This is a genomic window from Streptomyces sp. NPDC087300 (genome assembly GCF_044744425.1).
Classification (GTDB): Bacteria; Actinomycetota; Actinomycetes; order Streptomycetales; family Streptomycetaceae; genus Streptomyces.
Genome location: NZ_JBIUYI010000004.1, coordinates 989,517 through 1,040,195 on the forward strand (window position 1 = coordinate 989,517; position 50,679 = coordinate 1,040,195).

Annotated in this window: 49 protein-coding genes (1 of these 49 cut by a window edge); 35 read left to right on the forward strand and 14 right to left on the reverse strand. The window is 71.1% G+C overall.

Annotated features, from left to right (window positions below; genetic code table 11):
• From ACIO9J_RS20185 to ACIO9J_RS20195, 3 genes are all read left to right on the forward strand, one after another.
• On the forward strand, window positions 1-449 hold the 3' portion of the coding sequence (locus ACIO9J_RS20185) for a cell division protein SepF (RefSeq protein WP_402000889.1). Its footprint begins 187 nt before the window's first position; only the last 449 of its 636 coding nucleotides appear in the window; its start codon lies off the left edge, out of view; it ends in the stop codon at window positions 447-449.
• Window positions 450-531: 82 nt separating this feature from the next.
• Window positions 532-822 (forward strand): YggT family protein, encoded by a 291-nt coding sequence (locus ACIO9J_RS20190; protein ID WP_402000892.1) that lies wholly within the window; start codon window positions 532-534, stop codon window positions 820-822.
• Window positions 823-868: 46 nt separating this feature from the next.
• Window positions 869-1,993 (forward strand): DivIVA domain-containing protein, encoded by a 1,125-nt coding sequence (locus ACIO9J_RS20195; RefSeq protein WP_402000895.1) that lies wholly within the window; start codon window positions 869-871, stop codon window positions 1,991-1,993.
• A gap of 240 nt (window positions 1,994-2,233) precedes the next feature.
• Here ACIO9J_RS20195 and ileS read toward each other — a convergent pair whose 3' ends face one another.
• Window positions 2,234-5,365 carry an isoleucine--tRNA ligase gene (gene ileS, locus ACIO9J_RS20200; protein ID WP_402000898.1) on the reverse strand — a complete coding sequence of 1,044 codons (3,132 nt, stop codon included), beginning with the start codon at window positions 5,363-5,365 and terminating at the stop codon, window positions 2,234-2,236.
• Between the two features lie 590 nt (window positions 5,366-5,955).
• Here ileS and ACIO9J_RS20205 point away from each other — a divergent pair.
• The 4 genes from ACIO9J_RS20205 to ACIO9J_RS20220 all read left to right on the forward strand — a co-directional run bounded on the left by ACIO9J_RS20205 (window position 5,956) and on the right by ACIO9J_RS20220 (window position 9,564).
• Window positions 5,956-7,191: a TraR/DksA family transcriptional regulator gene (locus ACIO9J_RS20205; protein WP_402000901.1), complete on the forward strand. Its 1,236-nt coding sequence runs from the start codon at window positions 5,956-5,958 to the stop codon at window positions 7,189-7,191.
• 78 nt (window positions 7,192-7,269) lie between these two features.
• Window positions 7,270-8,055, forward strand: a complete 786-nt coding sequence (gene lspA, locus ACIO9J_RS20210; RefSeq protein WP_402000904.1) for a signal peptidase II — start codon at window positions 7,270-7,272, stop codon at window positions 8,053-8,055.
• A 103-nt stretch (window positions 8,056-8,158) separates the two neighbouring features.
• A complete protein-coding gene (locus tag ACIO9J_RS20215) occupies window positions 8,159-9,100 on the forward strand; it encodes an RluA family pseudouridine synthase (RefSeq protein WP_402000907.1) in 942 nt (313 codons plus the stop codon).
• On the forward strand, window positions 9,097-9,564 hold the full coding sequence (locus ACIO9J_RS20220; protein WP_402000910.1) for a GNAT family N-acetyltransferase: 468 nt from the start codon (window positions 9,097-9,099) through the stop codon (window positions 9,562-9,564). The genes ACIO9J_RS20215 and ACIO9J_RS20220 overlap by 4 nt, the downstream gene beginning before the upstream one ends.
• Before the next feature lie 107 nt (window positions 9,565-9,671).
• Here ACIO9J_RS20220 and ACIO9J_RS20225 read toward each other — a convergent pair whose 3' ends face one another.
• Window positions 9,672-12,038: a glycosyl hydrolase family 95 catalytic domain-containing protein gene (locus tag ACIO9J_RS20225; protein ID WP_402000913.1), complete on the reverse strand. Its 2,367-nt coding sequence runs from the start codon at window positions 12,036-12,038 to the stop codon at window positions 9,672-9,674.
• Between the two features lie 458 nt (window positions 12,039-12,496).
• Here ACIO9J_RS20225 and ACIO9J_RS20230 point away from each other — a divergent pair, with 458 nt between their 5' ends.
• Window positions 12,497-14,083, forward strand: coding sequence for a Na+/H+ antiporter (locus tag ACIO9J_RS20230; RefSeq protein ID WP_402000916.1), 1,587 nt, complete (start codon window positions 12,497-12,499; stop codon window positions 14,081-14,083).
• Between the two features lie 9 nt (window positions 14,084-14,092).
• Here the strand turns inward: ACIO9J_RS20230 and ACIO9J_RS20235 are convergent, their stop codons facing one another.
• The gene (locus tag ACIO9J_RS20235; protein ID WP_402000919.1) at window positions 14,093-15,184 is read right to left on the reverse strand and encodes a mechanosensitive ion channel family protein; all 1,092 of its coding nucleotides are present in this window, start codon (window positions 15,182-15,184) and stop codon (window positions 14,093-14,095) included.
• A 43-nt stretch (window positions 15,185-15,227) separates the two neighbouring features.
• Between ACIO9J_RS20235 and ACIO9J_RS20240 the strand changes: the two genes are divergently transcribed.
• On the forward strand, window positions 15,228-15,797 hold the full coding sequence (locus tag ACIO9J_RS20240; RefSeq protein WP_402000922.1) for a dienelactone hydrolase family protein: 570 nt from the start codon (window positions 15,228-15,230) through the stop codon (window positions 15,795-15,797).
• Between the two features lie 46 nt (window positions 15,798-15,843).
• Here ACIO9J_RS20240 and ACIO9J_RS20245 read toward each other — a convergent pair whose 3' ends face one another.
• The 4 genes from ACIO9J_RS20245 to ACIO9J_RS20260 form a co-directional block, all read right to left on the reverse strand.
• Window positions 15,844-17,499 carry an alkaline phosphatase D family protein gene (locus ACIO9J_RS20245; protein WP_402000925.1) on the reverse strand — a complete coding sequence of 552 codons (1,656 nt, stop codon included), beginning with the start codon at window positions 17,497-17,499 and terminating at the stop codon, window positions 15,844-15,846.
• Between the two features lie 124 nt (window positions 17,500-17,623).
• Window positions 17,624-18,442 carry a thioredoxin domain-containing protein gene (locus ACIO9J_RS20250; protein WP_402000928.1) on the reverse strand — a complete coding sequence of 273 codons (819 nt, stop codon included), beginning with the start codon at window positions 18,440-18,442 and terminating at the stop codon, window positions 17,624-17,626.
• Between the two features lie 42 nt (window positions 18,443-18,484).
• The gene (locus ACIO9J_RS20255) at window positions 18,485-19,171 is read right to left on the reverse strand and encodes a hypothetical protein (protein ID WP_402000931.1); all 687 of its coding nucleotides are present in this window, start codon (window positions 19,169-19,171) and stop codon (window positions 18,485-18,487) included.
• Between the two features lie 78 nt (window positions 19,172-19,249).
• Entirely contained in the window at window positions 19,250-20,578 is a 1,329-nt protein-coding gene (locus ACIO9J_RS20260) for a DUF2252 domain-containing protein (protein WP_402000934.1), read from the reverse strand.
• A 180-nt stretch (window positions 20,579-20,758) separates the two neighbouring features.
• On the opposite strand from ACIO9J_RS20260, the gene dnaE reads away from it, so the two are divergent.
• Together dnaE and ACIO9J_RS20270 are read left to right on the forward strand one after the other, a co-directional pair.
• Complete coding sequence (gene dnaE / locus ACIO9J_RS20265; RefSeq protein WP_402000937.1) at window positions 20,759-24,301, forward strand: DNA polymerase III subunit alpha; 3,543 nt, start codon at window positions 20,759-20,761, stop codon at window positions 24,299-24,301.
• 103 nt (window positions 24,302-24,404) lie between these two features.
• Window positions 24,405-24,650 (forward strand): hypothetical protein, encoded by a 246-nt coding sequence (locus ACIO9J_RS20270; protein ID WP_402000940.1) that lies wholly within the window; start codon window positions 24,405-24,407, stop codon window positions 24,648-24,650.
• A 111-nt stretch (window positions 24,651-24,761) separates the two neighbouring features.
• Here ACIO9J_RS20270 and ACIO9J_RS20275 read toward each other — a convergent pair whose 3' ends face one another.
• The gene (locus ACIO9J_RS20275) at window positions 24,762-24,941 is read right to left on the reverse strand and encodes a hypothetical protein (RefSeq protein ID WP_402000943.1); all 180 of its coding nucleotides are present in this window, start codon (window positions 24,939-24,941) and stop codon (window positions 24,762-24,764) included.
• A gap of 329 nt (window positions 24,942-25,270) precedes the next feature.
• Here ACIO9J_RS20275 and ACIO9J_RS20280 point away from each other — a divergent pair, with 329 nt between their 5' ends.
• The 4 genes from ACIO9J_RS20280 (at window position 25,271) to ACIO9J_RS20295 (ending at window position 29,298) form a co-directional block, all read left to right on the forward strand.
• Window positions 25,271-26,506 carry an NYN domain-containing protein gene (locus tag ACIO9J_RS20280; protein ID WP_402000946.1) on the forward strand — a complete coding sequence of 412 codons (1,236 nt, stop codon included), beginning with the start codon at window positions 25,271-25,273 and terminating at the stop codon, window positions 26,504-26,506.
• Between the two features lie 117 nt (window positions 26,507-26,623).
• Window positions 26,624-27,604: an ABC transporter ATP-binding protein gene (locus tag ACIO9J_RS20285; protein ID WP_402001153.1), complete on the forward strand. Its 981-nt coding sequence runs from the start codon at window positions 26,624-26,626 to the stop codon at window positions 27,602-27,604.
• Window positions 27,605-27,731: 127 nt separating this feature from the next.
• Window positions 27,732-28,556 (forward strand): ABC transporter permease, encoded by an 825-nt coding sequence (locus ACIO9J_RS20290; RefSeq protein WP_402000949.1) that lies wholly within the window; start codon window positions 27,732-27,734, stop codon window positions 28,554-28,556.
• A 34-nt stretch (window positions 28,557-28,590) separates the two neighbouring features.
• Window positions 28,591-29,298, forward strand: a complete 708-nt coding sequence (locus ACIO9J_RS20295) for a DUF2567 domain-containing protein (protein ID WP_402000952.1) — start codon at window positions 28,591-28,593, stop codon at window positions 29,296-29,298.
• A 195-nt stretch (window positions 29,299-29,493) separates the two neighbouring features.
• Here the strand turns inward: ACIO9J_RS20295 and ybaK are convergent, their stop codons facing one another.
• From ybaK to ACIO9J_RS20315, 4 genes are all read right to left on the reverse strand, one after another.
• Window positions 29,494-30,000, reverse strand: coding sequence for a Cys-tRNA(Pro) deacylase (ybaK, locus tag ACIO9J_RS20300; RefSeq protein ID WP_402000955.1), 507 nt, complete (start codon window positions 29,998-30,000; stop codon window positions 29,494-29,496).
• A gap of 16 nt (window positions 30,001-30,016) precedes the next feature.
• On the reverse strand, window positions 30,017-30,763 hold the full coding sequence (locus ACIO9J_RS20305) for an LON peptidase substrate-binding domain-containing protein (protein WP_402000958.1): 747 nt from the start codon (window positions 30,761-30,763) through the stop codon (window positions 30,017-30,019).
• Window positions 30,764-30,765: 2 nt separating this feature from the next.
• Window positions 30,766-31,737, reverse strand: a complete 972-nt coding sequence (locus ACIO9J_RS20310; RefSeq protein WP_402001155.1) for a hypothetical protein — start codon at window positions 31,735-31,737, stop codon at window positions 30,766-30,768.
• Between the two features lie 489 nt (window positions 31,738-32,226).
• Window positions 32,227-33,801 carry an oxidoreductase gene (locus ACIO9J_RS20315; protein ID WP_402000961.1) on the reverse strand — a complete coding sequence of 525 codons (1,575 nt, stop codon included), beginning with the start codon at window positions 33,799-33,801 and terminating at the stop codon, window positions 32,227-32,229.
• Between the two features lie 165 nt (window positions 33,802-33,966).
• Between ACIO9J_RS20315 and hisD the strand changes: the two genes are divergently transcribed.
• From hisD to ACIO9J_RS20365, 10 genes are all read left to right on the forward strand, one after another.
• On the forward strand, window positions 33,967-35,298 hold the full coding sequence (gene hisD / locus ACIO9J_RS20320) for a histidinol dehydrogenase (RefSeq protein ID WP_402000964.1): 1,332 nt from the start codon (window positions 33,967-33,969) through the stop codon (window positions 35,296-35,298).
• On the forward strand, window positions 35,295-36,419 hold the full coding sequence (locus ACIO9J_RS20325) for a histidinol-phosphate transaminase (protein WP_402000967.1): 1,125 nt from the start codon (window positions 35,295-35,297) through the stop codon (window positions 36,417-36,419). The genes hisD and ACIO9J_RS20325 overlap by 4 nt, the downstream gene beginning before the upstream one ends.
• On the forward strand, window positions 36,416-37,009 hold the full coding sequence (gene hisB, locus ACIO9J_RS20330) for an imidazoleglycerol-phosphate dehydratase HisB (RefSeq protein ID WP_098241935.1): 594 nt from the start codon (window positions 36,416-36,418) through the stop codon (window positions 37,007-37,009). The genes ACIO9J_RS20325 and hisB overlap by 4 nt, the downstream gene beginning before the upstream one ends.
• Before the next feature lie 4 nt (window positions 37,010-37,013).
• A complete protein-coding gene (locus ACIO9J_RS20335; protein WP_402000970.1) occupies window positions 37,014-37,178 on the forward strand; it encodes a hypothetical protein in 165 nt (54 codons plus the stop codon).
• Window positions 37,179-37,195: 17 nt separating this feature from the next.
• On the forward strand, window positions 37,196-37,837 hold the full coding sequence (hisH, locus tag ACIO9J_RS20340; RefSeq protein ID WP_402000973.1) for an imidazole glycerol phosphate synthase subunit HisH: 642 nt from the start codon (window positions 37,196-37,198) through the stop codon (window positions 37,835-37,837).
• Complete coding sequence (gene priA / locus ACIO9J_RS20345) at window positions 37,834-38,562, forward strand: bifunctional 1-(5-phosphoribosyl)-5-((5-phosphoribosylamino)methylideneamino)imidazole-4-carboxamide isomerase/phosphoribosylanthranilate isomerase PriA (RefSeq protein ID WP_402000976.1); 729 nt, start codon at window positions 37,834-37,836, stop codon at window positions 38,560-38,562. Before hisH ends, priA begins: the two co-directional genes overlap by 4 nt.
• Entirely contained in the window at window positions 38,559-38,960 is a 402-nt protein-coding gene (locus ACIO9J_RS20350; RefSeq protein ID WP_402000979.1) for a RidA family protein, read from the forward strand. Before priA ends, ACIO9J_RS20350 begins: the two co-directional genes overlap by 4 nt.
• Window positions 38,957-39,712, forward strand: a complete 756-nt coding sequence (gene hisF / locus ACIO9J_RS20355) for an imidazole glycerol phosphate synthase subunit HisF (protein WP_402000982.1) — start codon at window positions 38,957-38,959, stop codon at window positions 39,710-39,712. The genes ACIO9J_RS20350 and hisF overlap by 4 nt, the downstream gene beginning before the upstream one ends.
• 133 nt (window positions 39,713-39,845) lie before the next feature.
• Window positions 39,846-40,451 (forward strand): helix-turn-helix domain-containing protein, encoded by a 606-nt coding sequence (locus tag ACIO9J_RS20360; protein ID WP_402000985.1) that lies wholly within the window; start codon window positions 39,846-39,848, stop codon window positions 40,449-40,451.
• A gap of 10 nt (window positions 40,452-40,461) precedes the next feature.
• On the forward strand, window positions 40,462-41,712 hold the full coding sequence (locus tag ACIO9J_RS20365; protein WP_402000988.1) for an MFS transporter: 1,251 nt from the start codon (window positions 40,462-40,464) through the stop codon (window positions 41,710-41,712).
• A gap of 10 nt (window positions 41,713-41,722) precedes the next feature.
• Here ACIO9J_RS20365 and ACIO9J_RS20370 read toward each other — a convergent pair whose 3' ends face one another.
• Both ACIO9J_RS20370 and ACIO9J_RS20375 read right to left on the reverse strand, forming a co-directional pair.
• Window positions 41,723-42,118 carry a VOC family protein gene (locus ACIO9J_RS20370; RefSeq protein WP_402000991.1) on the reverse strand — a complete coding sequence of 132 codons (396 nt, stop codon included), beginning with the start codon at window positions 42,116-42,118 and terminating at the stop codon, window positions 41,723-41,725.
• 10 nt (window positions 42,119-42,128) lie between these two features.
• Window positions 42,129-42,764 (reverse strand): TIGR03085 family metal-binding protein, encoded by a 636-nt coding sequence (locus tag ACIO9J_RS20375; protein WP_402000994.1) that lies wholly within the window; start codon window positions 42,762-42,764, stop codon window positions 42,129-42,131.
• A gap of 82 nt (window positions 42,765-42,846) precedes the next feature.
• Between ACIO9J_RS20375 and hisI the strand changes: the two genes are divergently transcribed.
• The 10 genes from hisI to ACIO9J_RS20425 all read left to right on the forward strand — a co-directional run bounded on the left by hisI (window position 42,847) and on the right by ACIO9J_RS20425 (window position 50,589).
• The gene (gene hisI / locus ACIO9J_RS20380) at window positions 42,847-43,230 is read left to right on the forward strand and encodes a phosphoribosyl-AMP cyclohydrolase (RefSeq protein ID WP_402000997.1); all 384 of its coding nucleotides are present in this window, start codon (window positions 42,847-42,849) and stop codon (window positions 43,228-43,230) included.
• An 11-nt stretch (window positions 43,231-43,241) separates the two neighbouring features.
• Entirely contained in the window at window positions 43,242-44,744 is a 1,503-nt protein-coding gene (locus ACIO9J_RS20385) for an anthranilate synthase component I (protein WP_402001000.1), read from the forward strand.
• 7 nt (window positions 44,745-44,751) lie between these two features.
• A complete protein-coding gene (locus ACIO9J_RS20390; RefSeq protein WP_402001003.1) occupies window positions 44,752-45,399 on the forward strand; it encodes a TIGR02234 family membrane protein in 648 nt (215 codons plus the stop codon).
• Window positions 45,400-45,538: 139 nt separating this feature from the next.
• Window positions 45,539-45,766: an HGxxPAAW family protein gene (locus ACIO9J_RS20395; protein ID WP_402001006.1), complete on the forward strand. Its 228-nt coding sequence runs from the start codon at window positions 45,539-45,541 to the stop codon at window positions 45,764-45,766.
• Window positions 45,767-45,919: 153 nt separating this feature from the next.
• Window positions 45,920-46,345, forward strand: coding sequence for a DUF2752 domain-containing protein (locus ACIO9J_RS20400; RefSeq protein WP_402001009.1), 426 nt, complete (start codon window positions 45,920-45,922; stop codon window positions 46,343-46,345).
• A 186-nt stretch (window positions 46,346-46,531) separates the two neighbouring features.
• Window positions 46,532-47,341 (forward strand): indole-3-glycerol phosphate synthase TrpC, encoded by an 810-nt coding sequence (trpC, locus tag ACIO9J_RS20405; protein ID WP_402001012.1) that lies wholly within the window; start codon window positions 46,532-46,534, stop codon window positions 47,339-47,341.
• An 8-nt stretch (window positions 47,342-47,349) separates the two neighbouring features.
• Window positions 47,350-47,517: a tryptophan biosynthesis modulator TrpM gene (gene trpM / locus ACIO9J_RS20410; protein WP_402001014.1), complete on the forward strand. Its 168-nt coding sequence runs from the start codon at window positions 47,350-47,352 to the stop codon at window positions 47,515-47,517.
• Window positions 47,518-47,648: 131 nt separating this feature from the next.
• Entirely contained in the window at window positions 47,649-48,932 is a 1,284-nt protein-coding gene (gene trpB, locus ACIO9J_RS20415) for a tryptophan synthase subunit beta (RefSeq protein ID WP_402001017.1), read from the forward strand.
• Complete coding sequence (gene trpA, locus ACIO9J_RS20420) at window positions 48,929-49,744, forward strand: tryptophan synthase subunit alpha (RefSeq protein WP_402001020.1); 816 nt, start codon at window positions 48,929-48,931, stop codon at window positions 49,742-49,744. The genes trpB and trpA overlap by 4 nt, the downstream gene beginning before the upstream one ends.
• 62 nt (window positions 49,745-49,806) lie before the next feature.
• On the forward strand, window positions 49,807-50,589 hold the full coding sequence (locus ACIO9J_RS20425) for a DsbA family protein (RefSeq protein WP_402001023.1): 783 nt from the start codon (window positions 49,807-49,809) through the stop codon (window positions 50,587-50,589).
• Window positions 50,590-50,679: the final 90 nt, after the last annotated feature.

Sequence of the window (50,679 nt, forward strand, 5' to 3'; positions counted from 1 at the left end):
GAGTGGTGCAGCCTCCCGCTCAGCGTGAACCGGCGGCCCATTCCGCTTCGCTGGCCGCGGAATCGGGACGTCCGGCACGAATCGCCCCCGTGGCATCTATCACACCTGAACGCCAGAGCCTGGAGAAGAACGCACCGGTGATCATGCCCAAGGTCGTGTCCGAGCGGGAGCCCTACCGCATCACCACGTTGCACCCGCGGACCTACAACGAGGCCCGTACCATCGGGGAACACTTCCGTGAGGGCACTCCGGTGATCATGAATCTGACCGAGATGGACGACACCGACGCGAAGCGACTTGTCGACTTTGCCGCCGGTTTGGTCTTCGGTCTGCATGGCAGCATTGAGCGAGTGACGCAGAAGGTGTTCCTGTTGTCGCCTGCTAACGTCGATGTAACGGCGGAGGACAAGGCTCGCATCGCAGAGGGCGGGTTCTTCAACCAGAGCTGAGACGCAGTAGAAGCAGTAGTTGCTCTAGACGCAATATCGGAACGACGAAGTACGAGTAAGCAGGGGAGAGGGAAACCCGAACATGGGCGTGGTCTTGCAGGTGCTCTACATCGCGCTGATGTGCTTCCTCATCGTGCTGATCTTCCGGTTGGTCATGGACTACGTCTTCCAGTTCGCCCGCTCATGGCAACCCGGCAAGGCGATGGTGGTCGTTCTGGAGGCCACCTACACTGTCACTGATCCACCGCTCAAGCTTCTGCGGCGGTTCATTCCGCCGCTGCGTCTCGGGGGCGTGGCGCTCGACCTGTCCTTCTTCGTACTGATGATCATCGTCTACATCCTGATCACCGTCGTCAGGTCGGTGTCTGTGTGAACGATACGGTCTTGCCGAATGCCGACGACTACGTTGAGGTGAAGAGATGCCGTTGACCCCCGAGGACGTGCGGAACAAGCAGTTCACGACCGTCCGCCTCCGAGAAGGCTATGACGAGGACGAGGTCGATGCCTTCCTCGATGAGGTCGAAGCCGAACTGACCCGTCTCCTACGTGAGAACGAGGACCTGCGCGCCAAGCTCGCCGCGGCCACCCGTGCCGCCGCGCAGAACCAGCAGCAGGGCGGAATGCGCAAGGGCCCCGACGGGCCTCAGGACCAGCGCGGTCCCGGCGCCCCCGTGCCTGCCGCAATATCGGGCCCGCAGCCGGTCCCGCCGCAGCAGCAGATGGGTGGCCCGATGGGCGGCCCGCCGCAGCTGCCGGGTGGCGCGCCGCAGCTGCCCGCAGGCCCCAGTGGCCACGGCCCGCAGGGCGGTCCGCAGGGTCCCGGTCCGATGGGGCAGGGTCCGATGGGCCAGGGCCCGATGGGTCAGGGTTCGATGGGCGGCCCGATGGGCGGTCCCATGGGCGGCCACGGTCCGCAGATGCCGCAGCCCGGTCAGGGCCCCGGTGGCGACAGCGCCGCCCGTGTCCTCTCCCTCGCGCAGCAGACCGCCGACCAGGCGATCGCGGAGGCCCGTTCCGAGGCCAACAAGATCGTCGGCGAGGCCCGTTCGCGCGCCGAGGGCCTCGAGCGTGACGCCCGTGCCAAGGCCGACGCCCTGGAGCGGGACGCGCAGGAGAAGCACCGCGTCGCGATGGGCTCCCTGGAGTCCGCCCGCGCCACGCTGGAGCGCAAGGTCGAGGACCTGCGCGGCTTCGAGCGCGAGTACCGCACGCGTCTGAAGTCCTACCTGGAGTCGCAGCTGCGTCAGCTGGAGACCCAGGCCGACGACTCGCTGGCCCCGCCGCGTACGCCGGCCACCGCCTCGCTGCCGCCGTCCCCGGCGCCGTCGATGGCTCCGGCCGGTGCGGGTGCCCCGTCCTACGGCGGCAACCAGTCGATGGGTGGCAACAACCAGCCCGCCGGCGGTCCGTCCTACGGCGGCCAGCAGCAGATGTCCCCGGCGATGACCCAGCCGATGGCACCGGTGCGGCCGCAGGGCCCGGCGCCGATGCAGCAGGCTCCGTCGCCGATGCGTGGCTTCCTCATCGACGAGGACGACAACTGACGGGCGCTATCACGCCTTAGGCGTCGGCAGCGTTCAGGGCGGGGCCCCCAGATTTTCTGGGGGCCCCGCCCTTTTGCGTGGCCCCGTGGCCCCGGTCGTCCTGGTCTGGTCGTGGGGTGCAGAAACGTTCATCTGTGCGTGGGTACGCAACGCCGAAGGCCCGGTCCCGCCAAGAATCTTGGCGGGACCGGGCCTTCGGCGTGCGGTCTTCGTGCGGGTGCCTACGGCCCCTGCCGGTGCTTACGCCTTGCGGAGGCGGAAGCTCAGCTTCAGGGAGTCGTCGGTGAACGGCTGCCCGAAGGTGTCGTCCGCCTCGCCCTGGGCGAAGTCCGTGGCGAGGACCTCGTCCGAGATCAGCTCGGCGTGGTCGGACAGGGCGGTGATGACCGCCGGGTCCGTGGCGGTCCAGCGCAGCGCGATCCGGTCCGCGACGTCCAGGCCGCTGTTCTTGCGGGCCTCCTGGATCAGGCGGATCGCGTCCCGGGCCAGACCGGCGAGCCGCAGCTCCTCGGTGATCTCCAGGTCGAGCGCGACCGTGGCACCCGAGTCGGACGCCACCGACCAGCCCTCGCGCGGGGTCTCCGTGATGATGACCTCGTCCGGGGCCAGCGTGACCTTCTCGCCGTCGACCTCGACGGACGCCGTGCCCTCGCGCAGGGCCAGGGACAGCGCGGCGGCGTCGGCCTCGGCGACGGCCTTGGCGACCGCCTGGACGCCCTTGCCGAAGCGCTTGCCCAGGGCCCGGAAGTTCGCCTTGGCGGTCGTGTCGACCAGCGAACCGCCGACCTCGGAGAGCGACGCCAGCGACGAGACGTTGAGCTCCTCGGTGATCTGGGCGTGCAGCTCCGGGTTGAGCGCGTCGAAGCCGGACGCCGCGACCAGCGCGCGCGACAGCGGCTGGCGCGTCTTGACGCCCGACTCCGCGCGCGTGGCCCGGCCGAGCTCGACGAGACGGCGTACGAGAACCATCTGCTGGGACAGCCGCGGGTCGATGGCGGAGAGGTCCGCCTCCGGCCACGAGGCGAGGTGCACGGATTCCGGGGCGTCCGGGGTGACCGGCACGATCAGGTCCTGCCAGACGCGCTCGGCGATGAACGGCGTCAGCGGGGCCAGCAGCTTCGTGATCGTCTCGACGACCTCGTGCAGGGTGCGCAGCGCCGCCTTGTCGCCCTGCCAGAAGCGGCGGCGGGAGCGGCGCACGTACCAGTTGGAGAGGTTGTCGACGAAGACCGAGAGGAGCTTGCCCGCGCGCTGGGTGTCGTAGCTGTCCAGGGCCTGGGTGACCTGGTCGGTGAGCGCGTGCAGCTCGCTGAGGAGCCAGCGGTCCAGGAGCGGGCGCTCCGCGGGCGCCGGGTCGGCGTCGCTGGGGGCCCACTTCGACGTACGGGCGTAGAGCGCCTGGAAGGCGACCGTGTTCCAGTACGTGAGGAGCGTCTTGCGGACGACTTCCTGGATCGTGCCGTGGCCCACGCGGCGGGCCGCCCACGGGGAGCCGCCCGCGGCCATGAACCAGCGCACCGCGTCGGCGCCGTGCTGGTCCATGAGCGGGATCGGGTCCAGGGTGTTGCCCAGGTGCTTGGACATCTTGCGGCCGTCCTCGGCGAGGATGTGGCCCAGGCAGACCACGTTCTCGTAGGAGGACTTGTCGAAGACCAGGGTGCCCACGGCCATGAGCGTGTAGAACCAGCCGCGGGTCTGGTCGATGGCCTCCGAGATGAACTGCGCCGGGTAGCGGCTCTCGAAGAGCTCCTTGTTCTTGTACGGGTATCCCCACTGCGCGAACGGCATCGAGCCCGAGTCGTACCAGGCGTCGATGACCTCGGGGACGCGCGTGGCGGTCTCCTGGCAGGTCGGGCAGGGGAAGGTGACCGCGTCGATGAACGGGCGGTGCGGGTCGAGCTCCGACTGGTCGGTGCCCGTCAGGTCGCTGAGCTCCGCGCGCGAGCCGACGCAGGTCAGGTGGTCGTTCTCGCAGCGCCACAGGGGCAGCGGGGTGCCCCAGTAGCGGTTGCGGGAGAGCGCCCAGTCCACGTTGTTGTTCAGCCAGTCGCCGAAGCGGCCGTTCTTGACCGAGTCCGGGAACCAGTTGGTCTTCTCGTTCTCCTGGAGGAGACGGTCCTTGATCTCCGTGGTGCGGATGTACCAGGAGGGCTGCGCGTAGTAGAGGAGCGCCGTGTGACAGCGCCAGCAGTGCGGGTAGCTGTGCTCGTACGGGATGTGCCGGAAGAGCAGACCGCGGTCCTTGAGGTCCTCGGTCAGCTTTTCGTCCGCCTTCTTAAAGAAGACACCGCCTACGAGCGGTACGTCCTCTTCGAAGGTGCCGTCCGGGCGGACCGGGTTCACCACGGGAAGGCCGTACGCACGGCAGACCTTGAGGTCGTCCTCACCGAAGGCGGGGGACTGGTGGACCAGACCCGTACCGTCCTCGGTCGTGACGTACTCCGCGTTGACAACGAAGTGCGCCGGAGCGGGGAACTCCACCAGGTCGAAGGGGCGTTGGTAGGTCCAGCGCTCCATCTCGGCACCGGTGAAGCTCTCGCCGGTGGTCTCCCACTCCTCGCCGAGGGCCTTCTCCACGAGGGGCTGGGCGACGACGACCTTCTCCTCGCCGTTCGTCGCGACGACGTACGTGACGTCGGGGTGCGCGGCGACGGCGGTGTTGGAGACCAGGGTCCAGGGGGTCGTCGTCCAGACCAGGAGGGTGGCCTCGCCCGCGAGGGGGCCCGAGGTGAGCGGGAAGCGGACGTAGACGGACGGGTCGACGACCGTCTCGTAGCCCTGCGCCAGCTCGTGGTCCGAGAGGCCCGTGCCGCAGCGGGGGCACCAGGGGGCGACGCGGTGGTCCTGGACGAGGAGGTCCTTGTTGAAGATCTCCTTCAGGGACCACCAGACCGAGTCGATGTACTCGGGGTTCATCGTGCGGTAGGCGCCGTCGAGGTCGGTCCAGTACCCCATGCGGGTCGTGAGCGCGGCGAAGGCGTCGGTGTGCCGGGTCACGGACTCGCGGCACTTGGCGTTGAACTCGGCGATGCCGTACGCCTCGATGTCCTTCTTGCCGTTGAACCCGAGCTCCTTCTCGACCGCGAGCTCCACCGGCAGGCCGTGGCAGTCCCAGCCGGCCTTGCGGGCCACGTGGTAGCCGCGCATGGTGCGGAAGCGGGGGAAGACGTCCTTGAAGACGCGGGCCTCGATGTGGTGGGCGCCCGGCATGCCGTTGGCGGTCGGCGGGCCTTCGTAGAACACCCACTCGGGGCGGCCCTCGGACTGCTCAAGGCTCTTGGCGAAGATCTGCTGCTCGCGCCAGAAGTCGAGCACGGCGTGCTCGAGGGCGGGCAGGTCGACCTGGGCGGGCACCTGGCGGTACTGCGTCATCGATCCTCCGGCGGATGTGCTGCCTTCCGTCGGAGGGACGAGAGCCGTCACGCCCTGTCAGGCGCGCTCCCGCGGTACCACCCTCCTTGGCTCTCCGGAACGGGGTCTGTGCCGGTGAGCCCCCTCATTGGGGTCGCGATACCGGGTCTACTCGCCTCCGCTGCGGGCGTCGGCTTTCCTCCGGCGGCTCCGGGGTGATCTTCACGTCGCGCTGGCCCCCGGGCTCACACCGTCCCCGGGTCGCTCATGGCTGCGTACGCCGCTACTCGTCCCCATCCACGCTTCTCGCTGTCGCCCAGTGTACGGCGCCCGGACGAGGGCGGCCGACCGGTTTTCCGGGAGCCCGCGGGGGCGCGGGTCCGCGCGGGCCGACTGACCCGAATGGCGAGACGCGGACCGAGCGGATCCGGGCACGCTCCGGCCAGCGGATTACCCGGCAGGGAGTTGGGCACAACGCATGCAGACTCGCCGCGCGGCACCCGCGGGGCGGGCGAATCGGGCGGCGTGCCCCGTTGCCGCGGGCCTGGAGTCGATTTATCGTCCCAGCACGATGCGCGAGCAAGATCACAATATGTGAAGGGGCCGCGGCCATGGTGGCGAAGAAGACCGCCGTACAGCAGTCGGCGTCCGGCAGATCCACAGGCGCGGCCGCTGCGACGGCCAAGGATGTGAGCGGCAAGAAGAGCGCGCACGGGGCCAACGGCGCGCACGCGACGAGCGGCGCGCACGGGACGCGCGCGGCGGCGGGCGAGAAGGCGTCCTCGGCGTCCTCGGCGTCCTCTCAGGCTTCGGAGTCCTCTGCGTCCTCTGCATCCTCTGGGGAGGGGGCGGAGCCGGCGGCGCCCAAGGCGGCGGCCAAGAAGACCGCAGCCAAGAAGACGGCCGCCAAGAAGGCCGTGTCCAAGGAGGCGGCCGGTAAGGACGCGGTGGGGAAGCAGGCTGCGGTGAAGAAGTCCGCAGCCAAGGAGACGCCCGCCAAGGAGGCGGCGTCCGCCGAGGAGCCTCCGGCCAAGGACGGTGCGGCTGACAAAGCCGTCGCCAAGAAGGCGGCTGCCAAGAAGACCGCCACGAAGAAGGCGGTGGCCAGGAAGGCCGTCGCCAAGAAGACGGCCGACAGCGGGGCGGTGGCTCCGGAGACGGCGGCCGACGACACTTCTGAGAGCGCTGCCAAGAAGACCGCTCCGGCCAAGAAGACGAGCGCCAAGAAGACGGCCGCCGAGATCGGCAGCACGAAGAAGAGCACGGCGAAGAAGAGCACCGCGAGCAAGAGCACGGCGACGAAGACGGCCGCGTCCGCGGCCGAAGGTGCGGCTGAGGCCGCGGAGACGACGGGAGCCACGACGGTGGTTGCGAAGAAGACTCCGGGCACGGCGACCGCAGCGAAGAAGCCGACGGCGGTGCCGAAGGCGCGTGCCGCCGCGGTGGAGCCCGGCGAGCTTGCGGTCCGCCCCGGTGAGGACCCCTGGACTCCGGAGGAGGTCGACGATGCCCGCGCCGAGCTCCAGAGCGAGGCGTTGCGGCTCGGCAGCGAGATCGCCTCGTCGGAGGAGTCGCTGGCCGGTCTGATGCGGGACTCCGGGGACGGCGCGGGCGACGACGACGCGGACACCGGCACGAAGAACATCACGCGCGAGCACGAGATGGCACTCGCCGCCAACGCGCGCGAGATGCTCGTCCAGACCGAGCGCGCCCTGGAGAGGCTCGACGCGGGGACGTACGGGCTCTGCGAGAACTGCGGCAATCCGATCGGCAAGGCCCGGATGCAGGCCTTCCCGAGGGCCACCCTGTGCGTGGAGTGCAAGCAGAAGGAGGAGCGCCGCTACTGAGTGCGGCCTGGGCGCCTGGGGCCGTAGGTGTGTGCCGTACCCTCGTCCCCAGTCAGGTACCTAGGTTGAGGGACTCACGTGGCAGAGGCGGAGCGCATCATCGGTACGCCGGACATCCCTGAGGCGGCTGGGGCCGAGCCGGAGCAGTCCGTCTCGGGCTCCGACGAGACCCCGAAGGGCACGTCCGGCGGGACCTCGGCGGACACGTCGGACGGCACGGCGGGCGGGCCCGCGGCGGACTCCGACGGCGCCAAGGGTGCCGATGGCGCCAAGGCGGCGTCCGGGGAGGCCGACGGCGCGGCGGCGGAGAAGTCCGGTGACGCGATGGCGGGGACGTCCGGCGATGAGGCGGACGGCGCGGACGGGCCGAACGGCAAGGGCAAGCGGAAGATCGCCGTGCTGTTCGTGGTGGCCGTCTTCGCGTACGCCCTCGACCTGATCAGCAAGATGATCGTGGTCGCCAAGCTCGAGCACCACGAGCCGATCGACGTCATCGGCGACTGGCTCCGCTTCAACGCGATCCGCAACGCGGGCGCCGCCTTCGGCTTCGGCGAGGCCTTCACGGTGATCTTCACCTGCATCGCCGCGGGCGTCATCGTGGTGATCGCCAGGCTCGCCCGCAAGCTCTACAGCCTGCCGTGGGCGATCGCGCTGGGCCTGCTGCTCGGCGGCGCGCTCGGCAACCTCACCGACCGTCTCTTCCGCTCGCCCGGCGTCTTCGAAGGCGCGGTCGTGGACTTCATCGCCCCCAAGGGCTTCGCGGTCTTCAACCTCGCGGACTCGGCGATCGTCTGCGGCGGCATCCTGATCGTGCTGCTGTCCTTCCGCGGCCTGGACCCGGACGGGACCGTCCACAAGGACTGAGGCTCCCGGTAGGGCCCCGTGCCACGGGTGCAGGGGCCCGTGTGACCGGGTGTGCGCGGGCCTGTGGTGCGGGAGTGTCGGTGGGCTCCTGCATACTCAATGGGTGAGCACGATTCCCGAGATCCGTACCCTGCCCGTGCCGGACGGCCTTGAGGGCGAGCGCGTCGACGCCGCCATCTCGCGCATGTTCGGGTTTTCCCGTACGAAGGCCGCCGAGCTCGCCGCGGCGGGGAAGGTCTCGGTCGACGGCTCGGTGGTCGGGAAGTCCGAGCGGGTGCACGGCGGCGCCTGGCTGGAAGTGGAGATGCCGCAGGCTCCCGCTCCGGTGCAGATCGTCGCCGAGCCCGTCGAGGGCATGGAGATCGTGCATGACGACGACGACATCGTCGTGATCGTCAAGCCGGTCGGCGTGGCCGCGCACCCGAGTCCGGGCTGGACGGGGACGACCGTGATCGGCGGCCTCGCGGCGGCCGGCTACCGGATCTCCACCTCCGGTGCGGCCGAGCGCCAGGGCATCGTGCACCGCCTCGACGTCGGCACGTCCGGCCTGATGGTGGTCGCCAAGTCCGAGCGCGCGTACACCTCCCTGAAGCGCCAGTTCAAGGAGCGCACGGTCGACAAGCGCTACAACGCGCTGGTCCAGGGCCACCCCGACCCGATGAGCGGCACCATCGACGCCCCCATCGGCCGGCACCCGAACCACGACTACAAGTGGGCGGTCACGGCCGAGGGCAAGCCCTCCGTGACGCACTACGACCTCATCGAGGCCTTCCGCGCGGCCTCCCTGCTCGACATCAAGCTGGAGACGGGGCGCACGCACCAGATCCGCGTCCACATGTCGGCACATCGACACCCGTGCGTCGGCGACCTGACGTACGGCGCGGACCCGACCCTCGCCAAGCGGCTCGGCCTCACCCGCCAGTGGCTGCACGCGGTCAGGCTCGGCTTCGAGCACCCGGGCGACGGCCAGTGGGTGGAGTACGAGAGCGGCTACCCAGAGGACCTGCAGACGGCGCTCGACCGCGTCCGGGCGGAGAGCTCGTGAGCGGCGTGGCCGTTCGCGTCGCGGAGAGCACGGAGGACCTGGAGTCCTGCTTCGCCGTCCGCAAGGAGGTCTTCGTGGCCGAACAGCAGGTGCCCGAAGACCTTGAGTACGACGAGTACGACGCCGGGGCGGTGCACGTCCTGGCCATCCGCGACGACGGTGTGCCGCTGGGCACCGGACGGCTCCTCACCGGTGCCGCGGCCGCCGCGAAGAACGGCGGGGACGCGGGCGTGGGCGCGCTCGGCAGGCTCGCGGTGACGCGGGCCGCGCGCGGGCTCGGCGTCGGCGCGGCCCTCGTGCGGGCCATCGAGGACGCGGCACGCGCGCGCGGTCTGACGGCGGTGGACCTGCACGCGCAGACGCACGCCCTGGGCTTCTACGAGCGCCTCGGCTACGAGGTGTACGGACCCGAGTTTCCCGACGCGGGCATTCCGCACCGTGCGATGCGGAAACCGCTGGCCTAGCTGGCCTAGCTGGTTTAGCGGCGCGCACCGCTCCGACGGTCGTCGGAGCGGCCACGGGATGCTTCCGGAGCGGGCACGCGGTCCCGCAGGGGCGGCCCTGGAGTGCTTCAGGAGGGCAGCCCCCAGCGCGTCCACGCGCCAGCGGCGGGGACGTCACGCGGCCCCGCCTGCGCCCGGCCACCGCGCGGGGTGACCACCGCGGTCGCGCCGCGCGGCAGGCGCACCGAGATCCTGCCCGGCGCCGTCTCACGCCAGAACAGCGGACGGCCACGCTGGTCGCGCACCGTGATCTCTCCCTTGATGCCGTGCTGAAGCGTCAGCGGGGCGCCGGCCTCGCTGTGGACCCGCACCCATCGGGTCGCGCCTCCGGAGCGGTCCGCGTCGACGAGGAAGGCGCCGGGCGTGCGCAGCGACGCGATCGAGGCGTCCGGCCAGCGCGAGGAGACCGAGGGGAAGACCTTCACCACTCCGTCGTGCCCCTGCACTGCCATGTCGAGCATCGACTGCGCGGCGCAGAGCGGGCTCTCCAGGGCGAAGTTCTTTCCCTCGCGGTACATGGTGTTGACCGTCATCGCGCAGTCCGCGACGACCTTCAGGTCGGTGAAGAACGTCAAGTGGTCGAGGGCCTTCTCCGGCTCGTCCATGACGGAGTACATGGAGGACACGGTCGCGTAGCTGTAGCCGTGCCAGAGCTGCCGCATCGAGACCCAGTGGGCCATGCTGCGCCGCATCACGTCCCGGTCGGCGGGCCGGTCCCAGGTGCGTTCGCGCAGCGGGTAGAGCCACAGCAGGTGCGAGTGGTGGCGGTGCGACTCGGCGAGGGGTACGCCCTTGCCGATCAGCACGCCGTCCGCCGGGTCCTCGGCGTAGGGGGTGAGGCGGGTGGCTATGTCCTGCCACAGGCGCGCGCGTGGGTGGTCGGTCCCGAGGATGCGTGCCACTTCGATGAGCGTGCGGGCGCCCCAGCGGATCAGCGACAGGTCGTAGGTGCAGTCGGCGGCGTTCGCGTACTCGGGGGAGCGGGTCTCCAGGAGGTGCAGCTTGCCGTCCGGGCCCTCGTGCAGGAAGTGCGCGTAGAAGTTGATCGCCTTGGTGAGGACGGGGAAGAGGACGTCGCGCAGGATCGCCTTGTCCATGGAGTGCCGGTAGGCCTGCCAGACGTTGTGCATGGCCCAGGTCAGATTGCCGAAGTTGTCGGAGACGTGGCTGCTGCCCGGCGCCCCCACGTCGTAGGTGTCGCCCGCGCGCAGCTGCCAGTCGGAGGGGTGGCCGAGCGCATAGCTCTCGCCGTCGCGGTACGCGGCGGGGACCGAGGTCGGCAGGTTCTTCTCGAAGCGCGCGAACGTGCTGGTGACCGAGTCGAGTTCGGGATGGTTGGAGCCGTGCAGGGGCGCCATGCCGATCTGGACGTTGAGGTTCCACCACACGGCGGTCCAGTTGTTGCCGACCTCGGGGAACCAGGGGCCCCACTCGGAGATCGTCGGGCCGCCGGACCGGGTCGAGGCGGCGAGCTTGTACAGCTGGGCGAGGTAGAAGGACTGCAGGCGCTTGTCCGGCACGGAGAGGAAGCTGCGCCGGTAGTAGCGGTGCCACCAGTCGCGGTGCCGGTCGAGTAGTTCGTCGAGGCCGGCGGAGAGAGTCCGTTCGACGGCGCGGCGGGCCTCGCGGGTCGCTTCCGACACATCGCCGGGGTGGCGGTAGACGAGGTGCGCGGCCAGCAACCTGCCCGTGCCGACGCGGCGTTCGCGCCACGCGGTGGTCCAGCCGCCGCCCACGAGCAGGGGCTGTTGCACGTATCGAACAGATCCCGAGCCGATCTCGGGGTCGGGGTTCGGGGTGTACTCAGGGGGCTTCCCCGATGTGCGGGTGGTCGCGGCGGGCAACCATTGGAATGTCCAGGCGGCGGCCTCCTCACCGGCACTCGGCCTGGTCGACACGAGCAGCGCGCTGCTGTCGTTCTGCACGAGCGCCGTGAACGCCACACTGCCGGCGGTGGTGGTCACGGTGCCGCGCAGCTCGGCATCCCACAGGTCCAGAGTCCAGTCGACGGAGGTGATGTCCCCACGCAGAGTCAACGTGAAGTACCCGATGGGCAGCCGCGAATAGCCGATGCCGCCGCGCCACTGGCCGCGCTGGTCCTGCACCTGGGTGTGGCTCAGCATCAGCTTGAGGGTGTTCGCCGTCCTGCCCGCGTACAGCTGGGCGCCGAGCAGGCCGTTGGCGAGGAAGGGCCCTTCCTGCCAGCCGGTCGGCAGCCGTCGCCACACCATGGCGGCGGCCCGCACCGTCGCCTCGTACGGGTCGGGCCCGTCTCCGGCATCCGTGTGCGCAGCGGAGGCCGGGCTCGGGCCCGCCCAAGCGGTGGCGGAGGAGGCGGTCCACAGGGTGGTGCCCGCCGCGGTGGTGGCGGTCGCGGCGGCCGCGGTCGACACGAAGCGTCTGCGGGAGAGGGGGCGGTGCTCGGGACGGCTCATGCGGTGAGCTCCTTGCGGGAGGTGGCGGCGGAGGAGCTCATGCCGTGATCGGAGTGGGAGAGTGCGGCGTGGGCCTGAGCCTGGGCGGCCTGGGTGCGGGCACGGGCACGGGCATGGTCACGGGCGCGGGGGCGGTCGGCGAGGCCCGGTGGGGCGGCTAAGGGGCCTGCCGGTCGGTCGGGGATGGCTCGGTGCGAGACGGGCATGCGGGCTCCAGACAGATATGTGTCGTGAGTTCTCGTCCCTGAATCCCTCCGCATCGTGCCCGTGGCGCGGCCGAACCGGAAGACCTCGGGGGCCACGTTCTTCCCTGATTCATCCGAGGACTGTTCAGGTCAGTGAACGGTGAGGTCATCGCCGCGAGAGGAGGAAGAAAGGGCATTGGTCCGGTTCACGGGGAATGCGTGGCAGGGTTGAGGTCTTGATCGTCCGAGTCTCGACCGCCGGAGGGCACTTCCGTGGATCAACTGGCGCTGCTGCTCATCTTGTTGCTCGGTGCCGTGGTGACCGTGCCGCTGGGAGATCGGCTCGGGCTGCCCGCGCCCGTGCTGATGACCCTGGCCGGCATCGGCATGGCCCTGCTGCCGTTCGTGCCCAATGTCGAGATCCCGCCCGACTACATCCTTCCGCTGGTGCTTCCGCCGCTGCTCTACGCGTCCGTGCAGCGCACCTCTTGGAGGCAGTTCGCGGCCAACAGACGCCCTATCTTTCTGCTCGCCGTGGCGCTGGTGTTCGTGACGACGGCGGCGGTCGCGGCGGTGGCCAACGCGGTCGTCCCCGGGGTGCCGATCGCCGCGGCCGTCGCGCTCGGGGCGCTCGTCGCGCCGCCCGACCCGGTCGCGGCGACCGCCGTCGCGGGCTCGCTCGGGCTGCCGCGCAGGCTCGTGTCGATCCTGGAGGGCGAGGGGCTCTTCAACGACGTCACGGCGATCGTGCTCTACCACGTGGCGATCGCTGCGGCGGTGAGCGGGACGTTCTCTTGGCCGTCCGCGGTGGGGCAGCTGGTGCTGTCCGCGGTGGTCGCGGTCATCGTCGGCCTCGTGCTCGGCTGGGTGACCACCAAGCTCATGGGGCTGCTCGGCGACGCCACCCTGCAGACCGGGCTCACGCTGCTCGTGCCCTTCGTCAGCTATGTGCTCGCCGAGGAGCTGCTGGGCTCCGGGGTGCTCGCGGTGCTGACCACCGCGCTGTACCTGGCCGAGCAGGCCGTCGACGCCGACGACGTGCTCGGGCGGATCACCGGGCAGACGTTCTGGCAGATCGTCGACACGCTGGTGACCGGGGCCGCGTTCGGGCTCATCGGCCTGGAGCTGCACAACGTCTTCGGGACGGCGGACGGCCGTGAGGCGGAGATGTTCGGCTGGGGCGCCGTGGTCGTCGTGGTGGTCGTCGGCGTACGGCTGTTGTGGCTGATGCCGGCCACCTGGCTGGCCAAGCGGCTGCACAAGCGCAGGGACTACGACGAGGACATTCCGACCACGTGGCGCGAGACCGTCGTCATGTGGTGGGCGGGGATGCGTGGTGTGGCGTCCGTCGCGCTGGCGCTCGCCATTCCGCTGAAGACGGACGACGGGGCGCCGTTCCCGGCCCGTGACGAGATCATCTTCATCGCGTTCTGCGTCATCATGGCGACCCTGGTCGCCCAGGGGCTCACGCTGCCCTGGCTGGTGCGCAAGCTCGGGGTGCGCGCCGACACCGACGCGGAGCGGATCCTGGAGCGCGAGCTCGCGCTGCGCGCCGCCAAGGCGGCCAAGCGCCGCCTCAAGGAGATCGAAGAGGTCGAGGAGCTCCCCGAGGAGGTCGCCGAGCGGTTGCAGCGCGGAGCGTTCGACATCGGCGCGAGGATCAGCCCGGACATGATCGACGACGAGCGGAGGGAACGGTTCACCAAGCGCGTCGACCGGATCAAGGCGGTCCAGCGGATCCAGCGCGAGATGATGTCGGCCGCCCGGCACGAGGTGCTCGCCGCGCGGAGCGAGCCGGGTGCGGACCCGGAGATCGTCGACCGGGTCCTGCACCACTTGGACGTACGCAGCCTGAGGTGAGCTCGTCGGCTAGCCCCGGCCGGTGCGCGGGACCTCGGGGGAGACGGGGTGCGGGCGGTCGCCGTTCGGGGTGGGCTCGGCCCAGGCGGTGTTCACCTTGGGCAGCGCGTACGGATGCTGCTCGGTGAGCCAGCGCACCAGCTGTTCGCGGACGGTGACGCGCACCGTCCAGATGTCGTCCGCGTCCTTGGCGGTGACCAGGGCGCGGACCTGGATCGTGTTCGGCGTGGTGTCGGTGACCGCCAGGCCCCAGTCCCTGCCGTCCCAGGCCCCGCAGTCGCGCAGGACGTCGTGCAGCTTCTCGCGCATCTGCGGGATCGGCGCCGTGTGGTCCAGCTGGAAGAAGACGGTGCCGGTCATCTCGGCGCCGCCGCGTGACCAGTTCTCGAAGGGCTTGGACGTGAAGTACGAGACCGGCATGGTGATCCGGCGCTCGTCCCACGTCCGTACGGTCAGGAAGGTCAGCGTGATCTCGTCCACGGTGCCCCACTCGCCGTCCACCACCACGGTGTCCCCGAGCCGCACCATGTCGCCGAAGGCGATCTGGAGCCCCGCGAAGAGGTTGCCGAGGGTGGACTGGGCCGCGACACCGGCGACGATGCCGAGGATGCCCGCGGAGGCGAGCAGCGAGGTGCCCGCCGCCTGCATCGCCGGGAACGTCAGGAGCATCGCGCCGACCGCGACCACCCCGACGATCGCGGTGACCACGCGCTGGATGAGCGCCACCTGCGTACGGACCCTGCGGACGCGGGCGGGATCGCGGTGGGCCGCGGCGTAGCGGGCGTACGAGGACTCGACGACGGCCGTCGCGATCCGCACCACCAGCCAGGCGGTGGAACCGATCAGGACGAGCGTGAGGACGCGGCCGATGACCGCCGAGTGCTCTTCTGCGATCTTGGTCTGCCGGTAGGAGCCTCTGAACATGGCCGTGCACAGGACTACTTGAAGGGGGACTCGGCAGCGGCGCAGCAGGCCCCACAGCGGGGTCTCACGATGCCGTTCGTCGGTCCGGCGCAACAGCACGTCGACCAGCCAGCCGACGACCACCGTGAGCACGACCGAGCCGCCGATCACGATCAACGGGCGCAGTACGTTCTCCATGCCTCCGAGGGTAGGGGGCGTGGGCGGATGGCACGATGGCCCCATGAACATCATGCTTTTCCACTCGACGTACGGGCTGCGGCCCGCGGTGCACGCGGCGGCGGACCGCCTGCGTGCCGCGGGGCACGAGGTGTGGACCCCGGACCTCTTCGAAGGGCGCACCTTCGACGACGTCGAGGAAGGCATGGCCTTCAAGGACGAGCTCGGCAAGGACGAGCTCCTGAAGCGCGCCATCCTGGCCGCCGCGCCCTACTCCGAGCGCGGTCTGGTCTACGCGGGCTTCTCGCTGGGCGCGGCGACCGCCCAGACGCTCGCGCTCGGCGACGACAAGGCCCGCGGCCTGCTGCTCCTGCACGGCACGTCCGACATCGCGGAGAGCGCGACGGTGGACGAGCTGCCGGTGCAGCTGCACGTGGCGGAGCCCGATCCGTTCGAGACGGACGACTGGCTCAGCGCCTGGTACCTGCAGATGCAGCGGGCCGGGGCCGACGTGGAGGTCTACCGCTACGCGGGCGCCGGGCACCTCTACACCGACCCCGACCTGGACGACTACGACGCCCAGGCCGCGGAGGCGACGTGGCGCACGGCGCTCGGCTTCCTCGAGACCCTCTGAGCGCACTCCGGGGCGCTCGCCGGGGACCCGCCGAGCGCCCGGCGGGTCAGCGCACGGGTGCGTCCGCCCGCTCGACCTTCTGCGTGCCGTTGAGCGTGCGGTACGAGCGGGCCCAGGACGAGGTGGCGCGCGGGTCCTTGCGGTCGGAGAGGACGTAGTAGTCCATCTGCGAGCGTTCGGCGGTGACGTCGAGGACGCCGTAGCCGTGCGAGTCCATGTCCAGCCACTTCACATGGCGGTTGGCCGCCTTGATGGCGCCGACCGCGACCAGCGAGACGGTGTGCGGGGCGACGTGCAGCATGTCGTCCACGTTGTCGGAGGTCACCGAGGTGACCACGAACTCCGTGGCGACCGAGCGCGACAGCGGGTAGGTGGCCGCCTTGGCCGGTACGTCGTTCGCCCAGGCCATGTGGATGTCACCGGTGAGGAAGACGGTGTTGCGGATGTTGTTGTCGCGCAGGTGGTTGAGGAGTTCCTTGCGGTCGTCCGTGTAGCCGTCCCACTGGTCGGCGTTGATGGCCAGGCCCTCCTTGGGCAGGCCGAGCAGCTCCGCGAGGGGCTCCAGGAAGTGCGCGGGTAGCGAACCGAAGGCCACCGGCGAGATCATCACCGAGGTGCCGACCAGCTTCCAGGCCGCGTCCGACGCGGTGAGCCCCGACTTCAGCCAGTCGAGCTGGGCGCGGCCCGTGATCGTACGGTCCGGATCGTCGACGTCACCGCTGCCGAAGCCGGCCTGCTCGGAGCGGAAGGACCGCAGGTCGAGCAGGTGCAGATCGGCCAGCTTGCCGTAGCGGATCCGGCGGTAGACGGTGCCCTCGGTGGAGGGGCGCACGGGCATCCACTCGAAGTAGGCCTGCTTGGCCGCCGCCATGCGGTGGTCCCAGCCGCCCTCGGTGTCGGGCGAGTGGTTCTCGGCGCCGCCCGACCAGGCGTTGTCGGCGAACTCGTGGTCGTCCCATATCGCGATGACCGGGTGCGTGGCGTGCATCGCCTGCGCGTCACTGTCCGTCTTGTGGACGCCGTGCCGGGTCCGGTAGTCCGAGAGCGTGAGGATCTCGTGCTTCGGCTCGTGCTGGCGTACGACGTTCTCGGCGGACGGGTACTCGCCGCTCTTGTACTCGTAGATGTAGTCGCCGATGTGCAGGACCGCGTCGAGTTCGGTGCGGGCCGCGAGGTGGCGGTAGGCGGAGAAGTATCCGGCCTCCCAGTTGGCGCACGACACCACGCCGAAGCGGACGCCCGGCGCGGCCGCGTCGTGCGCGGGAGTGGTGCGGGTGCGGCCCACGGGGGAGTGGACGTCTCCTACGGAGAAGCGGAAGTAATAGGCGGTCGCCTGGCGCAAGCCCCTTACGTCGGCCTTGACCGTGTGGTCCGACGCCGCCCGCGCGGTGGTGCTGCCGTGGCCGACGACCCGGGTGAAGCCCTTGTCCTCGGCGATCTCCCAACGCACCTCGGTGTCGGGCCCCTTGCCCGAGCCCGGTACGGCGTCCGGCGTGGGGGTCACGCGGGTCCACAGCAGGACGCCGTCGGGCAGCGGGTCGCCCGATGCGACTCCGTGGTGGAACGCGGGCCCTTCGGCGGCGTGCGCGGGCACGGCGGCGAGCGGGGCGAGTGCGGCGGTGGCGGCCGCGGCCTTCACGACGGTGCGGCGGCGCGGCGTCAGTGAGTTGGCAGGTGCTTCTGGGTTCAATCGACTGGTCACGGGCGATCACCTTACTGATCGGTAATCGCAAAGAGCGGGCGAACTCCATGAGTTCGCCCGCTCTTTTGCCACGCGCCTTCTCGGCGCGGGGGGTTGTGCGTCAATTCAACCGGTTACGTCCGGTTCAGCCCTTGAGGGCCTTGTCGATGGCGGTCTTGTAGTCCGCGACGGTGCTGGGGGCGGTCTTCGAGCCGGGCCCGGTCAGCTGCTTGCCGTCCATGACGAGGGACGGCGTGGCGTCGACGCCGTCCTTGTTGTCGTCGAACGTCTTCGACATCTCCAGGGCCCACCGGTCGAAGGTTCCGTCCTTGACGTCCTTCTCGAAGTCCTTGTTGTTCTTGAGCGCGGGCACCTCGGCGGCGGCGTCGAGGAGGTACGAGTCGTTCTTGAACTTGTCGTCCTGCTCGGAGGGGTGGATCTTCGCCGAGTAGAGCACCTTCTTGTACTCGAGGAAGGCGTCGTCGCTGACGTTCAGGGCCGCGCCGAGCGCGCTGAGCGCGTTGCGGGAGCCCTCACCGGGCAGGTTGCGGTCCAGGAAGGTCGCCCCGATGAACTGGATCTTGTACTTGCCGTCCTTGAGGTCCTTCTCCATGGTCGGGCCGACCGTCTGCTCCAAGCCCGCGCAGATCGGGCAGCGCGGGTCCTCGTAGACCTTGAGTGTCTTCTTCGCGGAGTCCTTGCCGAGGACGACGGTCGTGCCGTTCTTGCCCGAGGCGTTGGCCGGCTTCACCAGCTTGGCGTCCTTGGCCTCTTCCCAGTAGCCGGGCTTGTTGGACTGCATGACGGCGTAGCCGACGCCGCCGGCTATCGCGAGGACGGCGACGATCGAGACGCCGACGATGATGCCGCGCTTGCGCTTCTCCCGCCTGCGCTCGGCTTCCTGCTGGGCGCGGATCCGCTCACGGGCGGCGGACTTGGAGGCCTGGCTGTTGCGCTTGCTCATGATCTGTTTCTCCGTGTGGGTGTACTGCGTGGGGTGCTGTGCTCAGGCGATGGCGGCCGAGCACGGCGGTCCACGCCGCCCCACGAAGTGCACGAGAAGGCGCGTCCGCACGGCTCGCACCCGGCGCTCGGGGCGCGGCAGGCGGCGTACGGGAGCGGGGGACGAGGTCACCGAGGCGACCGCGATGAGCAGCGGCCGGAACGTGGCGGCGGCGACCGCGCGGAGCAGCTGGCCGAGCGCCCGCTCGCCGCGCCGCAGCCAGGCCGCCGCGAGGAGGCCCACGCCGACGTGCGCGCCGAGCAGCAGCCAGGCGGCACCGGGGTCGGCCTCGGAGAGCAGTGCGGACGCGGTGTCGTGCCCGTCCGCGGTGATCCGGGCCAGCGGGGTGCCGAGCGGAGTGCCGCCGCACAGCACGTCGAGGCCGACGGAGCGCAGGGGGCCCGCGACGGGACCGCCCGCCTCGCCGTAACAGACGTGCTGTCCCGCGGTGAAGACCGTGTCGGCGGCCAGCTCCAGCGGGATCAGCAGGGCGGCGATGCGCCCGTAGCCGCGCTCGCGCCCGGCCATCGCGTACGCGATGACGAAGACGGCGGCGGCGATCGCCGCGACGGTGGTCAGCGGCAGGGGGACCTGGGACAGCAGCACGTGCGACGCGGCGGAGAGCGTCACGACGAGCGCCGTGAAGAGCGCCGCGCGCACGGCTCTGAGCTGGGTCCCTGATATGTCCATCGCGGAGGAGTGTGCCATGTGTTCCTGTAGGACGTCCCTAAAGGGTCCCTATGAGTTCCACGATGGCCTGCGGATGCCCTACAGCCCCGGAATCCGGCCGTTGCGGAACAGGTCGACGAAGATCTGGTGATCGCTGCGCGCGCGTGCCCCGTAGGTGTGGGCGAAGTCCACGAGGAGGTCGCCGAGGCCGGACTCGTCGGCCGCGATGGCGGCGTCGATGGCCCGCTCCGTGGAGAACGGCACCAGGTCCGAGTGGCCGCTCTCGTCGTCCGCCGCCGCGTGCATCGTGGCGGTGGCGCGGCCCAGGTCGGCGACCACCTGGGAGATCTCGTCCAGGTCGTCGATGTCCGACCAGTCCAGGTCCACCGCGTACGGCGATACCTCGGCGACGAGCTGGCCCGCGCCGTCCAGCTCGGTCCAGCCGAGCCACGGGTCGGCGTGCGCCTGGAGGGCGCGCTGCGAGATGACCGTGCGGTGCCCCTCGTGCTGGAAGTAGCCGCGCACGGCCGGGTCCGTGATGTGCCGCGAGACCGCGGGGGTCTGCGCCTGCTTGAGGTAGATCACGACGTCGTTCTCCAGGGCGTCGCTGTTGCCCTCAAGCAGGATGTTGTACGACGGCAGGCCCGCGGAGCCGATGCCGATGCCGCGGCGGCCCACGACGTCCTTGACCCGGTAGGAGTCGGGGCGGGTCAGCGAGGACTCGGGCAGCGTCTCCAGATAGCCGTCGAACGCGGCGAGCACCTTGTAGCGGGTGGCCGCATCCAGCTCGATGGAGCCGCCGCCCGGCGCGAAGCGGCGCTCGAAGTCGCGGATCTCCGTCATCGAGTCGAGCAGCGAGAAGCGGGTCAGGGAGCGGGCGTCGCGCAGCGCGTCCAGGAGGGGGCCCTGGGCGGTGTCCAGGGTGAAGGGCGGCACCTCGTCGCTCTTGGCGCCCGTCGCCAGGTCGTGGATGCGCTCGCGGTACGCCGCGGCGTAGACCCGCACCAGGTCGGCGATCTGCTCGTCGCTGAGCGCCTTGGTGTAGCCGATAAGGGCCACGGAGGCGGCGAAGCGCTTCAGGTCCCAGGTGAAGGGGCCGACGTACGCCTCGTCGAAGTCGTTCACGTTGAAGATCAGGCGGCCCTGGGCGTCCATGTACGTGCCGAAGTTCTCGGCGTGCAGGTCGCCGTGGATCCACACCCGGCCGGTGCGGTCGTCCAGGTAAGGGCCGCCGTGCTGCTCGCGCTCCAGGTCGGCGTAGAAGAGGCAGGCGGTGCCCCGGTAGAACGCGAAGGCGGAGGAGGCCATCTTCCGGAACTTCACCCGGAACGCGGCGGGGTCCGCGGCCAGCAGCTCGCCGAACGCGGTGCCGAAGACGGCGAGGATCTGCTCGCCGCGCTGCTCGGCAGTGGGCTGCGGGACCGACATCGCTGGGTGCCTCCTGGTACAGGGTGGTGCGTGACATGGGGGACTGGTGTCTCGACCGGTCCAACGCTCGACGGTACCCCCGAGTGCCCGCCGACTGTCAGTGCTCCCGATTAGACTTCCACGCTGTCCCCCCAGACTGTCCGCAGCCTGTCGCCCAGCGTTCTCCGGAGGCCTTCCGCCGTGACCAAGCCGCCCTTCACGCACCTGCACGTGCACACGCAGTACTCACTGCTCGACGGTGCCGCGCGGCTCAAGGACATGTTCGACGCTGCCAATGAGATGGGCATGACGCATATCGCCATGTCCGACCACGGCAACCTGCACGGGGCGTACGACTTCTTCCACTCGGCGCAGAAGGCGGGCGTGACGCCGATCATCGGCATCGAGGCGTACGTCGCCCCGGAGTCGCGGCGGAACAAGCGGAAGATCCAGTGGGGCCAGCCGCACCAGAAGCGCGACGACGTGTCCGGTTCGGGTGGTTATACACACAAGACGATCTGGGCGGCGAACGAGACGGGCCTGCACAACCTCTTCAAGCTGTCCTCGGACGCCTACGCCGAGGGCTGGCTGCAGAAGTGGCCCCGCATGGACAAGGAGACCATCTCCCAGTGGTCCGAGGGCCTGATCGCGTCGACCGGCTGCCCTTCCGGTGAGCTGCAGACCCGGCTGCGCCTCGGCCAGTTCGACGAGGCCGTGAAGGCGGCCGCCGAGTACCAGGACATCTTCGGCAAGGACCGGTACTTCCTGGAGCTGATGGACCACGGCATCGAGATCGAGCGCCGGGTCCGTGACGGGCTCCTGGAGATCGGCAAGAAGCTCGGCATCCCGCCCCTGGTGACGAACGACTCGCACTACACGTACGCGCACGAGTCGGTCGCGCACGACGCCCTGCTGTGCATCCAGACCGGCAAGAACCTCTCGGACCCGGACCGCTTCCGGTTCGACGGGACGGGCTACTACCTGAAGTCCACGGACGAGATGTACGCCATCGACTCCTCGGACGCGTGGCAGGAGGGCTGCCGCAACACGCTCCTCGTGGCCGAGCAGATCGACACGACCGGCATGTTCGAGAAGCGCGACCTCATGCCGAAGTTCGAGATCCCGGACGGCTTCACCGAAGTCACCTGGTTCCAGGAGGAGGTCCGGGTCGGCATGAACCGCCGCTACCCGGGCGGTGTCCCCGACGACCGGCAGAAGCAGGCCGAGTACGAGATGGACATCATCATCCAGATGGGCTTCCCCGGGTACTTCCTGGTGGTCGCCGACTTCATCATGTGGGCCAAGAACAACGGCATCGCGGTCGGCCCCGGCCGAGGCTCCGCGGCCGGTTCGATCGTCGCGTACGCGATGGGCATCACCGACCTCGACCCGATCACCCACGGACTGATCTTCGAGCGGTTCCTCAACCCCGAGCGCGTCTCCATGCCCGATGTCGACATCGACTTCGACGAGCGCAGGCGCGTCGAAGTGATCAGGTACGTGACGGAGAAGTACGGCGCCGACAAGGTCGCCATGATCGGTACGTACGGAAAGATCAAGGCGAAGAACGCCATCAAGGACTCCGCGCGCGTGCTCGGATATCCGTACGCGATGGGTGACCGCCTCACCAAGGCGATGCCCGCCGACGTCCTCGGCAAGGGCATCGACCTCTCCGGCATCACCGACCCCAAGCACCCGCGCTACAGCGAGGCGGGCGAGATCCGGGGGATGTACGAGAACGAGCCGGACGTGAAGAAGGTCATCGACACCGCCAAGGGCGTGGAGGGCCTGGTCCGGCAGATGGGCGTGCACGCGGCCGGCGTGATCATGTCCAGCGAGCCGATCGTCGACCACGCGCCGCTCTGGACGCGGCACACCGACGGCGTGACCATCACGCAGTGGGACTACCCCCAGTGCGAGTCGCTCGGCCTGCTCAAGATGGACTTCCTGGGCCTGCGCAACCTGACCATCATGGACGACGCCGTCAAGATGGTGCGGGCGGGCAAGGGCATCGACCTGGAGATGCTCTCCCTCGAACTGGACGACCCGAAGACCTTCGAACTGCTCTGCCGCGGTGACACGCTCGGCGTCTTCCAGTTCGACGGCGGACCGATGCGCTCGCTGCTGCGCCAGATGCAGCCCGACAACTTCGAGGACATTTCCGCCGTCTCGGCCCTGTACCGGCCGGGCCCGATGGGCATGAACTCGCACACGAACTACGCGGAGCGCAAGAACGGCCGCCAGGAGATCACGCCGATCCACCCGGAGCTCGAAGAGCCCCTGAAGGAGACGCTGGGCCTCACCTACGGCCTCATCGTGTACCAGGAGCAGGTGCAGAAGGCCGCGCAGATCATCGCCGGCTACTCGCTCGGCGAAGCCGACATCCTGCGCCGCGTGATGGGCAAGAAGAAGCCCGAGGAGCTGGCGAAGAACTTCGTCCTCTTCCAGGAGGGCGCGAAGAAGAACGGGTACTCGGACGCCGCGATCCAGGCCCTGTGGGACGTCCTGGTCCCCTTCGCCGGCTACGCGTTCAACAAGGCGCACTCCTCGGCGTACGGCCTGGTCACCTACTGGACCGCCTACCTGAAGGCGAACTACCCGGCCGAGTACATGGCCGCGCTGCTCACCTCGGTGAAGGACGACAAGGACAAGTCGGCCGTCTACCTCAACGAGTGCCGGCGCATGGGCATCAAGGTCCTCCCGCCGAACGTGAACGAGTCGGTGCACAACTTCGCCGCGCAGGGCGACGACGTGATCCTCTTCGGCCTGGAGGCGGTCCGTAACGTCGGTACGAACGTGGTCGAGTCGATCATCCGCTCGCGCAAGGCGAAGGGGAAGTTCACCTCCTTCCCCGACTACCTGGACAAGGTCGAGGCCACCGCCTGCAACAAGCGCACCACCGAATCGCTCATCAAGGCGGGCGCGTTCGACACGATGAACCACACCCGCAAGGGCCTGACCGCGCAGTACGAACCGATGATCGACAACGTGGTCGCGGTCAAGCGCAAGGAGGCCGAGGGGCAGTTCGACCTCTTCGGCGGGATGGGCGAGGAGTCCGGCGGCGACGAGCCGGGCTTCGGGCTCGACGTGGAGTTCTCCGAGGACGAGTGGGAGAAGACGTATCTGCTCGCCCAGGAGCGGGAGATGCTCGGTCTGTACGTCTCCGACCACCCGCTCTTCGGTCTGGAGCACGTCCTGTCCGACAAGGCCGACGCGGGCATCGGGCAGCTCACCGGCGGTGACTTCTCGGACGGCTCGGTGGTCACCATCGGCGGCATCATCTCGGGCCTCCAGCGCAAGATGACCAAGCAGGGCAACGCCTGGGCCATCGCGACCGTGGAGGACCTCGCGGGCTCCATCGAGTGCATGTTCTTCCCGGCCACCTATCAGCTGGTGTCGACCCAACTGGTCGAGGACGCCGTGGTGTTCGTCAAGGGCCGCCTGGACAAGCGCGAGGACGTGCCCCGGCTCGTCGCGATGGAGATGCAGGTCCCCGACCTGTCGAACGCGGGCACCAACGCGCCCGTGATCATCACCATTCCGACGGTCAAGGTGAGCCCGCCGATGATCACCCGCCTCGGCGAGGTGCTCAGCCACCACCGGGGCAACAGCGAGGTGCGGATCAAGCTCCAGGGGGCGCAGAAGACCACCGTGCTGCGGCTCGACCGGCATCGCGTCAAGCCGGACCCGGCGCTCTTCGGCGATCTGAAGGTGCTGCTCGGCCCGTCCTGCCTGGCGGGCTGACCCGCCCCGGCGCTGAACCGCCCCTTACTTATCCGAACCGGACACATCGAGGAGTAAGATGCATAGTGCATCTAGTTCTTCTCGCGTGTGAGGGTTGAGTGCCGTGAATGGTGCCGCTGTCGACAAGGCCGTATTTCTGATGCGTGAGGCGCACCAGTCCCCGGAGGCGACCCGCCGGGCACTCAAGTCCTATTTCCCGCAGATGGAGTTCGTCGACCGGGTGTCCCACGTGCGGGTCGCCTACGAGGTCATCCAGGGCGGCCGCAAGGTCGCCAGGCCCGGCCTCTCCGAGCTCCAGAAGCCGAGCGCGTTCATGGTCGCCCACGAGCGGCACGGCTTCACCGACTGACCGCGCGCGCCGACCGCATGGGGCCGCCGCATCGGCCGCATCGGCCGCGTCACGTACGCCACGAGGGGCGCACCCGTTCCGGGTGCGCCCCTCGCGTGTGCCTGGCGACCGTCAGTTGTGGCCGAAGCGGCGCTGGTGCTTACGGGCGACGTCCGCGGGGCTGCCCTGAGCCTGCGACTGGACCGCCGACTGGGCGTCCGAAGCGGCCGACTTGGCCTGCTCCTGCGCCTGCTCGGCCTGAGAGGCGCGGTTCTGCTGGTCGCCCTGCTTGCGGTTCTTGTTCTTGGCCATGGTGATCTTCCTCCTGAGGGGGATCTGGGGGCCAGGACGCGACCAGATTCACATATGGCATCAAGGTGCGCATTTCGGAGAATTACCGTGCGTAATAAGGGCCGTCGGAGAGTGAACCTCGGTTGCGCCACGCCGAAGATCGAGTTCGGGCCGTTAACCTCTGCCCGGTCGGGCAGACTCGAAGGAAACCCGACGCGGACCCGCACCCCGATTCGTTGCCCTTACGGGGTGTCTTCGTGGGCCTTCGAGGGAACGTCCAGGAACCTCCGGGCACTTTTCGGGAACTTCCAGTTACACCAGGGAACCTCCAGGGAAAGAGGGTGGATCGCGTGGACCGCTGCATCGTCCTGGTGGACGCCGGGTATCTGCTGGGTGCCGCCGCGAGTCTCCTCGCGGGTGAGCCTTCCAGGTCCCGGATCACCGTCGATCACACCGCCCTGATCCAGGGCCTTCGCGAGCGCGCGGAATCCGATACCGAGCGCCCTCTGCTGCGTATCTACTGGTTCGACGGCGCGCCCGACCGGGTGCCGCAGCCCGAACACCGCCGGCTGCGCGTCATGCCCCGTGTCACGGTCCGGCTCGGCGCCCTGACCCGCAGCGACGGACGGTGGGCCCAGAAGGGCGTCGACGCCGCGATGCACGCCGAGCTGACCGAGCTCGCGCGCAACCGCGCCTGCTCCGACGTCGTGCTCGTCACCGGCGACGGCGATCTGCTGCCCGGCATGATGGCCGCCAAGGAGCACGGCGTCGCCGTCCACCTGTGGGCCGTGCAGGCCGCCGACGGGGACTACAACCAGTCCGAGGACCTGGTCGCCGAGGCCGACGAGCGGCGCGTCCTCGACCGGAACTGGATCACCAAGGCCGTCCGCCCCAAGGAGCTCACCGGCAGCTGCGCCCCGCCGCCCGCGCCGCGCCCCGAGATCGCCGCGATCCTCTCCGCGCCGCTGCCGGAGTCCGCGCTCGCGGCCGCCGCCCAGCGTGCCGAGGAGGTCGCCCCCGCCCGCCACCCGGAGACCTCGTCCAACGGCGACGGCGAGGAACACCGGATGCCCGCGGGCAAGGGCGTGCCCACCCCCAAGGACCTCGCGGCGCTGCGCGGCCCCGGCACTCAGCCCGCCCAGCACCCCACCAACGCGACCCTGCGCTGGTCCTCCGACAAGGGCTGGGTCGAGCGGCCCGGCGGGGCGCCCGAGGGCCCCGAGGCCGCCGCCCTGCCGACCCTGGCCCAGCTGACGACGGCCGAGCAGCGCTGGGCCGACCGCGAGGAGGACATCACCACGGTCGGCGGCGACCCGTACGAGGTGGGACAGGTGTTCGCCCGCCGGTGGATGGCGCGCCTTCCGGAGCAGCACAATCTGCAGAAGCTGTCGACGATGTACCCCCGCATCCCGCACCGCGTCGACGGCGAGCTGCTGCGCTACGCGGCCAGGTTCGGCCTGCTCGCGCACAAGGACGACCAGATCGACGAGCACGACCGGTACGCGATCAGGGCCGGTTTCTGGCGGGAGATCGACGTGCGCACGGCCGCGGAGCACGCGCCCGCGGGGGACCGCGCCGGTGACTGACGGGGGGCGTACGAGGCGCCCCGGGCGTCGTTCACGGCCGTGGACCCCGTAGGCTCGTCCTTCGTGAGTACGCGCCCGGCACCGGCAGTCCGACAGGGACTCCGTCAGGAACTCGGCATCGACGCCGTCTGCGCGGTGCGCGACCTGGTGAAGACCTACCCGGCCGTCCGCGCCCGGCGCGGCAGGCCCGCGACGCCCGAGGTCCGCGCGACCGACGGGATCGACCTGACGATCCGGCGCGGCGAGATCTTCGGCCTGCTCGGGCCCAACGGGGCGGGCAAGTCCACCCTCGTACGCCAGCTGACGGGTCTGATGCGGCCCGACAGCGGCGGCGTCGAGATCCTCGGCCACGACATCGTGCGCCACCCCGAGCGGGCCGCGCGGATCCTCGCCTATCTGGGGCAGGAGTCCACCGCGCTCGACGAGCTGACCGTGTCGCTCGCCGTCGAGACGACCGGGCGGCTGCGCGGACTCGACGTACGGCAGGCGCGCGGCGAGCGGGACGCGGTCCTGGCGGAGCTGGGGCTCACGGACCTGGCCGCGCGCCCGCTGAAGAAGCTTTCCGGGGGACAGCGGCGGCTCGCCTGCTTCGCCACCGTGCTGGTGGGGGAGCGGCCGCTGCTCGTCCTCGACGAACCGACCACCGGAATGGACCCCGTCGCGCGGCGGGCCGTCTGGGCGGCGATCGACCGGCGCAGGGCGGAGCAGGGCGCGACGGTGCTCCTGGTCACGCACAACGTCATCGAGGCGGAGACCGTCCTGGACCGCGTCGCCGTGCTCGACCAGGGCAAGGTCATCGCCTGTGACAGTCCGGCCGGGCTCAAGGAGCAGGTCGCCGACGAGGTCAGGGTGGAGCTCGTGTGGCGCGAGCGGGCGCCGCTCGACGTGCCCGAGGTGGCCGCGTTGCGATCCTCCGCGGTGGAGTCGGGGCGGCGGTGGTCCCTGCGGCTCGCCCCGGACGAGGCGCGGGCCGCGGTCGCCGCGGTGACCGGTGGCGCCGCGTTCGCCGCGCTGGACGACTTCTCCGTGGCCACGCCCAGTCTGGAGGACGTCTATCTTGCGTTGGGCGGGAGTGGACGGGGGCTGGTGAAGGCGTGAGTTCTTCGGCCGCGGGTTCGTCCGGGGCGCCCTGTGCCGCCGCTTCGCGGCGGACGGCTCCCACCCGCCCATCCGTTTACCCCGCACCGAACGGTGCGTTGAGGATCCATGACAGAGGGGTTGTCCGGTGAGTGCGGTTCCCTTGGAAGCCGTTGTGCGGGCCGACGGCGTCCGTGCGGCGCAGGAGGCCGAAGGGCCCGCCCCTCTCGGGCCGCCCGCCCGGCTCTTTCCCGCGCTGTCCGCCGTCTACCGCGCCCAGCTCTCCCGCGCGCGGGTCGCGCGGATACCGCTGCTCTTCGTGGCGACCTTCCAGTCCGTCGGGATCATGATCCTGATGCGCGGCGTCGTCGACGGGGGCGGGGAGGCGCGGGCGGTCGTCGCCGGTTCCTCCGTGCTCGTCGTCGCGTTCGTCGCGCTCAATCTGCTCGCGCAGTACTTCGGGCAGCTGCGGGCGGACGGCGGGCTCGACCACTACGCCACGCTGCCCGTGCCGCCCGCCGCCGTGGTGCTCGGCGCCGCGGCCGCGTACGCCTCCTTCACGGTGCCCGGCACGGTCGTCACGGCGATCGTCGGCTGCGGTCTCTTCGGGCTTCCGCTCACGCATCTGTGGGTGCTGGTCGCGGTGATCCCGCTCGCCGGTGCCGCCCTCGCGGGGCTCGGCGCCGCGCTCGGGCTGCTCGCGCCGCGACCCGAACTCGCCACGCTGCTCGGCCAGATGGGCATGTCGGCCGCACTGTTGCTCGGGGTGCTGCCGGCCGACAGGATGCCGGCGGTGCTGCAATTCGCGCGTGACCTGCTGCCTTCGACGTACGGCGTGGAAGCCTTCGCGCGCACGTTCGGGCCCGAGCCGGACTGGGCCGTCGTCGTGCTCGACCTGGCGGTCTGCGCGGGGGTCGGCGTCGCCTCGCTGGCCGTCGCCACCTGGGCGTACCGCCGGGCGGCCGTCCGGTGACGCGCCGCACAGGGAGTACTGGCACGATGTGTGGGTGACCGCACCGCTGACACCCTCCCAACCGCCGCACAACGAGCCATCGAACGACCCCTGGCAGGCACCCGCGCAGACGTCGGGGGCCACGGCTTCGCACGGATACCAGGAGGACGGGCCCGGCATGAAGACCGAAGTGCGGCAGGCCGCGGTGCTCGCGGTGGTGGTGGCCGTCAGCGGCCTCCTGCTCGGACTCCTGTGGACGTGGCTCACGCCGCGCGTGCCGCTCATCTCGGACGGCAAGGCGGTGTACCTCAAGGACACCGAGGGCGAGCAGGCGATCGCGATCGACGGAACGTTCACCCTGCTCGCGCTCGCCTTCGGACTGGTCTGCGGAGTGCTCGTCTTCCTGCTGCGCAGGCGCGGCGGTCTCCCGCTGGTCGTCGGCCTCGCGCTGGGCAGCCTCGCCGGGTCGCTGCTCGCCTGGAAGCTCGGCCACTGGATCGGCCCCGAGACGGACGTCGTCGCGCACGCCAAGGCGGTCGGCAAGGGCGTCGTCTTCGACGCGCCGCTCGACCTCAAGGCCAAGGGCGTCCTGCTCGCCTGGCCGGTGGCCGCGCTCGCCGTGCACCTCGGCCTGAACGCGCTGTTCGGCCCGCGCGACCCCGAGCCGTATCCGGCGCCCTACGGCGGGAGCGCGCCCTACGGAGGGCACGCGCCGTACGAAGGGCCCCGGAGCGACGGCCATCCCGGGGGGACGGGTTCCTAGACGGGCAGGTTCCCGGCAGTGCTCAGGTCCCTGGAGGGGTTCAGGCGGGGCGCTTGCCGTGATTGGCCTTGCGCTTCTTCGCCCGCCACTTGCGCATGCGCGTCTTCTTCGACATGCCCTGGGTTCTTAGTCCGGGCCCGGACGGGTGTCGAGGGCTCTTTCACGTCGTACGCGTACGGGGTGGGCGCAGCCGCCTCAGGCGCGGCCCACCGGTGCCAGGACCGCGTCCGTGAGCGCCGCCAAGTCGGCGGGTGCCAGCTCCACTTCGAGGCCGCGGCGGCCCGCGGAGACGCAGATCGTGGCGTGCGCGGACGCCGAGTCGTCCAGGACCGTGCGGAGCTTCTTGCGCTGGCCCAGCGGGGAGATGCCGCCCCTGACGTAGCCCGTGGTGCGCTCGGCGGCCGCCGGGTCGGCCATGACGGCGCGCTTGCCCGCGACCGCGGTGGCGAGCGCCTTCAGGTCCAGGCTGCCCGCGACGGGCACGACGGCGACGGTCAGCTCGCCGTCCACCTCGGCGACCAGCGTCTTGAAGACCCTGTCGGGGGAGACGCCCATGGCCTCGGCCGCCTCGTCGCCGTACGAGGGGTGGGCGGGGTCGTGCGCGTAGGAATGCACGGTGAAGGCGGTGCCCGCCGCGGTGAGCGCCACCGTCGCGGGCGTGCCGCCCGCGCCCGTCTGCTGCTTCTTCTGCTTCTTGCCCACGGTCGCTCCCCGCACGTCAGTTGAGGCTTGTGGTGCCCCGCGTCAGTTCCGTCGCGGGCAACGACGGCAGATTACGGATGATCGCGGTCTCGGCGCGCAGCAATTTCAGCTCCTCGCGCAGCCGCGCCGCGGTGTCCGTCGCCTCCAGGAGCCGCTGCTTGGTGGGGGTGTCCAGGACGGCCGCCGCGGCGACCAGGTACGACACCACAGACGGGTCGTCCGGCAGCTCGGCGCCCGTCGAGAGCGAGCGCTCGCGCGCCCCCGCGAGCCGCTTCTGGTAGGAGCGGAAGGCGCGCAGCACGCCCTCGGCGAGGGCTCCCGCCTCCTCGCCGGGCTCCTCGGGGACCTCCTCGACCTCGGCGGTCAGGAAGGCGCCTGAGGCGTCGACCGAATGGATCCGGACCCGGGTCGTGCCGGTGGCGAGCACCTCGAAGCCGCCGTCGTCCCGCTCCCTGATGGTCGCCGCGTCGGCCACGCAGCCCATCGTGTGGAACGCCTTGAGGGGGTCGTCGCCGAAGCCCGCGGCCGGGCCGTGCTCGGGCAGCGCCGTCTGGTCGGGGAGCCCTGGCGAGCTGGGCGCCACCTCGAGGCCGTCGCGGATCGCGACGACGGCGAACTGGCGCTGCTCCTCCTCAGGGGTCTTGAGCAGCTCGCGCATCATGGCGCGATATCGCTCCTCGAAGACGTTCAGCGGCAGGACGAGGCCGGGGAACAGCACCGAGTTGAGCGGAAAGAGCGGAAGCCGGGTGGTCACGACCGGCAAGCCTAATGCTCACCGGGGCGCGCGCGGTCGCGCGGAGTGCGCAGCGGGGTCATCGAGGCCACTTCGATGCGTACGCCGTCGCGCAGTTCCAGGAACTGGCCGAGCGGATCGTCCGCCATCCGGTCCCAGGGGAAGGACGTCGCGTACGGGCCGATCAGGCGCAGCTGTTCGAGGGCGTCGTCCCAGCGTTCCAGGCGCACCAGGACGTACGTGAGGAGGTTGCGGACCTCGGCGGGCCAGGGGTCGCCCTCGGCGTACTCCCTGGACAGGGCGATGGCGAGGTCGGCCGCCGCGTCCAGGCGCCGGCGCGGCACCTTGCCCGACGGGCTGGTGAGGTAGGCGAAGGCCGCGCGGGCCGGGAGGACCTGTATCAACGAGCCGGGCAGCGCGTCCTGGGCGGCGCGCTCGGCGAAGTCGAAGCACTCGCGGTGCGAGCCGTACCAGGCGGCCGACAGGTACTGGAGGGCCGAGGCATGGCAGCCGTAGTGGTACGAGGAGCGGCGCACCGCCTCCTCCCACAGCTGCTCGAAGACGGTGTGCGGGGCATGCGTGCCGCGCGCGTGGTCAAGGGCGATCCGCCAGGGCACCGGATCGCGCGGATCGGCGTCGGCGGCGGCGCTGAGCAGCGGGCTGGCGTCGCGGAGCAGCTCGGCGCGGGCCGGCGACTCCCAGCCGCGCACCACCGCGAGCTCGGCCTTGACGAGCAGGGCGTCCGGGTCGTGCGGGGAGGCGCCGAGCCAGTCGTCGAACCACTCGGGGCGGGAGCGGGCGAAGGCGGCGAGGCGCGTGGTGTAGCGGTCGCGGTTCTCCCACTCGGCGGCCTCGCGGGAGGTGGCCAGGAGCTTGGCGGCGGGGCCGTAGTCGCCCCGGCCAGCGGCGACGAGGGCGGGGGCCAGGCGCTCGTCGGGGACGTCGAGGAGCACCTCGTCGTCGGGCGGCAGTCCCGCGGCGAGCCGCGGGGTGTGCCGGACCATGCGGGCGGTACGGATGAAGGCACGCAGCACCGTGCCCTCCTTTACGCCTCAACCGGCCCCGCTCGCGCGGACTCTCCGGTCACCGTCGTGGTTGCTCCATTGTTGGTTGCGCTGGGATGACGGTCCAGGGGTGGGGAAGGTTGCCTCGGGGTGGATAACGGTTCGGCCGCCGAGGGCCCCGCAAGGGGCGCGGGGAACCGCGCGCCCGGCCACGACGCTCCCGCGGAGACCCCACGGCCGCGCCGGAGGAGGCCACACACCCGCACCGCTCCAGTCGAGCGCAGCGGCCTAGGGTCTTTCGTTTGGATCAGGCCGGATCAGGGAGCGGGGTCTGGTGCGTGCGATCGCAAGGCGGAGGAGGGCGGCAACGCGGAGCGTTGGCAACCGACGACAACGCCGCAGGGGGCACCTCCCTGCTCGAGCGAAGCCGAGAGCTTGGGGGAGGGCGTGCCAGACCCCGCGAGCCCGGCCTGATCCAAACGAAAGACCCTAGCTGCGGCGGAGCAGCCGCGTCGCGCCCGCCGCCACCGTCGTGGCGAGGATCCAGCCGAGCAGGATCAGGATCGCGGCGAACCACTGCCAGCCGCCGCGCAGCTGCCAGTAGCTGTCCTGGCCCAGGTCGATGACCGGCAGGAGCAGGTCGAGGGTGAACAGGGCGGGGTTCCAGTTGGGGTGCTCGCCCGGTTTGATCGCGGGGTGGTCGGCGCGCGCGAAGGCCACCGCGCTGACGGCCCACAGCACGGCCATCCAGACCGCGGCCCGCCCGGGGCGGTAGCCGTACGCGACCGTCCAGTCCTGCGCGTATCCCCACAGCTTCGCCGCCAGCGGCAGCGTCTCGCGGCGCCTGCGCTGCTTGGCGAGGAGGACCTCGCGGGCGTCGGCGTCCTCGCCGCCGTTGCGCAGGACGGTCGCGAGCCGCTCGTACGGCTCGGGGTTGTACTCGGCCGTCGCGGCCGCCACCCAGCTCAGCCGCAGGGAGAGCGGGAAGCTGCCCTGCGGGACGAGGTTCTCGTAGGTGAAGCCGCCCATCTGGAGACAGCCGGGTCCTGGCCAGCTCGCCGACTTGTCGATCAGGGTGACGATCCGGGCGCCGGACAGGACGACCCTGCCGCGCTGCGGCGCCTCGCCGAGGAAGCGCAGCTCGGGCGTCTGGACGCGGCGCAGCGACAGCTCCTGGTCGTTCTGGAGCGTGAAGCGGGCCTGTGTGAGGTCGATGGCGTCGCCGAACCTGCCGTCGTCGAGGCGGACCCCGCCCTGGCACTCGAAGCGCTGCACGCGCGTGCCGCGCGCCGGGGTGGTGCCGCTGGTCAGGGACGGGTTGCCGAGGCCCGCGGGGGTCAGGTAGAGCGAGCGCTCCACGGTCAGCTGCGGGGCGTTCAGGGCGCGCCTGCCGTAGGGGTTGGTGAGCAGGCTGCCGCGCAGGCTCAGTGAGACGCCGATCTTCGCGCCGCGCAGGCTGAGCACGCCGTGCGACTCCATCATCTCGGCCTGGAGGTCCTGCCCGACCGAGAGGCCGTCGCCCAGGATCGAGTTGCCGCGCCGGTCGCGGTAGACCACCGCCTGGTTGAGCAGCAGGTCGGTGCCGATGTGGGCGTCGGTGAGGCGCATGCCGTTGTGGATACGGCAGCGCGGCAGGTGCAGATCGCCCTCGGTGTGCAGCCGGGCGGCCTCGAAGCGGGGGACCGCGCAGTCGACGAGCCGGAGCGTGGTGAAGCGGGCCTCGGGAAGGAGCACCTCCTTCTCGAAGCGGCAGTGCTTCATCTCGGTGTACGGGACGACCGTGCCGCCCGCGAGGTCGAGCGCGTCGGTGATCTGCACGCCCGCGAGCTTCAGCGAGGAGACGCGGCCCGCGAGCGCGGGCGGTCCGTCCAGGAGGAGCCAGCACACGATGCGCGCCCGCACGCTCCGCTCAGGACCCCAGGGGTGGCCGCCGTGCGGGTCGTCCACGGTGGCGTCGCCCGATCTGAGGTCGTAGACGCTGCCGTTGCGGAAGGCCTGCCACATGCCGATCTCCGCGGCGGTCAGTCCGTCCGGCGGGTCCCCGATGCCGGTGCCGTCGGCCACTTGCTTCCGTCCTCCCCGTTCCCCGTGCGCTTGTGCCCTCGTACACCTGTTCATGCCCGTTCGGTGACGGGCTGAACGCTAGTGGTGAACGTGCTGTTCCGGGATCCATATCAGCCAGTGATACGGGCGTCCGGTGCCGAAAGAAGGTCTGAGAGAATTGGCCATGTGATCTCTCGAATCGATCTGCGCGGCGATGCCCTCACAGAGTTTCCGTCGGGGGCCGCCCTGCGCGCCCTGCTGCCCCGTGCCGACTTCGACGTCGCGGCCGCCCTGGAGAAGGTGCGGCCCATCTGCGAGGACGTGCATCATCGTGGCGACGCGGCGCTGATCGAGTACGCGGAGAAGTTCGACGGTGTCCGCATCGAGCAGGTCCGCGTGCCCGCGGCCGCGCTCGCCGAGGCCCTGGCCGGTCTCGACCCCGAGGTCCGCGCGGCCCTGGAGGAGTCGATCCGCCGCGCCCGCACCGTCCACCGCGCGCAGCGCCGCGCCCCGCACACCACCCAGGTCGTGCCGGGCGGCTCGGTCACCGAGAAGTGGGTACCGGTCGAGCGCGTCGGGCTCTACGCGCCCGGCGGCCGGTCGGTCTACCCCTCCTCGGTGATCATGAACGCGGTCCCCGCCCAGGAGGCGGGCGTCGCGTCGACGGCGCTCGCTTCGCCGCCCCAGAAGGAGTTCGGCGGCCTGCCGCACCCGACGATCCTCGCCGCCTGCGCGCTCCTCGGCATCGACGAGGTGTACGCGGTCGGCGGCGCCCAGGCCGTCGCGATGTTCGCGTACGGCACCGAGTCCTGCGCCCCCGCCAACATGGTCACGGGCCCCGGCAACATCTGGGTCGCGGCCGCCAAGCGCTACTTCACCGGCCGCATCGGCATCGACACCGAGGCGGGCCCGACCGAGATCGCGGTCCTCGCCGACGACACCGCGGACGCCGTGCACGTCGCCGCCGACCTGATCAGCCAGGCCGAGCACGACCCGCTCGCGGCCGCCGTGCTCGTCACGGACTCGGTGGCCCTCGCGGACGCCGTGGAGAGGGAGCTGGCGCCGCAGGTCGCCGCGACCAAGCACGTCGAGGACCGGATCGTGCCCGCCCTCAAGGGGCAGCAGTCCGCGATCGTCCTGGTCGACGGCCTGGAGGAGGGCCTCAGGGTCGTCGACGCGTACGGCGCCGAGCACCTGGAGATCCAGACCGCGGACGCCACCGCCGTCGCCGACCGCGTCAAGAACGCGGGCGCGGTCTTCGTGGGCCCCTGGGCGCCGGTCTCCCTCGGCGACTACTGCGCGGGCTCCAACCACGTCCTGCCGACCGGCGGCTGCGCCTGCCACTCCTCGGGCCTGTCCGTCCAGTCGTTCCTGCGCGGCATCCACATCGTCGACTACACGCGCGAGGCCCTGGCCGACGTCGCCCACCACGTGGTGACGCTGGCCGAGGCCGAGGACCTGCCGGCGCACGGCGCGGCGATCAAGGCCCGCTTCGGGTGGAAGGTGCCCACCAAGTGACCGCCCAGCACGGAACGACCCGGATCGACGACCTTCCCGTACGCGACGAACTGCGCGGCAAGTCCCCCTACGGCGCCCCCCAGCTCGACGTTCCCGTCCGCCTGAACACCAACGAGAACCCCTACCCGCTGCCGGACGCGCTGGTCGACCGCATCGCCGAGCGCGTGCGCGCGGCCGCCCGCGACCTCAACCGCTACCCCGACAGGGACGCGGTCGAGCTGCGCACCGAGCTCGCGCGCTACCTCACCCGCACCGGCGGCCACCCGGTCGCCCTCGCCAACGTCTGGGCGGCCAACGGCTCCAACGAGGTCATCCAGCAGCTGTTGCAGACCTTCGGCGGCCCCGGGCGCACGGCCATCGGCTTCGAGCCCTCGTACTCGATGCACGGCCTGATCGCCCGCGGCACCGGCACGAACTGGATCTCGGGCCCGCGTCACGACGACTTCACGATCGACGTCGAGGCGGCCACGAAGGCGATCACCGAGAACCAGCCGGACGTCGTCTTCATCACGACGCCCAACAACCCCACGGGCAACGCGGTCCGGGCCGAGACGGTCCTCGCGCTGTACGACGCCGCGCAGGCCGCGGGGCCGTCGATGGTGGTGATCGACGAGGCGTACGTCGAGTTCAGCCACGGCGACTCGCTGCTCCCGCTGATCGAAGGCCGGCCGAACCTCGTCGTCTCGCGGACCATGTCCAAGGCGTTCGGCGCAGCGGGCCTGCGCCTCGGCTATCTCGCCGCCGACCCCGCGGTCGTCGACGCGGTGCAGCTGGTCCGCCTGCCGTACCACCTCTCGGCCGTCACCCAGGCCACCGCGCTGGCCGCCCTTGAGCACACCGAAACGCTCCTCGGATACGTCGAGCAGCTCAAGGCCGAGCGCGACCGCCTGGTCACCGAGCTGCGCGCGCTGGGCTACGAGGTGACCGACTCCGACGCCAACTTCGTGCAGTTCGGGCGGTTCGACGACTCGCATGCCGTGTGGCAGCGGATCCTCGACCGGGGCGTCCTGGTCCGGGACAACGGAGTACCGGGGTGGCTGCGGGTCTCCGCGGGAACCCCCGCCGAAAACGACGCGTTCCTCGATGCGGTACGCGAACTGAAGAAGGAGCAGAGCGCATGAGCCGCGTTGGACGGGTCGAGAGAACCACCAAGGAGACGTCGGTCGTCGTCGAGATCGATCTCGACGGCACCGGAAAGGTCGACGTGTCGACCGGGGTCGGCTTCTACGACCACATGCTCGACCAGCTCGGCCGCCACGGCCTCTTCGACCTCACGGTCAAGACCGAGGGCGACCTGCACATCGACTCGCACCACACCATCGAGGACACCGCGCTCGCCCTCGGCGCCGCCTTCAAGCAGGCGCTCGGCGACAAGGTCGGCATCTACCGCTTCGGCAACTGCACGGTCCCGCTCGACGAGTCCCTCGCCCAGGTGACCGTCGACCTGAGCGGCCGTCCGTACCTGGTGCACACCGAGCCCGAGAACATGGCGCCCATGATCGGCGCGTACGACACGACGATGACCCGGCACATCCTGGAGTCCTTCGTCGCGCAGGCGCAGATCGCCCTGCACGTCCACGTGCCGTACGGGCGCAACGCCCACCACATCGTGGAGTGCCAGTTCAAGGCCCTCGCCCGCGCCCTGCGCTACGCCGCCGAGCACGACCCGCGCGCCGCCGGAATCCTCCCCTCCACGAAGGGCGCGCTGTAAACCCATGAACGGCCTCAACACCATCCTCATCGTCGTCGGTCTGTTCCTGATCGGCGGCGTCATCTCCTTCGTCAAGCAGGGGATGCCCAAGAGCCTCATCACGCTGCTCTCCATCGGCGCCGTGATGTGTCTGGCCGCGGGCATCATGCGGCTCGACTACTGGAACTGACGGGAGGCGTACGCGAGATGAGCACTCCCAAGAAGGTCGTCGTCTTCGACTACGGCTTCGGTAACGTCCGCTCCGCCGAGCGCGCCCTGGCGCGCGCGGGAGCCGACGTCGAGATCACCCGCGACTTCGACACGGCCATGAACGCCGAAGGGCTGCTCGTGCCCGGCGTCGGTGCCTTCGCCGCCTGCATGCGGGGCCTGAAGGAGGCGCGCGGCGACTGGATCGTCGGGCGCCGCCTGTCCGGCGGCCGCCCGGTGCTGGGCATCTGCGTGGGCATGCAGATCCTCTTCGCGCGCGGCATCGAGCACGGCGTGGAGACCGAGGGCCTGGACGAGTGGCCCGGCACCGTCGAGCCGCTGAAGGCCGACATCGTCCCGCACATGGGCTGGAACACGGTCCAGGCGTCGGCGGGGTCCCCGCTCTTCAAGGGGCTCGACGACGACGCGCGCTTCTACTTCGTGCACTCCTACGCCGTGCACACCTGGTCCCTCGAAGTCGTGAACCCGGTGATGCGCGCCCCGTACGTGCACTGGTCCACGCACGGCGAGCCCTTCGTGGCGGCCGTCGAGAACGGCGCCCTGACCGCCACCCAGTTCCACCCCGAGAAGTCCGGCGACGCCGGCGCCCAGCTCCTCACCAACTGGATCGGAACCCTGTGAGCACCCTCGAACTCCTTCCCGCCGTCGACGTCCGCGACGGCCAGGCCGTACGCCTCGTCCATGGTGAGTCCGGATCGGAGACCTCCTACGGCTCCCCGCTCGAGGCCGCCCTGGCCTGGCAGCGGTCGGGCGCGGAGTGGCTGCACCTGGTCGACCTGGACGCCGCGTTCGGCACCGGCGACAACCGCGCGCTGATCGCCGAGGTCGCGGGCGCCATGGACATCAAGGTCGAGCTGTCCGGCGGCATCCGCGACGACGACACGCTCGCCGCCGCCCTCGCCACCGGCTGCACCCGCGTGAACCTGGGCACGGCCGCCCTGGAGACCCCGGACTGGGTCGCCAAGGTCATCGCCGAGCACGGCGACAAGATCGCGGTGGGCCTCGACGTCCGCGGCACGACGCTGCGCGGCCGCGGCTGGACCCGTGACGGCGGCGACCTCTACGAGACCCTGGAGCGCCTCAACGCCGAGGGCTGCGCGCGCTACGTGGTCACCGACATCGCCAAGGACGGCACGCTGCAGGGCCCCAACCTGGAGCTCCTGAGGAACGTCTGCGCGGCAACGGACCGTCCCGTGGTGGCGTCGGGCGGCGTCTCCTCCCTCGACGACCTGCGCGCGATCTCCGAGCTCGTCCCGCTCGGCGTCGAGGGCTCGATCGTCGGCAAGGCGCTGTACGCGAAGGCGTTCACCCTCGAAGAGGCGCTCGCCGCGGTGGCGTCGTCATGAGCGACGTCGTGCGCCGGGTGAACTCGGGCGGCCCGTGGGAGGAGGCCATCGGCTACTCCCGCGCCGTCGAGCTTCCGGGCGGCCTCGTCCTGGTGTCCGGTTGCACGTCCGTGGTGAACGGCTCCATAGACGCGGGCACGCCCTACGAGCAGACGGTCACCGCCTTCCAGGTCGCCTTCGACGCGCTGAAGAAGCTGGGCCTGGGCCGCGAGCACGTGGTGCGCACCCGCATGTACCTCACGCACGCGCGCGACGTCGACGACGTGGGCCGCGCCCACAAGGAGCTCTTCGACGACGTGCGCCCCGCCGCCTCGATGCTCATCGTCTCCGGCTTCATCGACCCCAGCCTGGTGGTCGAGGTCGAGGTGGAGGCGTACCGGGGAGCTGAGGCGTCATGACCCTCGCCGTACGAGTCATCCCCTGCCTCGACGTGGACAACGGCCGCGTCGTCAAGGGCGTCAACTTCCAGAACCTGCGGGACGCGGGCGACCCCGTCGAGATGGCCAAGGTGTACGACGCCGAGGGCGCCGACGAGCTCACCTTCCTGGACATCACCGCGTCGTCGGGCAACCGCGAGACGACGTACGACGTGGTCCGCCGCACCGCCGAGCAGGTCTTCATCCCGCTCACGGTCGGCGGCGGCGTGCGCACCGCCGAGGACGTCGACAAGCTGCTGCGGGCGGGCGCGGACAAGGTCGGCGTCAACACCGCCGCCATCGCGCGGCCCGAGCTGATCCGCGAGATCGCGGAGCGGTTCGGACGTCAGGTGCTCGTCCTCTCCGTGGACGCGCGGCGCACCCCGTCCGGGTCCTTCGAGGTCACCACCCACGGCGGCCGGAAGTCCGCCGGGATCGACGCCGTCGAATGGGCGCACCAGGCGGCCGAGCTGGGCGCGGGCGAGATCCTGCTCAACTCCATGGACGCCGACGGCACCAAGGACGGCTACGACATCGAGATGATCGAGGCCGTTCGCAAGCACGTCACGGTGCCGGTGATCGCCTCGGGCGGCGCGGGCCGTCTGGAGCACTTCCCGCCGGCCGTCGCGGCGGGCGCGGACGCGGTGCTCGCGGCATCGGTCTTCCACTTCGGCGATCTGCGGATCGGCGAGGTCAAGGAGACGCTGCGGGAGGCGGGGCACCCCGTCCGCTGAGCCTTCAGGGCTTCGGGCCCCGGTCACCTGTTCGGTGGCCGGGGCCCTTTTGCGTACAGATGCCGTACAGACGTGAAAGAGAAGTTGCGCAATTTCTGTTGCGCAACTTTTCTTTCCTACCTACGGTGAAGGCATGGACGACAAGCGGCAGCCCCCGCCTCCCGAGACCCGCCGGATCACCGACGTCGGCACGCTGAAGGCCTTCGGGCACCCGCTGCGCCTGAAGCTCTACGGCACGCTGCGCGTCGCGGGCGTCGCCACCGCCTCCCAGCTGGCGACGCAGGTCGACGAGGCGGTCTCGCTGGTCAGCTACCACCTGCGCAAGCTCGCCGAGCACGGCCTCATCGAGGAGGCCGAGGCGCAGAGCGGCGACGCGCGGGAGCGGTGGTGGCGCGCCGCCCAGGAGTCCCTGAGCTTCCGCCACGAGGACTTCAAGGACTCGCCCGAGGGGGCCGCCGCCCACACGGCCACCATCCGCCGTCTGGTCGCCTACCACCAGGAGCAGTACGAGACCTACCTCGACCAGCAGGAGGCCTGGGGCGAGCAGTGGCGCAGGGCGGCCGACCAGTCGGACTTCCTCGCCCGCCTCAACCCCGCCGAACTCACCCGGCTCAACGCCGACATCCACGCCCTGATCAAGACGTACGAGGAGCAGGGCAAGGCCGCGGAGGCGGCCGGTGACACCGAGGGGCGCGAGAACGTCGCCGTCCACCTGGCCAGCTTCCCGTTCCGGATCTGAGGGGCACGTCATGACCGCCACCGGCATACCCCCGGCCCCCGCCGTCACCGAACGCCCCGCCCACCGCGACGGCAACGTCCTGCGCTGGCTCGGCGCCTACACCACGTCGATGATCGGCGACAGCGTCTACTTCGTGGCGCTGTCCTGGGCCGCCGCGCGCACCGGCAGCGCCGGGCAGGCGGGGCTCGTCCTCGCGGTGGGGGCCGTACCGCGCGCGATCCTGATGCTCGGCGGGGGAGTCGTCGCGGACCGGTTCGGGCCGCGCCGCGTCGTCATCGGCAGCGACGCCGTCCGGTGCGCCGTGATCCTCGCCGTCGCCGTCCTGCTCCTGGTGACCGCTCCCGCGATCTGGCTGCTCGCGGCGGTCGCGCTCGTCTTCGGCGCCGTGGACGCGCTCTTCCTGCCGAGCGTGGGCGCGCTGCCGCCGCGCATCACCGCGCCGGGGCAGCTCGGCCGGGTGCAGGGCATGCGCGGGCTCGCCCAGCGCGTGGCCACGGTGGTCGCCGCGCCGCTCGGCGGGCTCGCGGTGGCGCTCGGCGGTCCCGCCGCCGCGTTCGGCGCCGCCGGGGTGCTGTTCGCCGTCTCGCTGGCACTCCTGATGGCCGTACGCGTCCGCGAGCTGCCCGCCGACGGCGCGGCGGCCCGCGGCGGCACGGCCCGGCGTCAACTGGCCGACGGGCTGCGGTACATCAGGGGCCACCGGGTCCTCGGCCCGCTGACGCTCGTGGCCGCGGTGATGGAGCTGGGCTTCGCGGGGCCCGCCAACATCGGACTCGTGCTGCTCGCCGACGAGCGGGGCTGGGGCGCGGCGGGCATGGCCTGGATCGTCGCGGGCTTCGGCGTCGGCGCGGGCCTCGCGGCCCTGCTGCTCACCGTGCGCGGGCGGGTGTCGCGGGCCGGTGCCGTGCAGTCCTGGGGCGTCATCGCGGGATCGGTCGCCCTGGCGGGCATCGCCTTCGCGCCCTCCGTCGCCACCGCCGCGGCGGCCGGGCTCCTCGTGGGCCTGTGCACGGGCCTGGGCGGCGCCCTGATCGGCGCGCTGTGCCAGACCGTCGCGGACCCCGCCTACCTGGGGCGGGTCACGTCCGTGATGACGCTGTTCACGATGGGTGTCGCCCCGCTCAGCTATCCGGTCGTCGGCGCGGCGATCGGGGTCTGGGGGATGGCGCCGGTGTTCGTCGCGAGCGCGGCCCTGAGCGCCGCGGGCGGCGTGATCGGACTCTGTTCCCGCTCCCTTCGCCGCGCCGAACTCCCGCGCTGACCCGCCGACTTCAGCCGGTCGGCTGGGACAGCTGCACCAGATTGCCGACCGTGTCGTCGAGCACCGCGGTGAGCACCGGGCCCTGCACCGTCGGCGGCTGCGGGAAACTCACGCCGAGCGCGCCGAGCCGCTCGTACTCGGCGCGCAGGTCGTCCACCGAGAAGACGACGCACGGCAGGTCCGCCGCCCGCAGCGCCGCGCGGTAGGGCTCGGCGATCGGCCCCTGGCCCGGCTCCAGGAGCAGCTGGAGATCCTCCTGGGCCCCGGCCGCGCCCACCGTGACGAACGGGAACCCGCCGCCCACGTCCACGTGCATCCGCGTCTCGAAGCCCAGCACGCCGGTGTAGAAGGCGTGCGCCCTCTGGACGTCGTCCACGTAGACACTCACCATGGCCACTTTGATCATGGATCGGATCCTAGAGTCCGAGCTGCTTCGACTCGTGCAGCCTGGCGACCGCGTCCTTGTCGCCCGCCAGATCCACCTCGGCGACCTCCTGGCGCCCGTACACGAACATCAGCAGCTCGGCGGGCTCACCGGTCACCGTCACCACCGGCGTCCCCCGGTGCGCCACCGCCGTCTGGCCGTCCGGGCGGCGCAGCACCAGGCCGGTCGGCGCCTTGCGGCCCACCAGGCGCGCGGTGCGCTCCAGACGGGACCACAGGGTGTCGGAGAACACCGGGTCGAGCTCGCGCGGCGTCCAGCCGGGGCGCGCCCTGCGCACGTCCTCGGTGTGCACGTAGAACTCGACGGCGTTCGACGCCTCGTCGACCTGCTTGAGCGAGAACGGCGAGAAACGCGGCGGCCCGGTCCTGATCAGCTGGATCAGTTCCTCGTACGGCTTCGCGGCGAACTCGGCCTGCACCCGTTCGAGACGCGCGGCCAGCTGCTTGATCAGGAGCCCGCCCGCGGCGTCCGCGCGGCGCTCGCGCACCACCACGTGGGCCGCCAGGTCCCGGGTCCGCCACCCCTCGCACAGGGTGGGGGCCTCCGGGCCCTCCGCCTCCAACAGATCGGCGAGGAGAAGCCGTTCACGCTTGGCATGGGTCGACATACCGGCCAGCCTACGACCGCCCGCGCGGTCCGGACAGTGGACGCGGGCCTGGGGCGGCGGGCCGGCGCGGCACAATGGGCCCATGACCAGCGTTCCCCCGCCCAGCAGCCTCGCCCCCGAGATCGCCGCGCGCCTCAAGCGCAGCGCCGACGGGCTCCTGCCCGCCATCGCCCAGCAGTACGACACCGGTGAGGTGCTGATGCTCGGCTGGATGGACGACGAGGCGCTGCACCGCACCCTGACCACGGGCCGCTGCACCTACTGGTCGCGCAGCCGCCAGGAGTACTGGGTCAAGGGCGACACGTCCGGACACTTCCAGTACGTCAAGGAGGTCGCCCTGGACTGCGACGCGGACACCGTCCTCGTCCAGGTCGACCAGGTCGGCGCGGCCTGCCACACCGGCACCCGCACCTGCTTCGACACCGACGTGCTTCCCGTGTCCCACGCGTCCGCGCCCGGTCAGTAGGGTCTGCCCCCATGGACCTTGAGACCTTCCGCAAGCTGGCTGCCGACCGCCGCGTACTCCCCGTCAGCCGCAGACTCCTCGCGGACGGCGACACCCCCGTCGGCCTCTACCGCAAGCTCGCCGCCGAGCGTCCCGGCACCTTCCTCCTGGAATCCGCGGAGAACGGCAGGTCCTGGTCCCGCTACTCCTTCGTCGGCGTCCGCAGCGCCGCGACCCTCACCGTCCGCGACGGCGAGGCCCACTGGCTGGGCACGGCGCCCGTCGGCGTCCCCACGTCGGGCGACCCGCTGGCCGCGCTGCGCGCCACCATCGACCTGCTGCACACCCCGCGCGACCTGGTGTCCGGCATGCCGCCCTTCACCGGCGGCATGGTCGGCTACCTCGGCTACGACATCGTGCGCCGCCTGGAGAAGATCGGCCCGGGGGAGCGGGACGACCTCGCCCTGCCCGAGCTGACCATGCTGCTCACCAGCGACCTCGCCGTCCTCGACCACTGGGACGGCTCGGTCCTGCTGATCGCCAACGCGATCAACCACAACGACCTCGACACCGGCGTCGACGAGGCCTACGCCGACGCGGTCGCCCGCCTCGACGCCATGGAGGCCGACCTCTCCCGGCCCGTCTCGCAGCCGCCCGCCGCGCTGCCGCCCTCCGAACTGCCCCCGTACACCGCGCTGTGGGGCGGCGAGCAGTACCAGGAGGCCGTCGAGGACATCAAGGAGCGCATCCGCGCCGGTGAGGCCTTCCAGGTCGTGCCCTCGCAGCGGTTCGAGACCCCGTGCACGGCGAGCGCGTTGGACGTCTACCGGGTACTGCGGGCCACCAACCCCTCGCCGTACATGTACCTCTTCCGCTTCGACGGCTTCGACGTGGTCGGCTCAAGCCCCGAGGCCCTCGTCAAGGTCGAGGACGGGCGCGCCATGGTGCACCCCATCGCGGGGACCCGGCACCGCGGCGCCACGCCGCAGGAGGACCAGGCGCTCGCCGACGAGCTGCTCGCCGACCCCAAGGAGCGCGCCGAGCACCTCATGCTCGTCGACCTGGGCCGCAACGACCTGGGCCGGGTCTGCGAGCCGGGCTCCGTCGAGGTCGTCGACTTCATGTCCATCGAGAAGTACTCGCACGTCATGCACATCGTCTCGACCGTCACCGGACAGGTGGCCGACGGGCGTTCGGCCTTCGACGTGCTCACCGCCTGCTTCCCCGCGGGCACCCTCTCCGGCGCCCCCAAGCCCCGCGCGATGCAGATCATCGACGAGCTCGAACCGTCCAGGCGCGGCCTCTACGGCGGCTGCGTCGGCTATCTCGACTTCGCGGGCGACTCCGACACCGCGATCGCCATCCGCACCGCACTGCTCCGCGACGGCACGGCGTACGTGCAGGCGGGAGCGGGTGTGGTCGCCGACTCCGACCCCGTCGCCGAGGACACCGAGTGCCGCAACAAGGCCGCCGCGGTGCTGCGCGCCATCCACACGGCGAACCGGCTGCACGCGCGTTCGGACCGTGAGGGATAGTGGACAGGTGACTTCCGCAGTACCACCGCCCCGTACCGAGGCTCCCGCCGAGAGCCCAGAGCAGCGCAGCAGCAGGCGCAGCATCGCCGCCGCGCTGCTGCTCGGCGCCGTCGGCGCGGCCCTCGCCCTGCTCGCCTCGCGCCAGGAGTGGGCGCACGGCACCGCTTCGGTGGCCGGCGGCGCCCTGCCGCTCTCCGCCAAGGGCAGCGACGTCACGGGCGTCCCCGCGGCCCTCGCCATAGTGGGCCTTGCCGCTCTCGTCGCCGTCTTCGCGGTCCGCCGCACCGGACGCGTCCTGGTCTCCCTGCTGCTCGCGCTCAGCGGCGCGGGCACCATCGCCGCGGCCCTGCTCGGCGCGGACGACCGGGGCGCCCTCGACGAGAAGGCCGCGACCGCGTCCGGCGACGCCGCGGCCACCATCGGGGAGCTCAGCCACACCGGCTGGCCGTACGCCGCGGCCGCCGCGGGCGCGCTCCTCCTGCTCTCCGGCCTGCTCGCCCTCACCTACGGCAGGGGCTGGCCCGCGATGTCGGGGCGCTACGAGCGCGACGGCACGCCCAGCCCCCGCAAGGCCCGCCGCGCCCCCGACCCGGAGCGGCCCGAGGAGATGTGGAAGGCCCTCGACCGGGGCGAGGACCCGACGCGCGAGACCTGACGGGACCGACGCGTCAAGCCCGACCCCGCGCTCAAGGCATACGCGCGAGTACGGGACAATGGTGACGAGCGTCCGACTCGCGGTGGGCCTCCCACCCACCACCACGTACACACACGTACACAGCAACGAGGAGCAATCAATGGCGGGCAGCAGCCACGGACACACCCCGGCCGCCTGGACCGGTGTCATCATCGCCTTCATCGGCTTCTGCGTCGCCGGCGCCTTCATGGTGATGGCGAACGTGCCCGGGTTCTGGGCCGGCATGGCCATCATCGTGATCGGCGGCCTCGTGGGCGGTGCCATGCGCGCCGCGGGCCTGGGGCAGGCCAAGCGCCCGCAGCGCCAGGTCGCGGGCTCCGAGAGCTGATCCCGCGGAGCTGATCTCCGTCGTACGCCAGGAGGCGGCCGGGCACCTGCCCGGCCGCCTCCTCGCGTACGTGCCCGCCGTTCGGCCCCGCGGCCGTCCCGTCGCCGGTACGGCCACCGGGCGCCGGACCCCGCGGCGAGGCAGAATGCACGGGTGACCGCCGAAACCGAGAGCGCCGCGCCCGCCGTCCTGACCCGTCTGCTCGTGCCGGCCGGTGTGCTCGCCTCCGTCGTCGGGGCCTTCGCCTACGTCGGAGCGGTCGACCCGAACGAACCGGGCCACTACCCCGCCTGCCCGCTGCTGCGCCTCACCGGCATCTACTGCCCCGGCTGCGGCGGTCTGCGCAGCGCCCACGCGTTCATCCACGGCGACTTCGGCGCGGCCCTCGGCGCCAACGCGATGGCCGTCGCCGGCTATGTCCTCTTCGCCGTCGTGTGGACCCTCTGGGCGGTCAGGGCGGCGCGCGGGAAACCGCTGCGGATCGAGTTGGGCCCGGTGCCGCTCTGGAGCCTCGGCGTGCTGGTCACCGTCTTCACCGTCGTCCGCAATCTGCCGTTCGGATCGTGGCTGCACCCCTGACCGACAGGCCGTGACAGCGGCGGACCCCCAGCTCGCGGAGCCGGTGAACGGCCAGGTCACGGGCGCGGCCGGTGTCCAGGTCGTGGGACGCCCGTCAACCGGATGCGGGGGCTTCGCCCTCCTGCGGATACCATCGCAGTGACCAGCTTGAACGTCAGCTCAACCGTCAGGGAAGGGGGCCGCTCGGTGAGTGTGCTCGACGAGATCATCGACGGAGTCCGTGCCGACCTCGCGGAGCGGCAGGCGCGCGTCAGCCTCGACGAGATCAAGGAGCGCGCTGCTCGGGCCCCCGCGGCCAGGGACGGAGCGGCCGCCCTGCGCGGTGACGGCGTCAAGGTCATCTGTGAGGTCAAGCGCTCCAGCCCCTCCAAGGGCGCGCTCGCCGCGATCGCCGACCCCGCGGGGCTCGCCGCCGACTACGAGGCGGGCGGCGCCGCCGTCATCTCCGTGCTCACCGAGGAGCGCCGCTTCGGCGGTTCGCTCGCCGACCTGGAGGCCGTCCGCGCCAAGGTCGACATCCCGGTGCTCCGCAAGGACTTCATCGTCACCTCGTACCAGCTGTGGGAGGCCAGGGCGTACGGCGCCGACCTCGCGCTGCTCATCGTGGCAGCCCTGGAGCAGCCCGCCCTGGAGTCCCTCATCGAGCGTGCCGAATCGATCGGCCTCACGCCGATCGTCGAGGTGCACGACGAGGACGAGGCCGAGCGCGCCGTGGACGCGGGAGCCCGCGTCATCGGCGTCAACAACCGCGACCTCAAGACCCTCAAGGTCGACCGCTCCACCTTCGAGCGGATCGCGCCCGAGCTGCCGGACGGCGTCGTCAAGATCGCCGAGTCCGGTGTACGGGGCCCGCACGACCTGATCGCCTTCGCCAACGCGGGCGCCGACGCGGTGCTCGTGGGCGAGTCCCTGGTCACCGGGCGCGACCCGAAGGCCGCGGTCTCCGACCTGGTCGCCGCGGGCGCCCACCCCGCGCTGCGCCACGGACGGAGCTGACCCTCCCGATGTCCATCGCCGCCCGCCTCGCACCCGGCTGCCGCCCGCGCGGCTGCCGGGCGCCCGCGCGGCGCGTGCGGGGCAGGCGGGTGCGGTACCACATCGGAGCGGAACCGGGCCAGATCCCCGGGATGCGATGGCAGGGCGGCGCCTTGATCGCCGCCGGAGCTGAGTAGCGCCCCGGAAGGGGCGCGGGGAACTGCGCGCGCGGGCCACGACGGGCCGCGGTCGCGCACGGGCCCCGACCAGCAACGGCGCCAAGGCGAACACCGTCCAAGCCAATACGACGCCAACGCGAGGTTTCCGCATGCCCAGCGAGTACTTCATCCCCGACCCGGAGGGTCAAGTCCCCAGCGCCGAAGGGTACTTCGGCGCGTTCGGCGGCAAGTTCATCCCGGAGGCCCTCGTCGCCGCCGTGGACGAGGTCGCCGTCGAGTACGAGAAGGCCAAGAACGACCCCGAGTTCGCCCGCGAGCTCGACGACCTGCTCGTCCACTACACCGGCCGCCCCAGCAGCCTCACCGAGGTGCCCCGCTTCGCGGAGCACGCGGGCGGCGCCCGTGTCTTCCTCAAGCGCGAGGACCTGAACCACACCGGCTCGCACAAGATCAACAACGTGCTCGGCCAGGCCCTGCTCACCAAGCGCATGGGCAAGACCCGCGTGATCGCCGAGACCGGCGCGGGCCAGCACGGCGTCGCCACGGCCACCGCCTGCGCGCTCTTCGGCCTCGAATGCACCATCTACATGGGCGAGATCGACACCCAGCGCCAGGCCCTGAACGTGGCCCGCATGCGCATGCTGGGCGCCGAGGTCATCGCCGTGAAGTCCGGCAGCCGCACCCTGAAGGACGCCATCAACGAGGCGTTCCGCGACTGGGTCGCCAACGTGGACCGCACGCACTACCTCTTCGGCACCGTCGCGGGCCCGCACCCCTTCCCCGCCATGGTCCGCGACTTCCACCGCGTCATCGGCGTCGAGGCCAGGCGGCAGATCCTGGAGCGCGCCGGACGGCTGCCCGACGCCGCCGTCGCCTGCGTCGGCGGCGGCTCGAACGCCATCGGCCTCTTCCACGCCTTCATCCCGGACGCGGACGTACGCCTCATCGGCTGCGAGCCCGCCGGACACGGCGTGGAGACCGGCGAGCACGCGGCCACGCTGACCGCGGGCGAGCCCGGCATCCTGCACGGTTCGCGGTCCTACGTCCTCCAGGACGAGGAGGGCCAGATCACCGAGCCCTACTCGATCTCCGCCGGACTCGACTACCCCGGCATCGGCCCCGAGCACGCCTACCTCAAGGACAGCGGCCGCGGCGAGTACCGGGCGGTCACCGACGACGCCGCGATGCAGGCGCTGCGGCTCCTGTCCAGGACCGAGGGCATCATCCCCGCCATCGAGAGCGCCCACGCGCTCGCGGGCGCTCTCGAGGTCGGCAAGGAGCTGGGCAAGGACGGCCTGATCGTCGTCAACCTCTCCGGGCGCGGCGACAAGGACATGGACACGGCCGCGCGCTACTTCGGCCTGTACGACACGGACGCCGCCGTCGAGGCGGACGCGGCGGCCACCGCGGAGATCGAGGGGGACGCCAAGTGAGCGGCAACATCAGGCTGTTGGAGGACACCCTCGCGGCGGCGAAGGCCGAGGGCCGGTCCGCACTGATCGCCTACCTGCCGGCGGGCTTCCCCACCGTCGACGGCGGCATCGCGGCGATCAAGGCCGTCTTCGAGGGCGGCGCCGACGTGGTCGAGGTCGGCCTGCCGCACTCCGACCCGGTGCTCGACGGCCCCGTCATCCAGACCGCCGACGACATCGCGCTGCGCGGCGGCCTCAAGATCCGCGACGTACTGCGCACGGTCCGCGAGGCGCACGAGGCGACCGGCAAGCCGGTGCTCGTCATGACGTACTGGAACCCCATCGACCGCTACGGCGTGGAGCGCTTCACCGCCGAACTCGCGGAGGCGGGCGGCGCGGGCTGCATCCTGCCCGACCTGCCCGTCCAGGAGTCGGCGCTGTGGCGTGAGCACGCCGCGAAGCACGGCCTCGCGACGGTCTTCGTCGTCGCGCCGAGCAGCAAGGACGAGCGGCTCGCCACCATCACGGCGGCCGGTTCCGGATTCGTCTACGCGGCCTCCCTGATGGGCGTCACCGGCACCCGCGCCTCGGTGGGCGAGCAGGCGCAGGAGCTGGTGCGGCGCACCAAGGCCACCACCGAACTGCCGGTCTGCGTCGGGCTCGGCGTCTCCGACGCCCGCCAGGCGGCCGAGGTCGCGGGCTTCGCCGACGGCGTGATCGTCGGCTCGGCCTTCGTCCAGCGGATGCTGGACGCCGAGGACGAGCAGGCGGGCCTCGCGGCCGTCCGTGCGCTCGCGGGCGAACTCGCGGACGGTGTCCGCGGCAAGGCATAACCCGTACGGGTGGAATAGGACCGGGGAGGCACGCTCGTGCCTCCCCGGTTCGTTGGCGGGGTGTGAGTGAGAAGAACAGTGAGGGAAAGCGGTCGGCCCGCGAACGGCTGGCGGAAGAGCGAGAGCGGCAGAAGGCCCGCGACAAGAAGCGCAGAGGGCTGATCGTCGGGGCCGCGGTGGTCGGTGTGCTCGGCCTCGCCGCGGTGGTGGGCGTGCTCGCCGCCAGCTCCGGTGACGACAAGAGCGACTCGTCCGCGGGCCCCGTCGTCGTGCCGAAGGGGGCCAACGGCAAGGACCAGCTGTCGCTCCCGCTCGGCAAGGACAGCGCCAAGTCCACCCTCACCATCTGGGAGGACTTCCGCTGCCCGGCCTGCAAGCAGTTCGAGGACGGCTATCGCTCGACCATCCACGAGCTCGCCGACAAGGGCCAGCTCAAGGTCGAGTATCACCTGGCCACGCTCATCGACAAGAACCTCGGCGGCAGCGGCTCGCTGCGCGCGGCCAACGCGGCGGGCTGCGCCCAGGACGCGGGCAAGTTCCCGGCGTACCACGACGTCCTCTACAAGAACCAGCCCCCGGAGACGGACGACGCGTACAGCAAGAACGCCAAGCTGATCGAGCTGGCGGGCGAGGTGGACGGGCTCGTCACGGACTCCTTCAAGAAGTGCGTCGAGGACGGCACGCACGACAGCTGGGCCACCAAGTCGAACAAGGCCTTCCAGGACGCCAAGTTGCAGGGCACGCCCACGGTGGAGCTCGACGGCAAGAGCATCTTCGGGGACCAGCAGAACCCGCTGACGCCCGCGAAGCTGAAGAAGATGGTCGAAGAGGCGAACAAGGGCTAGGGCCTTTCGTTTGGATCAGGCCGGGCTCGCGGGGTCTGGCACGCCCTCCCCCAAGCTCTCGGCTTCGCTCGAGCAGGGAGGTGCCCCCTC

Coding starts and splice junctions, on each gene's coding strand:
- ACIO9J_RS20260 (WP_402000934.1), bottom strand. CDS start 20,578: ATGTCGGTCCCGCAGCCCACTGCCGAGCAGCGCGGCGAGCAGATCCTC.
- ACIO9J_RS20370 (WP_402000991.1), bottom strand. CDS start 42,118: ATGATCAAAGTGGCCATGGTGAGTGTCTACGTGGACGACGTCCAGAGG.
- ACIO9J_RS20375 (WP_402000994.1), bottom strand. CDS start 42,764: ATGTCGACCCATGCCAAGCGTGAACGGCTTCTCCTCGCCGATCTGTTG.
- hisH (WP_402000973.1), top strand. CDS start 37,196: ATGAGCACTCCCAAGAAGGTCGTCGTCTTCGACTACGGCTTCGGTAAC.
- ACIO9J_RS20235 (WP_402000919.1), bottom strand. CDS start 15,184: ATGGAGAACGTACTGCGCCCGTTGATCGTGATCGGCGGCTCGGTCGTG.
- ACIO9J_RS20385 (WP_402001000.1), top strand. CDS start 43,242: ATGGACCTTGAGACCTTCCGCAAGCTGGCTGCCGACCGCCGCGTACTC.
- ileS (WP_402000898.1), bottom strand. CDS start 5,365: ATGACGCAGTACCGCCAGGTGCCCGCCCAGGTCGACCTGCCCGCCCTC.
- trpB (WP_402001017.1), top strand. CDS start 47,649: ATGCCCAGCGAGTACTTCATCCCCGACCCGGAGGGTCAAGTCCCCAGC.
- ACIO9J_RS20350 (WP_402000979.1), top strand. CDS start 38,559: ATGAGCGACGTCGTGCGCCGGGTGAACTCGGGCGGCCCGTGGGAGGAG.
- hisF (WP_402000982.1), top strand. CDS start 38,957: ATGACCCTCGCCGTACGAGTCATCCCCTGCCTCGACGTGGACAACGGC.
- ACIO9J_RS20335 (WP_402000970.1), top strand. CDS start 37,014: ATGAACGGCCTCAACACCATCCTCATCGTCGTCGGTCTGTTCCTGATC.
- trpM (WP_402001014.1), top strand. CDS start 47,350: ATGTCCATCGCCGCCCGCCTCGCACCCGGCTGCCGCCCGCGCGGCTGC.
- ACIO9J_RS20310 (WP_402001155.1), bottom strand. CDS start 31,737: ATGGTCCGGCACACCCCGCGGCTCGCCGCGGGACTGCCGCCCGACGAC.
- ACIO9J_RS20395 (WP_402001006.1), top strand. CDS start 45,539: ATGGCGGGCAGCAGCCACGGACACACCCCGGCCGCCTGGACCGGTGTC.
- ACIO9J_RS20195 (WP_402000895.1), top strand. CDS start 869: ATGCCGTTGACCCCCGAGGACGTGCGGAACAAGCAGTTCACGACCGTC.
- ACIO9J_RS20240 (WP_402000922.1), top strand. CDS start 15,228: ATGAACATCATGCTTTTCCACTCGACGTACGGGCTGCGGCCCGCGGTG.
- hisB (WP_098241935.1), top strand. CDS start 36,416: ATGAGCCGCGTTGGACGGGTCGAGAGAACCACCAAGGAGACGTCGGTC.
- hisI (WP_402000997.1), top strand. CDS start 42,847: ATGACCAGCGTTCCCCCGCCCAGCAGCCTCGCCCCCGAGATCGCCGCG.
- ACIO9J_RS20190 (WP_402000892.1), top strand. CDS start 532: ATGGGCGTGGTCTTGCAGGTGCTCTACATCGCGCTGATGTGCTTCCTC.
- ACIO9J_RS20360 (WP_402000985.1), top strand. CDS start 39,846: ATGGACGACAAGCGGCAGCCCCCGCCTCCCGAGACCCGCCGGATCACC.
- ACIO9J_RS20275 (WP_402000943.1), bottom strand. CDS start 24,941: ATGGCCAAGAACAAGAACCGCAAGCAGGGCGACCAGCAGAACCGCGCC.
- ACIO9J_RS20250 (WP_402000928.1), bottom strand. CDS start 18,442: ATGAGCAAGCGCAACAGCCAGGCCTCCAAGTCCGCCGCCCGTGAGCGG.
- ACIO9J_RS20205 (WP_402000901.1), top strand. CDS start 5,956: ATGGTGGCGAAGAAGACCGCCGTACAGCAGTCGGCGTCCGGCAGATCC.
- ACIO9J_RS20225 (WP_402000913.1), bottom strand. CDS start 12,038: ATGAGCCGTCCCGAGCACCGCCCCCTCTCCCGCAGACGCTTCGTGTCG.
- ACIO9J_RS20255 (WP_402000931.1), bottom strand. CDS start 19,171: ATGGACATATCAGGGACCCAGCTCAGAGCCGTGCGCGCGGCGCTCTTC.
- ACIO9J_RS20365 (WP_402000988.1), top strand. CDS start 40,462: ATGACCGCCACCGGCATACCCCCGGCCCCCGCCGTCACCGAACGCCCC.